The 57671-nt window shown below is 67.2% G+C and carries 41 protein-coding genes and 23 pseudogenes (1 of these 64 running past the window's edge); 15 read left to right on the forward strand and 49 right to left on the reverse strand.

The features are described 5' to 3' along the window. Nucleotides 1-85: 85 nt before the first annotated feature. From FQ389_RS07660 to FQ389_RS07670, 3 genes and pseudogenes are all read right to left on the reverse strand, one after another. Nucleotides 86-568, reverse strand: coding sequence for a peroxynitrite isomerase (locus FQ389_RS07660; protein WP_144206599.1), 483 nt, complete (start codon nucleotides 566-568; stop codon nucleotides 86-88). A 3-nt stretch (nucleotides 569-571) separates the two neighbouring features. Beyond that, entirely contained in the window at nucleotides 572-1036 is a 465-nt protein-coding gene (gene nrdR, locus FQ389_RS07665; RefSeq protein ID WP_144206601.1) for a transcriptional regulator NrdR, read from the reverse strand. A 162-nt stretch (nucleotides 1037-1198) separates the two neighbouring features. Beyond that, a pseudogene (locus FQ389_RS07670) lies at nucleotides 1199-1692 on the reverse strand (LysM peptidoglycan-binding domain-containing protein). A gap of 295 nt (nucleotides 1693-1987) precedes the next feature. Here FQ389_RS07670 and lexA point away from each other — a divergent pair. Next, on the forward strand, nucleotides 1988-2689 hold the full coding sequence (gene lexA / locus FQ389_RS07675) for a transcriptional repressor LexA (RefSeq protein ID WP_144206604.1): 702 nt from the start codon (nucleotides 1988-1990) through the stop codon (nucleotides 2687-2689). 2 nt (nucleotides 2690-2691) lie between these two features. On the opposite strand, the gene FQ389_RS07680 is transcribed toward lexA, so the two are convergent. From FQ389_RS07680 to FQ389_RS07715, 8 genes and pseudogenes are all read right to left on the reverse strand, one after another. Further along, nucleotides 2692-4968: an LGFP repeat-containing protein gene (locus FQ389_RS07680; protein ID WP_407662804.1), complete on the reverse strand. Its 2277-nt coding sequence runs from the start codon at nucleotides 4966-4968 to the stop codon at nucleotides 2692-2694. Between the two features lie 431 nt (nucleotides 4969-5399). After that, nucleotides 5400-5997: pseudogene (locus FQ389_RS07685) on the reverse strand (acyl-CoA dehydrogenase family protein); the annotation flags it as partial. A gap of 14 nt (nucleotides 5998-6011) precedes the next feature. Continuing rightward, nucleotides 6012-7442: a GTPase HflX gene (gene hflX, locus FQ389_RS07690; RefSeq protein ID WP_144206608.1), complete on the reverse strand. Its 1431-nt coding sequence runs from the start codon at nucleotides 7440-7442 to the stop codon at nucleotides 6012-6014. Between the two features lie 47 nt (nucleotides 7443-7489). Next, nucleotides 7490-8356: a diaminopimelate epimerase gene (gene dapF / locus FQ389_RS07695; RefSeq protein ID WP_144206610.1), complete on the reverse strand. Its 867-nt coding sequence runs from the start codon at nucleotides 8354-8356 to the stop codon at nucleotides 7490-7492. Nucleotides 8357-8371: 15 nt separating this feature from the next. Continuing rightward, nucleotides 8372-9313 (reverse strand): tRNA (adenosine(37)-N6)-dimethylallyltransferase MiaA, encoded by a 942-nt coding sequence (gene miaA, locus FQ389_RS07700; RefSeq protein WP_144206668.1) that lies wholly within the window; start codon nucleotides 9311-9313, stop codon nucleotides 8372-8374. 7 nt (nucleotides 9314-9320) lie between these two features. After that, nucleotides 9321-10019 (reverse strand): class III extradiol ring-cleavage dioxygenase family protein, encoded by a 699-nt coding sequence (locus FQ389_RS07705; protein WP_144206612.1) that lies wholly within the window; start codon nucleotides 10017-10019, stop codon nucleotides 9321-9323. Nucleotides 10020-10023: 4 nt separating this feature from the next. Next, nucleotides 10024-11037: a DMT family transporter gene (locus FQ389_RS07710; protein WP_144206614.1), complete on the reverse strand. Its 1014-nt coding sequence runs from the start codon at nucleotides 11035-11037 to the stop codon at nucleotides 10024-10026. A 395-nt stretch (nucleotides 11038-11432) separates the two neighbouring features. Continuing rightward, nucleotides 11433-12341, reverse strand: a pseudogene (locus FQ389_RS07715) (DMT family transporter). Between the two features lie 226 nt (nucleotides 12342-12567). Here FQ389_RS07715 and FQ389_RS07720 point away from each other — a divergent pair. Next, nucleotides 12568-13905, forward strand: coding sequence for a DUF349 domain-containing protein (locus FQ389_RS07720; protein WP_144206616.1), 1338 nt, complete (start codon nucleotides 12568-12570; stop codon nucleotides 13903-13905). Here the strand turns inward: FQ389_RS07720 and FQ389_RS07725 are convergent. From FQ389_RS07725 to recA, 4 genes are read right to left on the reverse strand one after another with little or no spacing between them, the layout of a single operon-like run. Further along, nucleotides 13902-14516 carry an Rv2732c family membrane protein gene (locus FQ389_RS07725; protein WP_144206618.1) on the reverse strand — a complete coding sequence of 205 codons (615 nt, stop codon included), beginning with the start codon at nucleotides 14514-14516 and terminating at the stop codon, nucleotides 13902-13904. The two genes, FQ389_RS07720 and FQ389_RS07725, sit on opposite strands and share 4 nt — an antisense overlap. Then, entirely contained in the window at nucleotides 14513-16039 is a 1527-nt protein-coding gene (gene miaB / locus FQ389_RS07730) for a tRNA (N6-isopentenyl adenosine(37)-C2)-methylthiotransferase MiaB (RefSeq protein ID WP_144206620.1), read from the reverse strand. The genes FQ389_RS07725 and miaB overlap by 4 nt, the downstream gene beginning before the upstream one ends. A 54-nt stretch (nucleotides 16040-16093) precedes the next feature. Beyond that, a complete protein-coding gene (gene recX / locus FQ389_RS07735; RefSeq protein ID WP_144206622.1) occupies nucleotides 16094-16624 on the reverse strand; it encodes a recombination regulator RecX in 531 nt (176 codons plus the stop codon). Further along, nucleotides 16590-17630 carry a recombinase RecA gene (recA, locus tag FQ389_RS07740; protein ID WP_144206624.1) on the reverse strand — a complete coding sequence of 347 codons (1041 nt, stop codon included), beginning with the start codon at nucleotides 17628-17630 and terminating at the stop codon, nucleotides 16590-16592. The genes recX and recA overlap by 35 nt, the downstream gene beginning before the upstream one ends. A 367-nt stretch (nucleotides 17631-17997) precedes the next feature. On the opposite strand from recA, the pseudogene FQ389_RS07745 reads away from it, so the two are divergent. Continuing rightward, nucleotides 17998-18628, forward strand: a pseudogene (locus FQ389_RS07745) ((2Fe-2S)-binding protein); the annotation flags it as partial. Between the two features lie 35 nt (nucleotides 18629-18663). Here FQ389_RS07745 and FQ389_RS07750 read toward each other — a convergent pair. Further along, nucleotides 18664-18858, reverse strand: a complete 195-nt coding sequence (locus FQ389_RS07750) for a DUF3046 domain-containing protein (RefSeq protein WP_407662805.1) — start codon at nucleotides 18856-18858, stop codon at nucleotides 18664-18666. 23 nt (nucleotides 18859-18881) lie between these two features. After that, a complete protein-coding gene (locus FQ389_RS07755) occupies nucleotides 18882-20048 on the reverse strand; it encodes a glycosyltransferase (RefSeq protein ID WP_144206628.1) in 1167 nt (388 codons plus the stop codon). A gap of 50 nt (nucleotides 20049-20098) precedes the next feature. Here FQ389_RS07755 and FQ389_RS07760 point away from each other — a divergent pair. Then, nucleotides 20099-20540 (forward strand): annotated as a pseudogene (locus FQ389_RS07760) (limonene-1,2-epoxide hydrolase family protein). On the opposite strand, the gene FQ389_RS23075 reads toward FQ389_RS07760, so the two are convergent. The 6 genes and pseudogenes from FQ389_RS23075 to pgsA all read right to left on the reverse strand — a co-directional run bounded on the left by FQ389_RS23075 (nucleotide 20529) and on the right by pgsA (nucleotide 23268). Then, the gene (locus tag FQ389_RS23075) at nucleotides 20529-20630 is read right to left on the reverse strand and encodes a hypothetical protein (protein WP_456085317.1); all 102 of its coding nucleotides are present in this window, start codon (nucleotides 20628-20630) and stop codon (nucleotides 20529-20531) included. The pseudogene FQ389_RS07760 and the gene FQ389_RS23075 sit on opposite strands and share 12 nt — an antisense overlap. Nucleotides 20631-20715: 85 nt before the next feature. Further along, the gene (locus FQ389_RS23080) at nucleotides 20716-20880 is read right to left on the reverse strand and encodes a hypothetical protein (RefSeq protein WP_456085318.1); all 165 of its coding nucleotides are present in this window, start codon (nucleotides 20878-20880) and stop codon (nucleotides 20716-20718) included. A 79-nt stretch (nucleotides 20881-20959) separates the two neighbouring features. Beyond that, nucleotides 20960-21193, reverse strand: a pseudogene (locus FQ389_RS23085) (hypothetical protein); the annotation flags it as partial. Between the two features lie 163 nt (nucleotides 21194-21356). Continuing rightward, entirely contained in the window at nucleotides 21357-22181 is an 825-nt protein-coding gene (gene pspA, locus FQ389_RS07770) for a phage shock protein PspA (protein ID WP_144206630.1), read from the reverse strand. Nucleotides 22182-22320: 139 nt separating this feature from the next. Further along, nucleotides 22321-22620 (reverse strand): annotated as a pseudogene (locus FQ389_RS07775) (helix-turn-helix domain-containing protein). 57 nt (nucleotides 22621-22677) lie between these two features. Next, nucleotides 22678-23268 carry a CDP-diacylglycerol--glycerol-3-phosphate 3-phosphatidyltransferase gene (gene pgsA / locus FQ389_RS07780; protein ID WP_144206632.1) on the reverse strand — a complete coding sequence of 197 codons (591 nt, stop codon included), beginning with the start codon at nucleotides 23266-23268 and terminating at the stop codon, nucleotides 22678-22680. Nucleotides 23269-23306: 38 nt separating this feature from the next. On the opposite strand from pgsA, the gene FQ389_RS07785 reads away from it, so the two are divergent. Next, nucleotides 23307-23843 (forward strand): amino-acid N-acetyltransferase, encoded by a 537-nt coding sequence (locus FQ389_RS07785; RefSeq protein ID WP_144206634.1) that lies wholly within the window; start codon nucleotides 23307-23309, stop codon nucleotides 23841-23843. A 33-nt stretch (nucleotides 23844-23876) separates the two neighbouring features. On the opposite strand, the gene FQ389_RS07790 is transcribed toward FQ389_RS07785, so the two are convergent. Beyond that, the gene (locus FQ389_RS07790; RefSeq protein WP_144206636.1) at nucleotides 23877-26375 is read right to left on the reverse strand and encodes an FtsK/SpoIIIE family DNA translocase; all 2499 of its coding nucleotides are present in this window, start codon (nucleotides 26373-26375) and stop codon (nucleotides 23877-23879) included. 203 nt (nucleotides 26376-26578) lie between these two features. Between FQ389_RS07790 and FQ389_RS07795 the strand changes: the two genes are divergently transcribed. The 4 genes and pseudogenes from FQ389_RS07795 to FQ389_RS07805 form a co-directional block, all read left to right on the forward strand. After that, entirely contained in the window at nucleotides 26579-26941 is a 363-nt protein-coding gene (locus FQ389_RS07795; RefSeq protein WP_144206670.1) for a putative quinol monooxygenase, read from the forward strand. A 44-nt stretch (nucleotides 26942-26985) separates the two neighbouring features. Next, nucleotides 26986-27303, forward strand: a complete 318-nt coding sequence (locus FQ389_RS22275) for an SDR family NAD(P)-dependent oxidoreductase (RefSeq protein ID WP_407662808.1) — start codon at nucleotides 26986-26988, stop codon at nucleotides 27301-27303. Continuing rightward, nucleotides 27242-27718 (forward strand): SDR family oxidoreductase, encoded by a 477-nt coding sequence (locus tag FQ389_RS22280; protein WP_407662806.1) that lies wholly within the window; start codon nucleotides 27242-27244, stop codon nucleotides 27716-27718. The genes FQ389_RS22275 and FQ389_RS22280 overlap by 62 nt, the downstream gene beginning before the upstream one ends. Nucleotides 27719-27731: 13 nt before the next feature. Then, nucleotides 27732-28170: pseudogene (locus FQ389_RS07805) on the forward strand (SAM-dependent methyltransferase); the annotation flags it as partial. A gap of 427 nt (nucleotides 28171-28597) precedes the next feature. On the opposite strand, the gene FQ389_RS07810 reads toward FQ389_RS07805, so the two are convergent. From FQ389_RS07810 to FQ389_RS07840, 7 genes and pseudogenes are all read right to left on the reverse strand, one after another. Then, nucleotides 28598-30274, reverse strand: a complete 1677-nt coding sequence (locus tag FQ389_RS07810; protein WP_144206638.1) for a ribonuclease J — start codon at nucleotides 30272-30274, stop codon at nucleotides 28598-28600. Nucleotides 30275-30293: 19 nt separating this feature from the next. Further along, the gene (gene dapA / locus FQ389_RS07815) at nucleotides 30294-31196 is read right to left on the reverse strand and encodes a 4-hydroxy-tetrahydrodipicolinate synthase (RefSeq protein WP_144206640.1); all 903 of its coding nucleotides are present in this window, start codon (nucleotides 31194-31196) and stop codon (nucleotides 30294-30296) included. Nucleotides 31197-31367: 171 nt separating this feature from the next. After that, nucleotides 31368-32129: an FAD-dependent thymidylate synthase gene (gene thyX / locus FQ389_RS07820; RefSeq protein ID WP_144206641.1), complete on the reverse strand. Its 762-nt coding sequence runs from the start codon at nucleotides 32127-32129 to the stop codon at nucleotides 31368-31370. Continuing rightward, nucleotides 32096-32566, reverse strand: a complete 471-nt coding sequence (locus FQ389_RS22285; RefSeq protein WP_407662807.1) for a DNA glycosylase AlkZ-like family protein — start codon at nucleotides 32564-32566, stop codon at nucleotides 32096-32098. The genes thyX and FQ389_RS22285 overlap by 34 nt, the downstream gene beginning before the upstream one ends. A gap of 238 nt (nucleotides 32567-32804) precedes the next feature. Then, nucleotides 32805-33467 (reverse strand): annotated as a pseudogene (locus FQ389_RS07830) (cell division protein DivIVA). Between the two features lie 155 nt (nucleotides 33468-33622). Beyond that, the gene (locus FQ389_RS07835) at nucleotides 33623-34114 is read right to left on the reverse strand and encodes a dihydrofolate reductase (protein WP_144206642.1); all 492 of its coding nucleotides are present in this window, start codon (nucleotides 34112-34114) and stop codon (nucleotides 33623-33625) included. Further along, nucleotides 34111-34911, reverse strand: a complete 801-nt coding sequence (locus tag FQ389_RS07840) for a thymidylate synthase (RefSeq protein ID WP_144206644.1) — start codon at nucleotides 34909-34911, stop codon at nucleotides 34111-34113. Before FQ389_RS07840 ends, FQ389_RS07835 begins: the two co-directional genes overlap by 4 nt. Before the next feature lie 60 nt (nucleotides 34912-34971). On the opposite strand from FQ389_RS07840, the pseudogene FQ389_RS19450 reads away from it, so the two are divergent. After that, nucleotides 34972-35697 (forward strand): annotated as a pseudogene (locus tag FQ389_RS19450) (dienelactone hydrolase family protein); the annotation flags it as partial. Here the strand turns inward: FQ389_RS19450 and FQ389_RS22290 are convergent. Further along, nucleotides 35690-36188 (reverse strand): annotated as a pseudogene (locus FQ389_RS22290) (nucleotide disphospho-sugar-binding domain-containing protein); the annotation flags it as partial. The pseudogenes FQ389_RS19450 and FQ389_RS22290 sit on opposite strands and share 8 nt — an antisense overlap. 348 nt (nucleotides 36189-36536) lie before the next feature. After that, a pseudogene (locus FQ389_RS07850) lies at nucleotides 36537-36977 on the reverse strand (acyl-CoA dehydrogenase family protein); the annotation flags it as partial. On the opposite strand from FQ389_RS07850, the gene FQ389_RS07855 reads away from it, so the two are divergent. Next, nucleotides 36967-37170 (forward strand): hypothetical protein, encoded by a 204-nt coding sequence (locus FQ389_RS07855; protein WP_144206646.1) that lies wholly within the window; start codon nucleotides 36967-36969, stop codon nucleotides 37168-37170. The pseudogene FQ389_RS07850 and the gene FQ389_RS07855 sit on opposite strands and share 11 nt — an antisense overlap. Before the next feature lie 31 nt (nucleotides 37171-37201). Here FQ389_RS07855 and FQ389_RS07860 read toward each other — a convergent pair. Further along, nucleotides 37202-40410, reverse strand: a pseudogene (locus tag FQ389_RS07860) (carboxyl transferase domain-containing protein). Then, nucleotides 40407-41940, reverse strand: a pseudogene (locus FQ389_RS07865) (class I adenylate-forming enzyme family protein). The pseudogenes FQ389_RS07860 and FQ389_RS07865 overlap by 4 nt, the downstream one beginning before the upstream one ends. Nucleotides 41941-41978: 38 nt before the next feature. Here FQ389_RS07865 and FQ389_RS07870 point away from each other — a divergent pair. Continuing rightward, nucleotides 41979-42797: pseudogene (locus tag FQ389_RS07870) on the forward strand (thioesterase family protein); the annotation flags it as partial. 886 nt (nucleotides 42798-43683) lie between these two features. Here FQ389_RS07870 and FQ389_RS07875 read toward each other — a convergent pair. The 3 genes from FQ389_RS07875 to dapB are packed head-to-tail and all read right to left on the reverse strand — an operon-like array spanning nucleotide 43684 to nucleotide 45325. After that, nucleotides 43684-44139 (reverse strand): flavodoxin family protein, encoded by a 456-nt coding sequence (locus tag FQ389_RS07875; protein ID WP_144206648.1) that lies wholly within the window; start codon nucleotides 44137-44139, stop codon nucleotides 43684-43686. Beyond that, nucleotides 44136-44591, reverse strand: coding sequence for a hypothetical protein (locus FQ389_RS07880; protein WP_144206650.1), 456 nt, complete (start codon nucleotides 44589-44591; stop codon nucleotides 44136-44138). Before FQ389_RS07880 ends, FQ389_RS07875 begins: the two co-directional genes overlap by 4 nt. Then, a complete protein-coding gene (gene dapB, locus FQ389_RS07885) occupies nucleotides 44588-45325 on the reverse strand; it encodes a 4-hydroxy-tetrahydrodipicolinate reductase (protein WP_144206652.1) in 738 nt (245 codons plus the stop codon). Before dapB ends, FQ389_RS07880 begins: the two co-directional genes overlap by 4 nt. A gap of 111 nt (nucleotides 45326-45436) precedes the next feature. Between dapB and FQ389_RS07890 the strand changes: the two are divergent. Further along, nucleotides 45437-46768 (forward strand): annotated as a pseudogene (locus FQ389_RS07890) (HNH endonuclease signature motif containing protein). A gap of 6 nt (nucleotides 46769-46774) precedes the next feature. On the opposite strand, the gene FQ389_RS19455 reads toward FQ389_RS07890, so the two are convergent. The 4 genes and pseudogenes from FQ389_RS19455 to FQ389_RS19460 form a co-directional block, all read right to left on the reverse strand. Continuing rightward, the gene (locus tag FQ389_RS19455; protein WP_260860587.1) at nucleotides 46775-46909 is read right to left on the reverse strand and encodes a hypothetical protein; all 135 of its coding nucleotides are present in this window, start codon (nucleotides 46907-46909) and stop codon (nucleotides 46775-46777) included. A gap of 327 nt (nucleotides 46910-47236) precedes the next feature. After that, a pseudogene (locus tag FQ389_RS07895) lies at nucleotides 47237-48044 on the reverse strand (dihydrodipicolinate reductase); the annotation flags it as partial. Nucleotides 48045-48052: 8 nt separating this feature from the next. Next, nucleotides 48053-48730, reverse strand: a pseudogene (locus tag FQ389_RS07900) (hypothetical protein). Next, nucleotides 48636-49052: a Rieske 2Fe-2S domain-containing protein gene (locus FQ389_RS19460; protein ID WP_313901961.1), complete on the reverse strand. Its 417-nt coding sequence runs from the start codon at nucleotides 49050-49052 to the stop codon at nucleotides 48636-48638. Before FQ389_RS19460 ends, FQ389_RS07900 begins: the two are co-directional and overlap by 95 nt. A gap of 128 nt (nucleotides 49053-49180) precedes the next feature. Between FQ389_RS19460 and FQ389_RS07905 the strand changes: the two genes are divergently transcribed. Further along, the gene (locus tag FQ389_RS07905; protein WP_186296320.1) at nucleotides 49181-49846 is read left to right on the forward strand and encodes a TetR/AcrR family transcriptional regulator; all 666 of its coding nucleotides are present in this window, start codon (nucleotides 49181-49183) and stop codon (nucleotides 49844-49846) included. 6 nt (nucleotides 49847-49852) lie between these two features. Here the strand turns inward: FQ389_RS07905 and FQ389_RS07910 are convergent. The 5 genes and pseudogenes from FQ389_RS07910 to FQ389_RS07930 form a co-directional block, all read right to left on the reverse strand. Then, nucleotides 49853-50798: pseudogene (locus FQ389_RS07910) on the reverse strand (PDR/VanB family oxidoreductase). Between the two features lie 10 nt (nucleotides 50799-50808). After that, nucleotides 50809-52557: an SDR family oxidoreductase gene (locus FQ389_RS07915; protein WP_144206654.1), complete on the reverse strand. Its 1749-nt coding sequence runs from the start codon at nucleotides 52555-52557 to the stop codon at nucleotides 50809-50811. Between the two features lie 3 nt (nucleotides 52558-52560). Further along, nucleotides 52561-53481, reverse strand: a complete 921-nt coding sequence (locus FQ389_RS07920; RefSeq protein WP_144206674.1) for a metal-dependent hydrolase — start codon at nucleotides 53479-53481, stop codon at nucleotides 52561-52563. A 111-nt stretch (nucleotides 53482-53592) separates the two neighbouring features. Further along, nucleotides 53593-55061: pseudogene (locus tag FQ389_RS07925) on the reverse strand (flavin-containing monooxygenase). Nucleotides 55062-55100: 39 nt separating this feature from the next. After that, nucleotides 55101-55641 (reverse strand): annotated as a pseudogene (locus tag FQ389_RS07930) (Lrp/AsnC family transcriptional regulator). Nucleotides 55642-55708: 67 nt separating this feature from the next. On the opposite strand from FQ389_RS07930, the gene ald reads away from it, so the two are divergent. Further along, nucleotides 55709-56824, forward strand: coding sequence for an alanine dehydrogenase (gene ald / locus FQ389_RS07935; protein ID WP_144206656.1), 1116 nt, complete (start codon nucleotides 55709-55711; stop codon nucleotides 56822-56824). Between the two features lie 3 nt (nucleotides 56825-56827). On the opposite strand, the pseudogene FQ389_RS07940 reads toward ald, so the two are convergent. Together FQ389_RS07940 and FQ389_RS21195 are read right to left on the reverse strand one after the other, a co-directional pair. After that, nucleotides 56828-57340: pseudogene (locus tag FQ389_RS07940) on the reverse strand (serine hydrolase); the annotation flags it as partial. Between the two features lie 157 nt (nucleotides 57341-57497). Beyond that, nucleotides 57498-57671, reverse strand: a pseudogene (locus FQ389_RS21195) (nitronate monooxygenase); it runs 838 nt beyond the window's last position.

Below are 57671 nucleotides of genomic sequence, written 5' to 3' on the forward strand. Positions count from 1 at the left end.
ATACTGGAAACGGCGTGGAGCTCCGAGGGGTGGGTGTCGGGGGGGCGGGTCGTCACCGACGGCGTGACCCCCTGTAGGAAGCCACTCAGCGCTGCCGCTGCAGCACCGCCGCCAGATGATGCTGCAGGGGCTGACCGACCGCACCCATCCGCACCGAGTACGACAGTCCGTCGCCGTCGATGCGGAAGGAACGCCCAAGCGCGGAAACCTCTTTGGCGGTCGGGGTCAGCCCCATCGACGTGGTGGCCAGCTCGATGTCGATGACCCCACCGGTGACCCGGTAGGAACTGATCTCGATCTCGGTGACGCCGCTGGGGTGGACCAGCACCAGCTCGAGGTGACCGGGTTCGGGCACCCGGAGGTAACCGGCCTCGGCGTGCAGCGGCACGCCGTCGGCGACCGCTTTCGTCTTTTGTGCGTAGGCCAGAAACGGCTTGCCCACGTGGGAGAACACCACCTCTTCGAGGTATTCGAACGGCCGGATCGTCGGGTATTCGCCCACTCCGCGGCCGGCCCAGGTACCCAGCAACGGCGCGAGCGCCTCGAGGTCCGGATGCAGGTCGGGCATGCGTCAGCCCCACGTCGATACCTTACGGTGCTGGCGCAGCGAGGCGATCTCCCGTTCGAAATCCTCGGCCGAAGAAAACGACCGGTAGACCGACGCGAACCGCAGGTAGGCCACCTCGTCCAGGTCGCGCAGCGGCCCCAGAATCGCCAGCCCGACCTCGTGGCTGGGAACCTCGGGTGAGCCCGCGGCGCGTACCGCGTCCTCCACCTGCTGGGCCAGCAGGTTCAGCGCGTCCTCGTCCACCTGGCGGCCCTGACAGGCGCGGCGGACCCCCCGGACGACCTTTTCGCGGCTGAACGGCTCGGTCACGCCGCTGCGCTTGACCACGGCCAGGACGGCGGTTTCCACCGTGGTGAACCGGCGACCGCACTCCGGGCAGGACCGGCGGCGCCGAATAGCTTGGCCTTCATCGGTTTCGCGCGAATCGATCACTCGCGAGTCGGGATGGCGGCAGAACGGACAGTGCACGGCCGCCGCTCCTTCGTTGTGCCGACATCTCGGAGAACGCTCCGAGCGTACCCGTGCACTCCCGCGCCCGGCCAACGCAGCCGCGGGATGCAGACGCGCACCGTCCCGAGAGCCGAACAACCCTGGCGTACAGCAGCTTTCGCCAAGTGTCACGAGCCGCCGTCAGCCGACGGGCGCGACCAGCGTGGCCCGCGGCCAGCGCCGGGGAGTTGAGGTTGTTCAGTTCCCGGATGCGGTCGGCGACCTGGCGGGCGGAGGCGGCCGCCACCACCCGGTGCGCGACGTCCTGCAGCGACTCGCCGGGCTCGACCTGCACCACCGACAGCCGGTCCGGCACCGCAGCGGCGGTGCCGGCGGGTTCCCGATTGGCGATCTGCCCGAGGTTCGCCATCAGGCCCAGCCAGAGCGTGATGATCCCCGCCATCAGCGCCAGGGCCAGTGTCGTCTTGACGGTGACCGGCCGCCGCCGATGCGGCGCCGCCGACATCGCGACCCCGTGCCGCGGTAGCGGATCGGCGTGCCGGCTGGCCGCGACGGCGCGGACCGGCAGGACCGCAGCGTGCGTTCCTGGTCGTAGCAGGGTCGTGCGCCCAGGTGGCGTCGACGGGGCGCCGAACGCCGCTGGTGCGCGGTGTGACTGTGTGCATGAGCGTCATGTGCGTCCTCCGGTGGACTAAGTCCTCGCTCGTGTGTTCGACACTATCGCTTGTGCGTTCGAAATACGAACATTTGAGCGAAGCGTGTCGTACGAGTAAAAACGCTAGAGCATGCCACCGACAAGTTCGGCTGGCCGCTACGTCTGACATGAGCCTCAAATACCCGATCCGGTTCAAGAGTTACACCATTGTTATTCGCGACGTGGCGCGCATTGTTCCCGGCGGCCCGGGGACACCCCGACACGCCAGTCGAACACATGTTTGATTCTCGACCGGGGGCGGCTACATTTGTCCCATGAGCGACAGTAACGACCTCGCCGCCGTCGGCGCCGCCGACCGGTTGCATCCCGTGGATTCGTCGCTTACCCAGCGGCAGCGCACCATCCTGAACGTCATCCGGGAATCGGTGACCAGCCGCGGATATCCGCCGAGCATTAGGGAGATCGGCGATGCCGTCGGCCTGACCTCGACCTCATCGGTGACGCATCAGCTGCGCACCCTCGAAGGCAAGGGCTACCTGCGTCGCGACCCGAACCGCCCGCGCGCAGTCGATGTGCGCGGCGCCGACGACGGCGCGGCGGCCGCGCCGGTCACCGAGGTCGCCGGCTCCGACGCGCTGCCGGAGCCCACGTTCGTCCCCATGCTCGGACGCATCGCGGCCGGTGGACCGATCCTGGCCCAAGAGACGGTCGAAAACGTGTTCCCCCTCCCCCGCGAGTTGGTCGGCGAGGGCACGCTGTTTCTGCTCAAGGTGGTCGGCGACTCGATGATCGAGGCCGCGATCTGCGACGGCGACTGGGTGGTGGTGCGGCAGCAGAATGTCGCCGACAACGGTGACATCGTCGCCGCTATGCTCGATGGTGAAGCCACCGTCAAGACGTTCAAGCGGGCCAACGGTCAGGTGTGGCTATTGCCGCACAATCCCGCCCTCGATCCCATTCCTGGCAACGACGCGACCGTGCTCGGCAAGGTCGTCACCGTCATCCGCAAGGTGTAGGCTCACTGGGCTTTCGTGAAGCCGTTGACCAGCGCGGCCTCCTCGCTGGACAGCCAAATCTCGGCGGGAGTGTCGCGGTAGAGGTCGCTGTCGGGCGTGTAGTACAGGCCGAAGCGGGTGCTGGCCTTAATCGGGTAACCGTCGGGAATTTGGTACGGATCGTCGAGCGGCATGTGGATGGTGGGCCGCCCGGCCGGCCCCAGGGCGTGTGCGAGGTCGTCGTCATCGTCGGCGGCCGCGTGCCGCCCGCTTCTGGGCGCCGCGGTACCCGTCGGCGGGGCTTCAGCGGCCCCAGCGGCGCCGCCGGTTCCGTCGACAGCCGGAGACGTGTGCGGCACCGCGACGTCGGGATACTCGGGTTCGGGCTCCTCCTCGCCGACAGGATAGCTCGGTTCCGGATAGGCGTCCTCGTCGGCGACCTCCGGATAGCCGGTCTCGACAATGACATCCAGGGCATCCGGGTCGGCCACGTCGAGATACTCGGTGCCCGTGTCGTCCGGATAGGCCTCCGCCGGCACCTCCGGTACCTCATCACCGACCTCGTCATAACCGTCGTCGTCGAGAGCCTGCGCGGACACCTTGAGAAAGGAGTCGGTGTCCACCGTGTCGGAGTCCCGTTCGTCAGCCTCCGACCGTGTCCACTCATCCTCGCGCTCGGCCGGCGCACGATCGTCGTAGTCGGCCGTGAGCACACCGTTCTCGTCCAGTTCGGCCGTTTCGGGTGAGTGCGGCCACCGCACCCGTGGCGCACCGTCACCGCCGGGGCCGCCCGTCGTGTGCGGGTCGGCGTACGGCAGGTGCTCGGTCGTGGCGTCGGTGTACTCGGGACCGTATTCGTAGTCGGACGCCCAGCGCGGCTCGCCCGAGTCGTCGTAACCACCGACGTCGGCGTCACCATCCACACCGTAGGGAGCGCTCTTGCGCTCGGCGCGGTTGCGGCGCCACCGCAGTGCGACGAACGCCACCAACAGCACCAAGACCAGCAGCGGAACCAGCGCCAGCAGATACCACCAGTTGAACGTGTACCAGTTCTTGGCGTGCGGTGCCGCCGCCGAGCTGCTCGGCTGGTTCTGGCCGGACACCTGCAGACCCGACAGCAGCGGAGCCAGGTTGGCCGGGTCGGTGGAGAACGTGTTCTTCGCGCGGTTCCAGGAGATCTTGCCGCCGGTGAACTTCTGTGAGATCACGTCGCCGTCGACGGTCTGGTCGGCGACCGGCGCGCCCAGCTTTCCGACCGGGCCGCGCAGCTTGTCCCACGCGGCCTTCATCGCGCCGCGCACGACGAACGCGCCGTGGTCCGACGTCCAGAAGATCACCGGCTTGTCGGCCGCGGAGAACGCGACGATGCGGCTGTTAGTCCCGAGGCCACCGTCGGATTCGTTGGCGATCGGGAAACCGAGGTCGCTGTTGACCGGGCCGCCGACCGCCTCGTACTTCGCCAGGATGTTGCTCTCGACGGCGTTCGCACCGGTCGCCGGGGTGAAGAACACCTTGCCGCTAGCGAAGTTCTGTGCGATCCCATCACCGCCGATCGGGTATTGCCCGCCCTGCTTGGCGCCCAGCGGACCGTTGACGCCGCCGGCCGCACGCCAGGCCATGTTGATGGCAGCGGTGGGATCGATCGCCACCTGCAGGCCCTTCAACTGGTCGGCCAATCCCGCTGGCTCAGTGGTGAATTCCTTGGTTTTACGGTTCCACGAGATCTGCCCGGCGGCGAACTTTTGCGAGGACACTTCGCCGTCATAGGTTTCGTCGCCGACCGGCGGGCCCAGCACACCGCCGGAGCTGCCGAGCTTGTCCCACGCGGCGTTCAGGGCGCCGCGCACGACGAACGCGCCGTGATCCGGCGTCCAGAAGATCACCGGCTTGTCGCTGGCCGAGAACGTCATCACGCGGCTGTCCGGCCCGGCCAGTCCGGGCACTTCATTGATGGTCGGGAAACCCAGATCGCTGCCGGCCGGACCGCCCAGTATGTCGTATTTCTCTAGGATCGGCCCGTAAACGAACCTTGCGCCCGTCGCCGTGGTGAAAAACATCTTGCCGCCGTCGAAATCGCAGGCGAAGCCGTCGGCGACGGGATAGACATCGCCTTTACGGGCGCCAAGAGGTGAGGTGTAGCCACCGGCCTTGTCCCACGCGGCCATGATGGCGGCTTCGGCGTCGCCGATCGGAGACGCCGCGGCGGTAGGTGCGAGCAGCACGACGGCCAACGCTGTGGTCGCCACGCTGATCAGCACCCGCCCGGCGAGCCTGCGCAATTGACCTCTTCCTCCGTTCACCAAGCCTCCCAGCCGGCGGATATGCCGCTACGCATGGCCGTGCCTGGCGCGCAGGCATAGCCCGAACGCGGGTCACGAACCACACCAGGATTCGTATTATCGCCGGGCTCGCACAACTTTGCTCTAGCGAACAAGAAATACGAAGGCAATTCGCGAATATTACGCAAACGGATACCGCTTCGATGTCGAAATGATGCGGGCGGACGACCGTGTCGCGACCGGCCGTCCATGCGCTGACCGCGCGCAAACCCAGCAGTTCGCCGACTCTGGACTCGCGCGCAGAAGCAATTCATGGGCACCGATTATTTTGCCGTACACCCACGCCAACAGCGGGTAAGCCGACGACTTATGCACATTTCGTGTCACCACCCTTGGGTCTCGGGTCTTGCATGACAGCAAAATTGGTTTACCGCCAAGAAGCCGATCCGCGGCTATGCGCCGAGACCGCGTCCGATGATTTCTTTCATGATTTCGGTGGTGCCGCCGTAGATGGTCTGGACCCGGGCGTCGAGATAGGAACGCGCGACCGGGTATTCGCGCATGTAGCCGTAACCTCCATGCAGCTGCAAGCACCGGTCGATCAGGTGCACCTGCTTTTCGGTGGAATACCACTTGGCCATCGCCGCCTGCTCGGCCGTCAGCTTCTTGTCCAGATGCAGGCGGAGGAACTCGTCGACCATGATCCGCACCACGGTGGCCTCGGTCGCCAGCTCGGCCAGCACGAAACGGCTGTTCTGGAAGCTGCCGATCGGCTTGCCAAAGGCCTTGCGCTCCTTGGTGTATTGCAGGGTCTGAGTCAGCACCTGCTCCATCGCCGCGGCCGCCATGACGGCAATCGAGATGCGCTCCTGGGGCAGGTTCTGCATCAGTGTAGATGAAGCCCTTGCCCTTCTCGCCAAGCAGGTTCTCGACCGGAACGTGCACGTCGGTGAAGGACAGCTCGGCCGTGTCCTGTGCATCCAGACCGATCTCGTCCAGATGCCGTCCGCGCTCGAAGCCTTCCATGCCGCGTTCGACGACGAGCAGCGTGGCCCGCGGCCAGGCTAGTCCGCGGCGTATTGCTGCAGGCTCGCGGCCAGTGCGACCGGCACCCGGGCCTTGATCCGCGTCCCCTCCGGATTGTGTTCGGCCTGCTGCACGCGACCGTCAGCGTGCACGCGGGAGACCAGGTCGCCGCGGTCATAGGGAATGACGACGTCGACAGCGGTGTCGGCGGGGGCGGCGAGTTCGGCCATCCGCCGGCGCAACGCGTCGATGCCCTCCCCGGTGCTCGCAGACACGAAGACCGCGCCGGGCAACCCGTGCCGAAGCTGGGCCAGGGTCAGACCGCTGGCCGCGTCGACCTTGTTCACCACCAACAGCTCGGGCGGCGGATCGCCCTTATGGTCGGTGATGACTTCGGAAATCACCTGGCGCACCGCGCTAATCTGGGCCGCCGGGTTGACGTCGGAGCCGTCCACGACGTGCACCAGCAGGTCGGCGTCGACGACCTCCTCCAGCGTCGACCGGAACGCCTCGACCAGCTGGGTGGGCAGATGCCGCACGAATCCCACCGTGTCGGTGAGCACGAACGGCCGGCCGTCCTCAAACTCGGCGCGCCGCGTGGTGGGCTCCAACGTGGCGAACAGCGCGTCCTGCACCAGCACCCCGGCCCCGGTAAGCGCGTTGATCACGCTGGACTTGCCGGCGTTGGTGTAGCCGACGATCGCGATGGACGGCATGTCGCTGTGCAGCCGCCGACTGCGCTGGGTGTCGCGGGCCTGCTTCATGTCCTTGATCTCGCGGCGCAGCTTGGACATCCGCTCGCGGATGCGGCGCCGGTCGGTCTCGATCTTCGTCTCGCCGGGACCGCGCAGACCCACGCCGCCGCTGCCGCCGGCGCGACCCCCGGCCTGCCGGGACATCGACTCACCCCACCCGCGCAGCCGCGGCAGCATGTACTCCATCTGCGCCAGGGACACCTGCGCCTTGCCCTCACGGCTGGTGGCGTGCTGGGCGAAGATGTCCAGAATCAGCGCGGTGCGGTCGATGACCTTCACCTTAACGGCCTTTTCCAGCGCGGTCAGCTGCGCCGGGGACAGCTCGCCGTCGCAGATGACGGTGTCGGCGCCGGTAGCCACGACCACCTCGCGCAGCTCCTGCGCCTTGCCCGAGCCGATGTAGGTCGACGGGTCGGGCTTGTCACGGCGCTGGATCAGGCCTTCCAACACCTGGGAGCCGGCGGTTTCAGCCAGCGCGGCGAGCTCGGCCAGGCTGGCCTGGTTGTCGGCCGCGCTGCCCTCGGTCCACACGCCGACCAACACGACGCGCTCCAGACGCAGCTGGCGATATTCGACCTCGGAGACATCGGCGAGTTCGGTCGAAAGCCCGGCGACGCGGCGCAGTGCCGACCGGTCTTCGAGAGCGAGTTCACCGAGACTGGGTTCCGGTTGGTCAACCTGCGGACGGTGCTCCGGTATTGCTGGATGTGTCATAGGCAATTAGCACATAGTGCACGCCAGATCCGTGGCGTGCATCCAAATTATTGGGCGTCCCACCACTGCTCGCTCACTTCGCCATGCGCCACCAACACTGAGGGCCCGCGCAGATAGCTGGTCGCGCCGGTGATGGTGACCACCACGTCACCGCCGGGGACGCGGACGGTCAACGTCCCGGTGTCGGCCCCGGCGTCGGCGAGTGCGGCCACCGCCGCTGCGACCGTTCCCGTTCCGCAGGACCGGGTTTCACCCACGCCGCGTTCGTGGACCCGCATCTGCACCACGCCTTCCACGGCCGCGGTCAGCACCTCGACATTGACGCCGTCCGGGAACTGCGCACGATCGAAGTGCACCGGCGCGGCGACGTCCAGAGCGGCCAGCCTGTCGCCGTCAAGCTGCGGATCGACGCACGCCAGGTGGGGGTTGCCGACGTCGATCGCCAGTCCGCGCAACCGCCTGCCCCCCACCACCGCCTCGCCGCTGCCCAGCCGGTTCGCCTTGCCCATGTCGACGGTGACATCGGCGTTGGTGGCGTCCGCGTGGTGCAGAGTCACCGTCCGCGGTCCCGCCATCGAGCCGACGACGAACTCGTCGCGGGATTCCATGCCGCTGGCGCGCAGGTAGTGTGCGAACACTCGAACCCCGTTGCCGCACATCTGCGCGAACGAACCGTCGGCATTGCGGTAGTCCATGTACCAGTCGCCCGCGGCGACACCGTCGGGCAGCCGGTCGAGCACGCCGACCGCCACGGCGGCGGACGCGGTGGTGACCCGCAGCACCCCGTCGGCGCCCAGCCCCCGGAGGCGGTCGCACAGCGCGGCCACCCGCTGCGGCGTGAGCGGCAACGCGGCGTCGACGTCGGGCAGCAGCACGAAGTCGTTCTGAGTGCCGTGCCCTTTACCGAAGATCATGGTTGGATCACCTGTTCAGGGTACGTGCCGCCACGCCCGCAAAGTGTCCGCGACGACCCGGGCGCGGTCGGATTCGGTCTCCGCGCCGACGTCGATCCAGTGCACCCGGTGATCGCGGCGAAACCACGATCGCTGCCGGCGCACGTAGCGCCGGGTGCCGATGTGGGTCAGCTCCCGCGCGTTTCCCAACGCGTCGGGGTCCGTCGCGTCGAACGCGGCCAGCACCTGCGCGTAGCCGAGTGCGCGCGAGGCGGTGACCCCGTTGCGCAGACCCTCGGCCGTCAACGCGCGCACCTCGTCGACCAGACCGCGGGCGAACATGGTGTCGGTACGTTGCACCAGTCTATCATCGAGAATCGTTGTGTCGCAGTCTAATCCGATGATCACAGTGCCCCAGCGCGGCGTGCCGATATGTGGCGCTGACGCGGCGAACGGCTGACCGGTCAGCTCGACCACTTCCAGGGCCCGGACGGTGCGGCGGCCGTCGGTGGGCAGGATGGCCGCGGCCGCGGCCGGGTCGCGGCGGGCCAGCTCGGCGTGCAGCGCGCCCACTCCGACCTCGGCGAGCCGATGCTCCCAGCGCGCCCGCACCGCGGAATCGGTTGCTGCGAACGACCAGTCGTCGAGCAACGATTGCACATAGAGCATCGACCCGCCCACGATGATCGGCACCGCGCCGCGGGCCGCGATCTGCTCGATGTCCGTCACGGCGGCCCGCTGATAACGCGCGACGGTCGCGGTCTGGGTGACGTGCAGGACGTCGAGCTGGTGGTGCGGGATGCCGCGACGCTCGTCGACGGGAAGCTTCGCGGTGCCGATGTCCATGCCGCGGTAGAGCTGCATGGCATCGGCGTTGACGATTTCGGCGCCGCCCTGGCCGCCGAGTCGCTCGGCGACGTCGAGGGCCAGCTGCGACTTGCCGGTTCCGGTGGGGCCGACGATCGCCAGTGGTCGCACGGCCACCTCAGAGCTGCCAGGCCCCCGCGAAGTACCCCACGCCGTAGGGCGCTCCGCGATAGAGCTCCTTGGCCGACCGCGGGCCGGGCTCGGCCAGCCCGGCCAGCACCGTAAACGCGACGCGGCCGAGGATTCCGGCCGGCTGCCGGGTCAGCGCGGCCGTATCCCCGTTGGCCAGCGCGTCGTCCAGGGCGCGCTGCACGGCGACGCTGCCGGCGTCATAGCCACCGGGCGCGCTCGGCGTCAGGGTGTTCGCACCGTCCGCGGCGACCAGCACGCCGACCGGGCCGGGCAGTTGGTCGATCTCGGTGCGCAGCCGGTGTCCGAGCTGCACCGCGGTCCGGGAGTCGTGATCGGTGCGGTGGATGCGGACCTCGGCGCTGGCTTCCGGCCGGGCCTGGCCGCGCAGCCAGCCCACGATCAGCGCGCACAGCGGGAGGTCCACAAGCGGCTCTGTCGGCTCGATCGGCTCAGCGGGTGCCAGCCGGACCCGGACGTCGGCCCCGTACCCGGCGAAGGTACCGACGCCGTCGGGTCCCACCACGCCGTCCGCACTGCCCGTCCCGATGACGATCCACCGCGGCGGCAGCAGGGCCGCGGCGGTCAGCGCCGCAGTGGTCAGGTCGGCGATTTCGGCGGCCGCCGCGCCGGAGAGCTCGGGGACCAACACCGGAGGGCAGGGGACGATCGCAATGGTGCTCAACACGCCATCAAACTAACCGACGGCCGATCCGCGGCGAGCCGACCCACGGGGCCTGCTCGGCCGGCGGCACCCTCAACGACAGCGGGCAGCGGCACTCCGCCTCGGCGAGCCGCAACTCCGTGGATTTCCGCAGCGCCTTTTTGGCCAGCTTCTCCGCGGCCTTGCTGGACATGGTAACGGCCTCGCCGCGGGCCAGCGCGACGGTCGCGACCACGACCACCACCACGCCGGCGGCCAGCACCAGCTTGGCCGGGCCGTTGCAGTCCAGGTACTCACCGAGCACGGCCACGCCGAGGATCGAGCCGACCACCGGCTTGGCGACGACGGAGGTCGGCAGCGACGCGATCAGCGAGCCGGCCCGGAACGAGGACTGCTGGAAGATCATCCCGGCCAGCGCGGCGGCGATCCACGCGTAGAACTCGGGCGCCGTCAGCAACGCGCCGACGCCGTCCCGGACGACCTCGACGACCGCCTTGGTGAGCACCGCGAACAGCGCCAGCGACGAGCCCGCGACGATGGCCAACAGCACCGCGGACAGCGGGCCGGACCAGATCCGGGCGCCCACCACGCAGAACACCATGGCCGGGCCCATGACCAGAGTCACCACCAACCACGTCTCCCAGGAGCCGCGCGAGGCGCCGGCATCCGGGTCGCCGACGGTGACCACCACCGCCAGTGCGGCGGCCAGCAGCAGCGCCCAGGTCCACTCCCAGCGGCTGACCGGCCGCCGCGTCATACGCGCATAGATCGGCAGCGCGAACAGCAACGCGGTCACCTGAAGTGCGGTGACCAGCATCACCGAACCCAGCGTCAAAGCGGCGGCCTGCAGCGCGTAGTTCGCGATGGCGCCTCCCGCACCCAGCCACCATTTGGCGTGACGTACCGACATCTTGAACAGCTCCAGATGGCCCACCTGTTTGTCGGTGATCTCCTGCGCGGAGCGCTGACGCACGACATTGCCCAGCGCCGACGCAAACGCGGCAAGCAGGGCAAGGAGAACCGCGACATCCGTCTTGTTCATCTGCGATCCCTCCCCGGCACAACACATCGGCCATGACCTTCGCCGGGCAATTGTCACCCGTCTTGGCGGCCTCCCGCGGTGGTGCGCAGCGACGACCCCGCACTACTGTCTGAAACGGCCCTGCGCAATACGTAGTTCACGAACCATGTACAATCTATGTTGCGGCTATGGCCGGTTGGTGCGACATCCGAGAGGACCGTCGAACCGCGTTCGATGGTGTCACAGAAGACTCCCCCTGAGCGCTTCCTGGCACCGACCCCGTCGTCGTCGATTATGCCCCTGCCGGTCCCCCTCCAGGCACCTCCAGCCGCACCATCCGTCTCGGTAACGGTACCGTCGGACGCGGCGACGCAATACGGCCTCAGCAACGGTGGAACCGAACTGTGACCCACTCGCTAGGCGGGTTGGGCGACAGTGTCGCCGGGTGCCACGACGCGCTGGCCGGTCGCGATGGCGTCGACGCGGGCGAGCTCGGCGGTCGCCACCGGCCACCACTAGCGCCGCCAAGATCAACGCGAACATCCCGCCTCGGCCGGTGTTCAGCGTCTCGCCGAGGACGACGACACCCAGCAAAGCCGCCACGACCGGCTGGGATACCTGTAGCGTAGGCATGGACGCCGTCAAAGCGCCGGCCCGGAACGCCGACTGCTCCCACAGGAATCCCCGAGCGCGACCGCCAGCTACGCGTACAGCTCAGTGCTGGCCAACAGCGCCCAGCCGCCGTCGGTCAGCCGATGCACGACGCCCTTGGTGAGCACCGCCAAGACCCCCACAGCGAACTCGAGACGAAGGCGTACAGCACCGCGGCCGCCGTGCCACCCATGATGCGGGCGGCCACGACCGAAGCCGCCAGCAGCGGCCCCAACACCGCCGCCACCAGTGCCCACATTGTCGCCGACGCGTACGCGTGACCGGCCTGCAGTTTGCCGACCGTGACGATCACGGTCACCGCGGCGGTGAGCACGACGGCCCAGATCCACTCCCGGCCGCTCACCGAACGCTGGGCCAACCGTGCGCCGATCGGCAGCGCGAACAGCAGCGAAAGAACCAGCAACCGCCTGCACCAGCAGCACCGAACCATGGTTCAGCGCGGCGGCCTGCAACACGATGCTGACGACCAGGATCAAAACGCCGACCCGCCAGCGCCGGTCGCGTGCCAACCTCACGACGAGCTGCGGGCCACTGAGCGTGGGCTGGGTGAGCCGGTGCGTCGCGCGTTGCTGAAGAGCGTCGCCGACCGCGACGCGAGCAGAGCGGCAACGTCCACGTTGTGCATAGGGGTTGTCTCCGAAGTCGGGGCCGATGTGGGGTCAACCGGCCGGGTCTTCCTACCGTTTCGCGGGTTGCTACCCGAGCGGCGATCATAAGGTTGCGGCGCTCGGACCGCCAAGCTGCTTGAATACTGATGGAATCGGTGACGGAGCAGCTCTCGACGAACAGACCCGCAGCAGCGTTCCTGGCCGTATTGGTGCCGCTTCGCGCGGCAGGTGCGCGAGACAACGACCGCGCGAAGGGTTAGGTGACGAGCGCATGACCGACGAGCCCCGCGCCAGCGATGCTCCCAAGCCCACGCCCCGGCCCGGTCCGCGTCCGGGTCCTCGTCCCGGCCCGGGGCCCACGCCGCGACCCGGCATGCACGCCGTGGTGCTCCCCCCGACCAGCGATCCGCACCGGTTCGGCCGCGTCGACGACGACGGCACCGTCTGGCTGATCACCTCAGCCGGCGAACGCGTCGTCGGCTCCTGGCAGGCCGGTGACGCCGAGGTGGCGTTTGCCCATTTCGGCCGTAGGTTCGACGACCTGAACACCGAGGTCACGCTGATGGAGGAGCGCCTGGCCTCCGGCAGTGGTGATGCCCGCAAGATCAAGGCCAACGCTGCGGCGCTGGCCGAAACGTTGCCGACCGCCTCGGTGCTGGGCGACATCGACGCCCTCGCCGCCCGGCTGGCCACCCTGGTGGAGCGTGCCGAGGCTACGGTCGCGACCGAGCGCACCCGGCGCGAGGAGCATCGCGCCGCGCAGACCGCCCGCAAGGAGGCGCTGGCCGCCGAGGCCGAGGATCTGGCGGCCAACTCGACGCAGTGGAAGGTCGCCGGCGACCGGCTGCGCGAAATCCTCGACGAGTGGAAGACGATCACCGAACTGGACCGCAAGGTCGACGACGCGCTGTGGAAACGCTACTCGGCCGCCCGGGAAGCGTTCAACCGGCGGCGTGGATCCCATTTCGCCGAGCTGGATCGCGAGCGCGCCGAGGTCTGGCAGGCCAAGGAACGGCTCTGCGAGCGCGCCGAGGAGATGGCGGACTCGACGGACTGGGCCGGCACTAGTGCCGAATTCCGCAAGCTGCTGACCGAGTGGAAGGTGGCGGGGCGGGCTAGCCGCGAGGTCGACGACGCGCTGTGGCGGCGCTTCAAGGCGGCCCAGGACGCGTTCTTCAGCGCCCGTAACGCCGCGACCGCGGAGAAGGACGCCGAGTTGCAAGCCAACGCCGCCGCCAAGGAGGCGCTGCTGGCCGAGGCCGAAAAGATCGACACCAGCAATCACAAGGCCGCCCGGGCCGTGCTGCGGGCGATCGCCGACAAGTGGGACGCGATCGGCAAGGTGCCCCGGGAGCGGTCCACCGAGCTGGAGCGACGGCTGCGCGCGATCGAGAAAAGGGTGCGCGACGCCGGCGATGCGAACTGGTCGGATCCCGAGGCGCAGGCCCGGGCCGAACAGTTCGCCGCCCGCGCCGAGCACTACGAGCAGCAGGCCCGCAAGGCGGCCGCGGCCGGCCGCACCAAGGAGGCGCAGGAGGCTCAGGCCAACGCCGAACAATGGCGGCAGTGGGCGCAGGCGGCCGCAGAGGCCTTGACCCGCGAGTTCTAGCGGGTGTTCGGTTGATCCGGCGCCTGCGCCGGGTTCCCCGGAGCTCCCGGGTCGCCGAGGGTGTCCAGCAGGGTACTGAACTGCTGCTCGGTGATGATCCGGCGGCGCTCCTGCTCGGCCGCGAATTGCACGACGGTGCGCGACCACACCACGCGGGCCCAGTGGAACGTCAGCAGGATGACGGCGATCCACGCCACGAACAACCCCACCCCGGGTCCGGGGTGACCGGTGGCGACGGTCTGGCGCGACCACACCGCCAGCAGTCCGACCCCGCTGGCCAGCGACGAGCCGGCGAGCGCGATCCAGGCCAGCGCCCAGCGTCGGGTCAGCAACGCCAGCATCGAGAAGCCGACACCGAAAACCAGTGTGAGCCAGCAAAACACCTTCGACGGCAGCGACAGCGCGGCCGCCCCGGCGCCGTGGCTGCCGAACAGCACGTCCCAGCCTCGCACCGAGCCGGTGTGCGGCAGGATGAAGGACCCCAGCAGTATGAACACCAGGATAGCGACGACCAATGCCCTTGGGCCCGGGGCGATTTCGCGGGCGACGCGGCGTTCCGCGGCCTCGATCTCGGCGCGGAGTGCGTCAAAGTCGGTGTGATGGTTTGTCATCGGGAACACCCCATGGGTTCTACTGGTGCGGCGGCTGGCCCGACACCGGGCATGCCCAGGCCGATACTGCGCGGGCGCTGCCCGGCGGCGTGTGCGTCACCGGCCTTGGTCCGGCGGTGGCTTGAGATGCCTGCGTCGGCGATCAGGTGGTGCGGCGCGGAGTCGGTGATCGTCGTGGTGATGACGTCGCCGGGCCGCACCGACGGGTCGGCGGCGAAGTGCACCAGCCGGCCGTCGCGCGCCCGGCCCGTCATGCGTGCGGTGAGCGTGTCTTTGCGTCCTTCCCCGGTGGTGACCAGCAATTCGACGGTCCGCCCTACCAGTTCGCGGTTGCCCTCCAGCGAGATCTGCTCCTGCAGCTCGATCAGTCGCTCGTACCGTTCCTGCACAACGGCTTTGGGTATCCTACCGTCGAGTTCAGCGGCGGGCGTGCCGGGCCGTTTCGAGTACTGGAAGGTGAATGCCGCGACGAACCGCGCCTGGCGCACCACGTCGAGGGTGGCCGCGAAGTCCTCTTCCGTCTCGCCGGGGAATCCGACGATCAGGTCGGTGGTGATGGCCGCGTGCGGCATCGCCGCGCGAACCCGGTCGATGATGCCGAGGTAGCGCTCGGCGCGGTAGGACCGCCGCATCGCGCGCAGCATCCGGTCGGAACCCGACTGCAGCGGCATGTGCAGGGCCGGGCACACATTCGGTGTCTGCGCCATCGCCTCGATGACGTCGTCGGTGAATTCGGCCGGGTGCGGTGAGGTGAACCGGACGCGTTCCAGCCCGTCGACGCGGCCGCAGGCCCTCAGCAATTCGGCGAAGGCGCCGCGGTTGCGGGGCAGCGCGGGGTCGGCGAACGAGACGCCGTAGGCGTTGACGTTGTGGCCCAGCAGCGTGACTTCCAGCACCCCGTCGTCCACCAGCGAGCTCACCTCCGCGATGATGTCCGCCGGGCTGCGGTCGACCTCCTTGCCCCGCAACGACGGGACGATGCAGAACGTGCAACTGTTGTTGCAGCCGACCGAGATGGAAACCCAAGCGGCGTAAGCGGATTCGCGGGCTCTAGGCAGTGACGACGGGAATTCCTGCAACGCCTCGACTATTTCCACCTGCGCGGACCGGTTGTGCCTGGCGCGGGCCAGCAGCGTGGGCAGCGACCCGATGTTGTGCGTGCCGAAGACGACGTCAACCCAGGGCGCCTTGCGCAGCAGCGCGTCTCGGTCCTTTTGCGCCAGACAGCCGCCGACCACGATTTGCATGTCGGGGTTGCTGCGCTTGCGCGGCGCCAAGTGGCTGAGGTTCCCGTACAGCTTGTTGTCGGCGTTTTCGCGCACCGCGCACGTGTTGAAGACCACCACGTCGGCGTCGGCTCCGTCGGCGGCGCGCCGGTAGCCCGCGGCCTCGAGCAAGCCCGCCAACCGCTCGGAGTCGTGCACGTTCATCTGGCAGCCGTAAGTGCGAACCTGATAGGTACGCACCGATCCCGTCGCGGGCCCGGCCAGGCTCGCAGCGTCGGGCGCCACTGTGGAAGTCACTGGGCCATGGTACGGCGACCCGGTCCCGGCGGATTAACCCGCAGCTAGACCCCGTCAGACCCGGCGGCGTTCCCGTTCGGCGGCGAGCTCGGCAAGGACGACCTCGCCGGCCAGGTTCTGGTCGTAGCCTCGTCGCGCCAGCAGGCCCACCAGTCGGCGAATGATCCGCGCCTCGTCTTTGCTGTCGCCGCTCAGCGTCTCGCGGCGCAGCTTGGCCCGAACCAGTTCTTCGGCCCGCTCCCCCTCGGCGGTACCGTCGATGCCGGCCAGCGCCGCGGCGATGACCTCCTGGCCGACGCCTTTGGTGTGCAGTTCGGCAGCCAACGCGCGCTTGCTTTTTCCCGCCCTGGAATACCGCGACCGCACCCACTGCTCGGCGAAGTCGCTGTCATCCACCAACCCGACGGCGGCCAACCGGTCGAGCACGCGCGCGCTGACGTCACCGGGGTATCCGCGCTTGGCGAGCTGGCCGGACAACTCGGCCCGGGTACGCGACCTCGCGGTGAGCAGGCGTAGGCACAGCGCCCGCGCCTGCTCATCGCAGGCAGGCTCAGAAGTCGACAGGGGCTGGCAGGACGTCATCATCGGTCACCACCGCGCCAATGCCGAGCTTCTCCTTGATCTTCTTCTCGATCTCGTTGGCGATGTCGGCGTTCTCCATCAGGAAGTTACGGACATTCTCCTTGCCCTGGCCGAGTTGCTCGCCCTCGTAGGTGAACCAGGAACCGGACTTGCGGATGAAGCCCTGGTCCACACCCATGTCGATCAGCGAGCCTTCACGGCTGATGCCCCGGCCGTAGAGGATGTCGAACTCGGCCTGCTTGAACGGCGGCGACACCTTGTTCTTGACGACCTTGACCCGGGTGCGGTTACCGACCGCGTTAGTGCCGTCCTTGAGCGTCTCGATCCGGCGCACGTCCATGCGCACCGACGCGTAGAACTTCAAAGCCTTTCCACCGGTGGTGGTTTCCGGGCTGCCGAACATCACCCCGATCTTCTCGCGAAGCTGGTTGATGAAGATCGCCGTGGTTCCTGAATTGTTCAGCGCGCCAGTCATTTTACGCAGCGCCTGGCTCATCAGCCGGGCCTGCAGGCCGACGTGGCTGTCACCCATCTCGCCCTCGAGCTCGGCCCGGGGCACCAGTGCGGCCACCGAGTCGATGACCAGAATGTCCAGCGCGCCGGAACGAATCAGCATGTCGGCGATCTCGAGGGCCTGCTCGCCGGTGTCCGGCTGGCTGACCAGCAGCGAATCGGTGTCGACGCCGAGCTTCTTGGCGTAGTCCGGGTCCAGAGCGTGCTCGGCGTCGATGAACGACGCGACACCGCCGGCCGCCTGTGCGTTGGCCACCGCATGCAGGGCGACGGTCGTCTTACCCGAGGACTCCGGGCCGTAGATCTCCACGACCCGACCGCGCGGCAGGCCGCCGATGCCCAGGGCCACGTCCAGTGCAATGGATCCGGTCGGAATGACCGAGATCGGCTGTCGCATCTCGTCGCCGAGACGCATCACCGAGCCTTTGCCGTAGCTCTTTTCGATCTGGGCCATCGCCAGTTCGAGAGCCTTCTCGCGGTCGGGGGCTTGCGTCATGGTGCCTCTCTATACGTCATGGTGCCTCTCTATAGCAGTGTGTTCGATGACCGGTTTCGGTCGGTTGGCCGTGACACTAGGCGCGGGGTCCGACAATTCCGCTTCAGCGCTCCTCACAGTAGCCGAACACCTGTTCGATTCAAGTTCAACACGCCGCGATTCAAGTTCAACACGCCGCGCCGTCTGGCAACACCGGCTACCGAAAAGGCGCCGCGGGCCCGCGTCAGCATTCGTGAGCATTGAGGAAACCGGTGCGGTACCGCCACTGTGATCGGGCACATCGTGACCCGAGAGTCAGACACTCACCGTCGCCGCCTCCTCACCAGACACCGGGGCGGATCTCCCCGGGGAGAGCGGTCGCACACGCATGGACATCTCGGGCGATCTTGCCCAAATATCTTCCTACAAAGGGTTTTTCGCGTTACAAGTGGGCGGCGCCGGGACCGGCTGGCGTCCGGTCCGCCGGGACTACGCCGATGGCTTCGCCGCTCTGATCGACGCCACCGCCCGCGGCTACCGCACCAGCGTCTGCACATCGGCGCCTCGCTGGTGCATCTGGGCCACACCAGCCGGCTGTGGTCACCGGTGCTCGCCTGCGCCGTAGTCCACCACGTCATCCCGGACCTGCAAAACCTCGAACGCGCTGCCGACGGGGCACAGCTGCGACTGCCCGAACCCATCGGAGAGCCCGTCTCGGGCATCCCGGGGGCCGCGGTGCAGGTGTTGTACCGCACCGTGGTGCAGCACCACATGCAGCCGTTCGCGGCCGGGCTGGGGGTCAAGCTGGCCCCGGCCCTGCTGGCCGGCAACGCCGCGTCGGGGCCGCGCGAGCGCTGCTCTCGGCACAGCCCGACCTGCGCGGCCCGATCCTGCAGGTCAAGGCCACGCTGCTGGACACCGGCGTGCTGTCGGGAACCGGCGCGCATCTGGGCTTCCGGCGCGGCAGCTGCTGCCTGTTCTATCGGTTGCCGGGGCGGTCGATCTACGCCGACTGCGTGTTCCGGGGCGCCCGCCCGCCGCTGAGCTGGCGGTCTCACCACTGGTCACGGGGCACGTCGAAGTCGACGCACAGCGCCCGCCAGACATCGCGTGGGTCGATGCCGTCCTCGATCGCCTGCGCGGCGGTCCGGCCGCCAAAGCCCGCCAGCACGTGATCCACCAGCACCGATGCGCCGTATGCGGCGCCGAACCGCAGCACCACCCGCTCGTTGAACTCCGTCAGACGCACATCAGCCAACATACTGGGCCGGGTCAGCCCGCCAGGGCCAGCGCTTGATGGCAGACGCGCACAGGGTCGGCCACGCGATGGATGCCGGCCGCAGCGGCGCGTGCCGCCTCCCAGTACCGCGACGAGCACAGCACGTCCAGCACGGCGGCCACCAGCGCGTCGGCGTTCAGCGGCCGAACCAGCCGCGCGCTGCCCTGCCGCGACCCCCGGTTGGCGATCTCCCATTGATCCCCGCCGCCGGGCACCACCACCAGCGGCACGCCGGCCAGCAGCGTCTTGGCGACCATGCCGTGGCCGCCGCCACAGATCACCACGTCGGCGTGCGCCAGCAAGTCGTCCTGGCGCCCCAGCCCCACCGCCGCCCAGGCGGGCACAGTCAGCTCCGCCCCACCCAGGCGCGACACCAGCAGCCGCGACCCGGCGGGCAACGCCTGCCCCGGCGTCAAGCACGCCAGCGCGACTTCGGCGAGACCTTCGGTCCCGATCAACGCCGTCGACGGCGCGACGACCACGACCGGACCCGGGCCGTTGGGGACCTCGAGGATGTTGTCAGTCGGCTCGAAGTGCAGCGGCCCCACCACGACGGCCTCCTGCGGCCAGTCCGGGCGAGGAACCTCCAGCGCCGGCAGGGTGGCGATCAGGCGGCGCAACGGCCCGGCATCGCGGGCCGGCAGGCCGATCTCCGCACGCGCCAGCTCCCGCTGCCGCAGCCCGGCCCGCCACGACCGCGCCGTCAGTGCGCGCATCGTGGCATCGCGGAGCCGGCCGCGGATACCGGTACCCGGTGCGAGCCCGCTGCCGATCGGTGGCAGCCCTTTCGACGGCAGATACAGCGGATGGGGGTTGAGCTCGATCCACGGGATGCCCAGCAACTCGGCCGCCATCCCGCCACCCGCGGTGATCGCGTCGGAAACCACCAGGTCGGGTTGCAGCTCCCGCAGGGCCGGCAGGTTGAGCACGGCCATCCGCGCCGCCCGCCGGTGCATGCGGGCGCCGGCGTCCAGGTCTTCGTCGGTGGCCACCAGGCCGTCGAGCGAGAGTGCCGCAATACCGGCCTCGCGAGCAGCGGATATCCACTCCTCGCCGGTGAACAGGGTGGGCTCATCCCCCGCGTCGCGGAACCGCAGGCACAGTGCGATCGCGGGAAACGAGTGCCCGGGATCCGGGCCGGCGACGACGGCGACTCGCACAGCCTTATCCTGCCGCAACACCGCGGCGGCCCGCGCCTACGCTGGCAAACATGACCGAGCTGAGCCAGACAGCCGTCGCCAACACGCGCACGGTCGAACGATGTCTCAACGCCCTGCAGGACGCGGACTTCAAAACCCTGGAGGACACCCCTGGATAAAAACCTCGTCTACCAAAATGTCGGCCTCCCGACAATCCACGGCCGCCGCCGCACCATGCAGTTGTTCCACCGGATGGACGGCCGGGCGGGGTGCGAGGCCAAGTTCCACCGTATCGCCGCCGACGGCGCCGCGGTGCTCCCTGAACGCTCCGACGCGCTGACCTTCGGACCGCTGCGGCTGCAGTTCTGGGTGTGCGGGTTGTTCGAGGTGCACGACGGCCGAATCACGCTGTGGCGGAACTACTTCGACTTCTTCGACATGACCAAGGCGTTGCTGCGGGAGCTGGCGGGCCTGGTGATCCCGTCGGGTCAAAGCGTCGTTCTAGAACGGTAATCCGCCGAGTTCGTCTAACGCCTGGGCCCAACCCGTGAGCCGGTCGGTGGCCTGGACCAACTCGGCCCGATACAGCTGGTACGCCGCCACGAGCCCGGCGTCGCCGTTGGCCGACGAGACCAAATTGCGCTGCAGCGGTGACCATTTCGTTGTACTGCCGAACGCCGGAACTCAACTACGCGGTGAACGCGTTGATGGCGGGCACCAGGTAGAACCGCGAGGATTCGGAGTCCTGCGCCGCCCGCTCCATCGACACCACCTCCACGGCGGTGGCGGCCATCGCCACCGCGGTCTTGTTCGCCGCCGCGGTCAGCTCGCCGATTTCGTCGGCCGGCAGCATGGCGCTGCGCTCGATGACCGCCCAGCAGTGAGAAGAATCCCCGCTCGGAGGCGCCCAGGGCCGTACATCGCGGAGCGCGCCGCCGAACCGGGCGGCGGCAATCGGCGCGCCGCGGCGGGCCGGCCCCTGCCGGCAGCGACTCCGACTTCAACCAGTGGTAACGGAAGAACAGCAACGTCGCGGGCACCACCTGGAGCACGGCGATGCCGCCGGTGATCTGCAGCAGCACGAACCAGCCCACCACGCGAGCACCGCGGTCACCACGGCCCAGAACGCGGCACCGAGGGTGAATACCCACGCCCACCCGCAGCACGCGACGGCAGCGACGCAGCAGTCGCGTGCAGGGATCCGCGGCAGCGCTGATCTTTTTGGGCGACGAAGCCGAACAGGTCGGCGGTCGTGTTCAACCCCTGCTGCAGGGTCCGCCACAGTCCGTCCTGCGTGGCCTTCACCGCCATGTCACACCGGCCGTGCAGTTACTGACCGACCGGCTTCTCGGCGACCTGCCCCCCGGCGCCCTCGGCGGGAGCGGGAGCGGCCGTCGCACCGGGCGCGGCGCTCCCGCCGGTCGGCAGGGCGTCGCCTCGCATCGACGCGCGGATCCGCTCGAGCCGGGAATGGCCCGCCATCTGCACGCTGGCCTGCTGGACCTCGAGCATGCGGCCCTGCACCGATCCCTGCGCCAGTTCGGCGGCGCCGACCGCGTTGGCGTAGCGCCGTTCGATCTTGTCGCGCACCTCGTCGAGGCTGGGGGTGTTGCCCGGAGCGGCGATCTCGCTCATCGACCGCAACGACGCGCTCACCTGTTCCTGCATCTTGGCCTGTTCGAGCTGGCTGAGCAGCTTGGTTCGCTCGGCGATCTTCTGCTGCAGCACCATCGAGTTCTGCTCGACGGCCTTTTTCGCCTGCGCGGCGGCCTGCAGCGCCTGGTCGTGCAGGGCCTTGAGGTCCTCGACGCTTTGCTCGGCGGTCACCAGCTGGGCCGCGAACGCCTCGGCGGCGTTGTTGTACTCGGTGGCCTTGGCGGCGTCGCCGGCCGCGGTGGCCTGGTCAGCCAGCGTCAGCGCCTGCCGCACGTTGACCTGAAGCTTCTCGATGTCGGCCAGCTGCCGGTTGAGCCGCATCTCCAGCTGCCGCTGGTTGCCGATCAACTGCGCGGCCTGCTGGGCCAGCGCCTGGTGAGTGCGCTGCGCTTCCTCGATGGCCTGCTGGATCTGAATTTTCGGGTCGGCGTGCTCGTCAATCTTCGCGTTGAACAGCGCCATGACGTATTTCCACGCTTTGACGAACGGATTGGCCATGAGTTAGCTCCAACTTCGGTTCCGTGTGCTGAGGACCCCTGGTAGGCCCTAGCGATCACCTTGCCGCTCAATTTATCGGGTCAGCGCCGATCACCCCACCCCTGATGCGCGATCGGCGTTGCCGGGCACCACCGGGCAGTCAGGCCACCGGCGGGATGACCACCTTGGTGCTGGCGTCGATGCTCGTCGCGCCGAAGGCGGCGCGTTCCTCGGCGGCCATCCGCTCACCGGCGTCGGTCAGCACGGTCGACATCGGGGGATGTCCAGGGCGGCGCAGATGTCGTGCAACAGCTCGCTGGAGGCTTCTTTGGCCGCGCTCCACTTCCGAGTAGCCCAAGCTCACCCGCGCCGTGTCGGAAACTTCGCGCAGCGTCCGGCCCTGCGAGATTCGGGCCACGCGCAGCACCTCGCCGATCACTTCGCGCACCAATGGCGGCATCCTGCTCTCCTTCGTCCGGCCAAGCGGCTTCATCAGGTTAACGCCGGCCGCCACGGTCTAGGTTCCCGTCCGCCGCATTTCCCTGACCGTCGAGACGACATAGTCGATTCCGGTGATGACCGTCAACACGATCGCGACGCCCATCACCACCGATGCCGCCGTCAGCAGCGGCCCGGACAGCGGCAGCACGAACAACCCGATCGCGACCGCCTGGACGAAGGTCTTGAGTTTGCCGCCCCAGCTGGCGGGAATGACGCCGCGGCGAATCACGGCCAGCCGCAACACCGTTACCCCGATCTCGCGGAAGAGCACCAGCACGGTCACCCACCAGGGCAGGTCGCCCAGCATCGACAGGCCCACCAGCGCCGACCCGATCAGCATCTTGTCGGCGATCGGATCGACGAACGCGCCGAATTCGGTCGCCATGCCGTAGTTGCGGGCCAGCAGGCCGTCCAGCCGATCGGTGATACACGCCACCGCGAACACCACGAAAGCCACGATGCGAGCGGCGCATTCGTGGCCGCCGCCGGCAAACAGGGCGAGCAGGAAGATCGGGACCAGCACGAGCCGCAGTAGCGTCAGGACGTTGGCCAGGTTGGCGATGCTGACACGTCCTGCCACAGGTCCAGTCTGCGGCTGCCCTGACACCGCCTCAGAATAGCGGTTGACCAGCGCACCTGCCCCGGATGTCAATACTGTTATCCGTGACCCAAACTTCCCGGGGTGACCAGCAGGTCGCTGTCCGGCGTGCCCGTACCTCCGACGTGCTCGCGATCAAGCATCTCGTCGACACCTATGCGGGCAAGATCCTGCTGGAGAAGGCCCTGGTGACGCTGTATGAGGCCGTCCAGGAGTTCTGGGTCGCCGATCTGGACGGCAAGGTGGTCGGCTGCGGCGCGTTGCACGTGTTCTGGTCCGACCTCGGCGAGATCCGGACCGTCGCGGTCGACCCGTCCGCCACCGGCCACGGTGTCGGGCACGCCATCGTCACGAAGCTGATCGACGTCGCCCGCGAGCTACAGCTGAAGCGCATCTTCGTGCTGACCTTCGAGACCGAGTTCTTCGGCAAGCACGGGTTCACCGAGATCGAAGGCACGCCCGTCACCGCCGAGGTGTTCGAGGAGATGTGCCGCTCTTACGACATCGGTGTCGCCGAGTTCTTGGACCTCAGCTACGTCAAGCCGAACATCCTTGGCAACACCCGCATGCTGCTGAAGCTCTGACGTCCGCCGCGCGCCGACCTTCGGCGCGGCCGGTCAGTCCTCCGTAACGTCGTCGCCGCCGTCGGCGTTCGCCCCGCCGCGGATCAGCGCCAGAGTACCGGCGAGCTCGTCGGGTTTGATCAGCACCTCGCGGGCCTTAGAGCCCTCGGACGGCCCGACGATGCCGCGCGTCTCCATCAGGTCCATTAGCCGGCCGGCCTTGGCGAAGCCGACGCGCAGCTTGCGCTGCAGCATCGAGGTCGAGCCGAACTGCGAGGACACCACGAGTTCGACGGCCTGCAGGAAGACGTCCATGTCGTCGCCGATGTCGGGGTCGAAATCGGTGCGTTCGCCGGTGGGCTTGGCGGTGGTGACGCCTTCGGTGTATTCGGGTTCGGCCTGGTTTTTGCAGGCGGTGACGACGGCGTGGATCTCCTCGTCGGTGATGAACGCACCCTGCAGCCGCAACGGCTTGCTGGCACCCATTGGCATGAAGAGCCCGTCACCCATGCCGATCAGCTTCTCCGCGCCCGCCTGGTCCAGGATGACGCGGCTGTCGGTGAGCGACGAGGTGGCAAACGCCAACCGTGACGGTACGTTCGTCTTGATCAGCCCGGTGACGACGTCGACGGACGGCCGCTGGGTGGCCAGCACCAGGTGAATGCCTGCGGCGCGGGCCTTTTGGGTAATCCGCACGATGGCGTCCTCGACGTCGCGCGGCGCGGTCATCATCAGGTCGGCCAGCTCGTCGACGATCGCGACGATGTAGGGGTACGGCCGGTATTCGCGCTGGCTGCCCAGCGGTGTGGTGATCTCGCCGGAACGCACCTTCGCGTTGAAGTCGTCGATGTGCCGCACCCGGGATGTCTGCATGTCCTGGTAGCGCTGCTCCATCTCCTCGACCAGCCAGGCAAGCGCCGCCGCCGCCTTCTTCGGCTGGGTGATGATCGGGGTGATCAGGTGCGGAACACCTTCGTAGGGCGTCAGTTCCACCATCTTCGGGTCAATCAGGATCATCCTGACCTCCTCCGGTGTGGCCCGGGTCAGCAGCGAGATCAGCATCGAGTTGACGAAACTGGACTTACCGGAGCCGGTGGAGCCGGCCACCAGCAGGTGCGGCATCTTGGCGAGATTCGCCGCGATGAAATCACCTTCGATATCCTTGCCCAGCCCGATGACGAGCGGATGGTGGTCGCGTCGGGTGGACGGCGCGGTGAGCACGTCGGCCAGCCGGACCGTTTCCCGGTCGGTGTTGGGCACCTCGATACCGACCGCGGACTTGCCCGGGATCGGGGCGAGCATCCGCACGCTCTCGGTGGCCACCGCGTAGGCGATGTTCTTTTGCAGCGCAGTGATTTTCTCGACTTTGACGCCGGGCCCCAGTTCCACCTCGTAGCGGGTGACGGTCGGTCCGCGGGTGCAGCCGGTGACGGCGGCGTCGACCTTGAACTGGGTCAGCACCTCACCGATGGCCTCGGCCATCTGGGTGTTGGCCGCGCTGCGCTTCTTGGGCGGGTCGCCGGCGACGAGCAACTCGAGCGACGGCAGGTTGTACGGGCCCTCGACGACCCGGTCCAGCACCTGCGTGTCCTGCTTCCTGGCGCCGCGCCGTCGGCTTTTGGCCAGTCTGTCCTTGAGGGCCGGAACGGTCGGGGTTTCGTCGGCGGGCGGTCCGTCCAGCGCGACAGTCGCGGGCCACGCCCGCGGCTCCTCGTCGAACCCGCCGTCGTAATAACCGTCGGAAAAGTCTTCGCGCGGTTGGTCTTCGGCATAATCGTCGGCGTAGCCATCGTCATAGTCGTCGTATTCGTCGTCGACGAATCGCGTGTGGAACATCGCGCGCATGGCCTCGGGCAGCTCGCGGATGGTGGTCCCGGTCAGCAGCAGCAACCCGAACAGCGCGCCGATGAACAGCAGCGGCGCCGCGATCCAGGGGGTCAACCCCTCCGACAGCGGCCCGCCGAACGCGAAGCCGATGAATCCTGCTGCGCGACGGCGTAATTCGGGGTCGTCCGGCGAGCCGGACCACAGATGCCGCAGGCCCAGCAGCGACAGGCTGATCATGCTAGCACCCAGGGTCAACCGGGGCCGCGCTTCGGGGCTGGGCTCGGTGCGCATCAGCAGCACCGCCACCGCGCCGAGGATCGCCGGCAGAGCCAGCACGCCGGCGCCGATGAAGGTGCGCAGCACCTCGTCGACCCAGGCGCCGACCGGTCGGGCAGCGTTGAACCATGAGCTCGCGGCGACCACGGCGGCCAGGGCGAGCAGAACCAGTGCGATGCCGTCGCGGCGGTGCCCCGGTTCGATGTCGCGGGCGCGCCCGATCGACCGGGCGGCGCCGCCGGTGCCCCGAGCCGCCATCAGCCAGGTGGCGCGCAGCGCGCGTCCACAGGTCACCCCGGTGGCGACCAGGAGCGACCGGTTGCGCCGCTTGGCGGGCCTGCTCGGCCGTTTGCGGGGTGCCGGACGCGCACTTCGGGACCCGCTGGCGCGCGAAGTGGCCTTTGACCTGCTCGTTCGAGTTGCGAAGCGGGCGGCGGTCTTACTAGCCATGGTATTCAGTTTAGTCGCAATCGACCCATATTCACTATCAGCCACACTGGTCACAAAGTGTCTTGGTTAGGTCATCGACGCACTATGGCACCCGAAAAGCACCCGCAAGGGACCCGCGCGAGGCCCGCAACCATGACACCAGCGCGAACGGCGGTGTGACTAAGGTGACAGCCATCCCGCCCACTACCCCGCAAGGAGCCCCGATGCTCGCCGTCGTCGCCATCCTGACCGTGAAACCCGAGTCGGTCGACACCGTCCTGCGACATCCCCACAACCCGACCGCCGTCGAAGAAGTGCACGAAGAGCCGGGATGCCAGCTGAACTCGGTGCATCAGAGCGACGAGACCTTCGTGTTCATCGAACGGTGGGCCGACGAAGAGGCGCTCAAGGTACACAGCACCGCCCCCGCGATCGGCAAGCTATTCGCGGCGGCCGGCGACCACCTGGCCGGGCCGCCGGACATCAAGACCCTGCAGCCCCTCCCGGCGGACGACCCCGACAAGGGGCAATTGCGCAAGTCACCGAGGCTAATCCGTCGGGTCCCCTGGCGGGAAAGGTCGCGCTGATCACCGGCGCGGCCCGCGGACAGGGCCGCGCGCACGCGGTTCGCCTGGCCGCCGACGGTGCCGCCATCATGCCGTCGACCTGTGCGCGCAGATCCCCAGCGTCACCTAACCAGCTGGCCACGCCCGAGGACCTGACGGCCACCGTCAAACTCGTCGAAGACACCGGCGCCCGCATCGTGGCAAAACAGGGTGATGTGCGCGATCGCGCCGCCCTGACGGCGGCGGTGCAGGCCGGTGTCGACGAGTTCGGCCGGCTCGACATCGTGGTGGCCAGCGCCGGTATCGCTCCGATGCAATCCGGTGACGACGGCTGGCACGGACGTCATCGACGTCAACTTCACCGGCGTCTACAACACCATTAAGGCCGCGATCCCGACCATGGTCAAGCAGGGCACGGGGGGCTCGATCGTACTGATCAGCTCGAGCGCGGGACTGACCAGCGTGGGAAGCGCCGACGCCGGTTCCGTCGGCTACACCGCCGCCAAGCACGGTGTCGTGGGGTTGATGCGTGTGTACGCGAACCTGCTTGCCGGGCAGATGATTCGGGTCAACTCGATTCACCCCTCCGGTGTGGACACCCCGATGATCAACAACGAATTCACCCGCGACTGGCTGGCCAAGATGGCTGCCGCGACCGATGCGCCCGACGCGATGGGCAACGCTATGCCCGTGGAGGTGCTCGACGTGGAGGACGTCGCCAACGCGGTGGCGTGGCTGGTATCCGATCAGGCCCGCTACATTACCGGCGTCACGCTGCCGGTCGATGCGGGCTTTTGAACAGGTAGCAGCCATGGCACGAAACCCTGCGGCACAGACAGCCTTAGGCCCAATGGTGCTGGCCGCCGTCGATCAGATCGAACCGCCGGCGCGCCGGCTGGTGAACGACGACCTTGCTGACCTGTTCCTGCCGGCTCCGCTGCGCTTGCTGGTCGCCGCGACGCGGGTGACACCGTTGCAGCAGTTGATGATTCGTGGGTCGGAGTGGGCAGGCCCGGGCCAGTGGGCCAACCTGGCCTGCCGTAAGCGGTTCATCGCCGACAAGCTCGCCGAGGCCCGTGACGACATCAATGCGGTGGTCATCCTGGGCGCCGGTTTGGACACCCGTGCCTATCTGCTGAACCGGCAGATCCGTATGCCGGTCTTCTATGGTCGACCTGCCGGTGAACAGAGCCTGCATGGCCAAGACGGTCCGACGGGTGCTGGGCGGGCTGCCGCTATCGGTTCGGCTGGACGAACTCGTGGCGCGCTACGTGGCGCCCACCGGACGCGACCTCAAGGCGTCGCAGCTGGAATGGTCGGCGTACGCGTAGACCGCAGCCCCCTCTCTTCACCCTGCTCAAAGTGGCCCAGGTGCGTGGCCAACGAGCGACACCACGGCTCGCCAAGGCTGATGTCGATGACCTCCAGCGCGGTTGTCCGATATGCCCGCAGAGCCGCACGACGAACTCGAGGCCGAGGGGCCGATCTTAGAGGTTCACAAGGTTGGCGTGGTGCGGTATTTCGGTGGCCATGTCCCGGGAGTCTTTTCGGTCGCGAGCGTCACGCAATACGTGAGCGCGTTCGCGCTGAGCGCCGTGCGGGTGGTCGCCACATTCCCGATGCGCGGGGATGTTTGGTCTGCGATCCATCGACTGCTCCTGAAACCAACAAGGGCCGCTAGATCTCGATGACGGTCGCCACGATCATCGGTTGCCGGCGGTAGGTTTCGCCCACCCAATTGCCGACGGTGCGCCGTACGCCCTGCGCGATCCGGACCGGGTCGGTCACGTTGCCGGCGAGCAGCGCCTCCAACTCTTCCTCGACCTTGCCCACAACCGGCTCGAGCGCCTTGGGATCCTCGGAGAACCCCCGCGAATGCAGGTGCGGCGTGGTCGCTGAAAGGCCGGTACCCCGGTGCAACACCACCGTCACCGCGACGAAGCCCTCGGACAGGATGAGCCGCTCCCCCAGCGTGATGTCGCCGACATCGCCGGTGACCAGACCGTCGACGAACATCTTGCCGACCGGCACCGCTCCGGCGATCGATGCCCGGCCGCCCACCAAGTCGACGCTGACACCGTTCTCCGCCAACAGGATCGAGGATTCGGGCACTCCGGTGCTGGCGGCCAGCTTGGCGTTGGCGCGCAGCATGCGCCAGGTGCCGTGCACCGGCATCACGTTGCGGGGCCGCACTCCGTTGTACAGAAACAGCAGTTCCCCGGCGTAGGCATGGCCCGAAACATGTACCCGTGCTTGGGCATTGGTAACCACTCGGGCGCCGATCTTGGAGAGCGCGTCGATGACGCCGTAGACGGCCTCCTCGTTTCCGGGGATCAGCGAGGACGACAGCACCACGAGATCGCCCGCGGTCAGCGTGATGCTGCGGTGCTCGCCGCGGGACATCCGCGACAGCGCCGACATCGGCTCGCCTTGGGTGCCGGTGGTGATCAGCACCACCCGCTCGGGTGGCATCATCTCGGCGGCCCCGATGTCGATCAGGTCGGAATCCGCGACGCGCAGGAAGCCCAACTCCCGGGTGATGGCCATGTTGCGCACCATGGACCGCCCGACGAAGGACACGCGCCGCCCCAAAGCCACTGCGGCATCGATGATTTGCTGTACGCGGTCGACGTTGGAGGCGAAGCACGCCACGATGACGCGGCCGTCGGCACCCCGGATCAACCGGTGCAGTGTGGGACCGACTTCGCTCTCGGACGGGCCGACGCCGGGGATTTCGGCGTTGGTCGAGTCGCACAGGAACAGATCGACGCCGGTGCCGCCCAGCCGTGACATGCCGGGCAGATCGGTGGGCCGACCGTCCAGCGGCAGCTGGTCGAGCTTGATGTCGCCGGTGTGCAACACGGTTCCGGCCCCGGTGAACACCGCGATGGCCAGCGCATCGGGAATCGAATGGTTCACCGCGAAATACTCGCAGTCGAACACCCCGTGCCGGGTCTGCTGGCCCACCTTGACCTCGACGAACACGGGCTTGAGGCGGTACTCGCGGCATTTGGCGGCGACCATCGCCAGCGTAAATTTGGAGCCGACCACCGGGATGTCGGGCCGCAGCTTGAGCAGGAACGGGATCGCCCCGATGTGGTCCTCGTGGGCGTGCGTGAGCACCAGCGCCTCGATGTCGTCGAGCCGGTCTTCGATGTGCCGCAGGTCGGGCAGAATCAGGTCGACGCCGGGTTCGTCGTGGGTGGGGAACATCACCCCGCAGTCGATGATGAGCAGGCGACCGAGATGCTCGAAAACGGTCATGTTGCGCCCGATTTCGCTGATGCCGCCGAGCGCGGTCACCCGCAACCCACCAGCGGCCAACGGACCGGGCGGGCTGAGAGCTTCGTCCACTTCTAGGCCAGCCTTTGGCTCACCGCAGCACCGACGCGGCACGCATGTCCGCCGCCAGTGCCTCGATCTGTTCCGGCGTGGCCGGCACCTGCGGCAGCCGCGGATCGCCGACGTCGAGTCCCTGCAGGCGCAGACCCGCCTTAGACAGGGTCACCCCACCCAACCGGCTCATCGCGTTGCACAACGGAGCGACCGCGACGTTGATCTTGCGCGCGGTCGCGATGTCACCGGAACCGAAGGCGGACAACAACTCCCGCAGCTGGCTGGCCGCGAGGTGAGAGACCACGCTGATGAAGCCGGTGGCGCCCATCGCCAGCCAGGGCAGGTTGAGCGCGTCGTCGCCGGAGTAGTAGGCCAATCCGGTTTCGGCGATGATCTGGCCGGCGCTGTGCAGGTCGGCCTTGGCGTCCTTGATCCCGACGATGTTCGGGTGCGACGCCAGCGTGCGGATGGTGTCGGACTCGATGGGGACCACCGAGCGCGGGGGGATGTCGTAGAGCAGCACCGGCAGATCGGTCGCGTCGGCGACCGCTGTGAAGTGCGCGATCAGCCCGGTCTGCGGGGGGCGGGAGTAATACGGCGTGACGACCAGCAGACCGTGCGCACCCTGGGCGGCGCTGGCCTTGGCCAGCTTGATGCTGTGCGCGGTGTCGTAGGTGCCGGCCCCGGCAATGACGCGGGCCCGATCACCCACCGTTTCCAGCACCACCCGCAGCAGCTCGAGCTTCTCGTTGTCGGTGGTGGTCGGCGATTCGCCGGTGGTTCCCGAAACGACCAGACCGTCACATCCGGCGTCAACCAGGTGGTTTGCCAGCTTCGCCGCGGCGGTGAGGTCGAGCGAACCGTCGGCCCCGAACGGCGTCGCCATTGCGGTCAGCAAGGTGCCCAGACACGTGGGGGCATCGAATCCGACGGAACTCACGGGTCTCAGATTACCTGGCGGCGCCAATGGGATTTCCGCGCCGCGCGGCTGCGCACCGGAGTTGCGCGAGCCTCGCGTGTGCACTCAGGGCGCCGACACGCCGAGCAATGTCGCCCAGGACGCACACTCAGCGACAAGGGTGCACACTCAACGCCCCCCGGCTGCGCCAGCTCAGGCTTCAGTGGCGAGCGGGCTAGTCGCGACCTCGGAGCCGTCGGCCAGCGCGGAGATCTCGAAATCGGCGAACACCGGCGGCGCCACCTGGGTCAACTGCCGCAGACATTCGATGGCCAGGCGTCGGATCTCCACGTCGGCATGTTCGCTGGCGCGCATCGCGATGAAGTGCCGCCAGGCCCGGTAATTCCCGGTCACGACGATCCGGGTCTCGGTGGCGTTCGGCAGCACGGCACGGGCGGCCTGCCGCGCCTGTTTGCGCCGCAGCACCGCATTGGGCTGGTCGGCAAACTTGGCCTCCAGCTTGGCCAGCAGTTCGGTGTAGGTCGCCCGGCTGGCGTCGGCGGCGTCGGCCAGGATCTGCTGCAGTTTCGGGTCGTCCTCCATGCCGGGCGGCACCACGATCTGCGCCTGGACCTCCGGCACGTAGCGCTGGGAGAGCTGCGAGTGGGAGAAGTGCCGGTGCCGGATCAGCTCATGGGTCAACGAGCGCGAGACGCCGGTGATGTAGAACGAGACGCTCGCGTGCTCGAGCACCGAGAAGTGCCCGACGTCGATGATGTGCTTGATGTAGCCGGCGTTGGTCGCGGTCTTGGGGTTGGGCTTCGACCAGCTCTGGTAGCACGCTCGGCCGGCGAACTCGACCAGCGCCGACCCGCCTTGGACGTCAGGGCCGTCGGTGCTCCACGGCACGTCCGGCGGCGCCAGGAACTCCGTCTTGGCAATCAGTAGCACGCGCAGCGGCGCGATTTTGGCCACGGCGCTACCTTAGCCGGGCATTTCAACCCTGCTGGACGCGGACAGCACCGGCAATCAGCAACGGCAGCAGGGCGGGCGAAGCCGACCCGGGTAGCCGTGTTGAGCACGCCAGAGGCGAACAGCGTCTCGGCGGCCCACTTGGTGTCGCTGCGGCTGCCCCACCAGCTGCCCTGGGGGCCGCACGGCTCGGCCTCGAGGTGGGCCTCGATCTGTCCGGCGGTGCTCGGACCGAGTTCGCTGACGGCGGCGACGATCTTGTCGGCGAGCTGCGGATTGGCCTTGACGATGTGCGTGCCCCAGCGGCCGTGCCGGTATTGGCGCATCTTCCAGCGCAACAGCAGCCAGTCGTCGACGTCCACAGCGCGGCCTCGTGCGCCCAGTACTCGGCCAGCAACCGCGCCGAACGGGGGCTCAGGCCGCGCGGTCCAGCACGTCACGGTCGTAGGGTCCGAGCCGGCTGAACACCGGGGCGTAATGCGCCCGCACCGCTACCGAGACCGAATCTAGTTGCAGCACTTGGATTCTCGAGATCAATCGGCGCAGATGTGCGCGGTTGTCGGCCCGGCCGGGCGAGGCTCGTTAAAGCATTGGGCTGCAACGGCTATACGCCGGGCCTGGACGACGGACAGTCTCGCAGTCGACACGCGCCGAGAATACCGGTCGGTTCGCAATGATTCAGCGAAGGCTCACCCCCGTGCCAACCGTCTCGTCTGCCGGGACGGCGGCGCCGTCTTCCGGTGGTTCCTGTTGCTCTCGGTAGGCCGCCTCGAAGGCAGCCTACCCCGAGTCCAGGTCGCGATAGACGGCGAGCAGTTGTTCGCGGACCTTAACCCGCTGTTCCCGCGCGGCGTCGAGGGCCCGCCGGGTCTCCTGGCGCTCGCGGTCCGCTTGTTCCTTTGCTTCGACCAGCAGGCTTGTTCACGCGCCCGCCAGGCGTCGTCGTGCAGGCCGGCCTGCTCGGCCTCGAGCGCCTCCTTGGCTTCGCGGTACTCGCGCTCCATGGCCTTTCGCCGCGAGGACACGGCGACCAATTCCTCTTCGTGCTTGCGCCGCTGCGCCTCGATCTCCGCGGTGGCCACCGCGATCATCGCGTCCGCCTCGGCCTGCATCTCCGAGATCTCGTCGACGGTGCGGCGCAGCATCTTCGCCATCCGTTGCTACATCACATGCAGCGCCGGCGACTTGTCGGTGAGCAGGGCGACCTCCTTGCGCAACGCGACCAACCTCCTCCACAGAATCCGTCAGCCGCGCCCGCAGGCTCTCGTTGTCGGACAGCAACTTCTGCTTGGCGGTCAGCATCTCGATGTGGGCATCGACTTCCGCAGGCTCGTAGCTCATGAACTTGCGGTTAAACGTCTTGGTGGGTTCGGTCGTCCCAGCCACTACTCCCCTCTCCCCGGAAACGCGGGAAACCCCTCCCGGAAATGCGGCACACCCCGTCGCGCCGGACCCCACCGAAGCCGTCGAGTATGTCAGGCGGGACGGTCGGTGCTCTAGACCCGACGATAGCTGTGGAAGCGGTACCGCAGCCCGGAGCGACTGGCGTGCCATTCCCCCGTCTCACCGAGCCACGCCCCGTCGAGCACCGGGGCCAGTGCGTCCTCGTCGTCGCGCACCAGGTCGACCTCGATCTCGGTGACCTCACACCGTGTCGCCAGCGGCAACGCCTGCGCGTAGATCTGTGCGCCACCGATCACCCACACCTCGGCCTGGGACAGGGACTCGAAGGCGGCGTCGAGCGAACGGGCCACCTCGGCGCCGTCGGCGGCGAAATCAGGCTGGCGGGACAGCACGATGTTGCGGCGGCCGGGCAGCGGCCGCAACCGGGCGGGCAGCGAATCCCAGGTTCGCCGTCCCATGATCACGGCGTGGCCCACCGTTACCTGCTTGAACCGGGCCAGATCTTCGGGCACATGCCAGGGGATGTCGCCGTTGCGGCCGATTACGCCGGATGTGGACTGCGCCCACACCAGACCGACTCTCATACAGCGACGGGGGCTTTGATCGCCGGGTGCGGATCGTAATTCTTGACGACGACATCTTCGTAGGTGTAGTCGAAGATCGAATCCCGGTGGGCGAGAACAAGTTGCGGGTACAGTCGGGGCTCGCGAGCGAGCTGGGTCCGGACCTGGTCGAGGTGGTTGTCGTAGATGTGGCAGTCGCCGCCCGTCCAGATGAACTCGCCGACGTCCAGGCCGGCCTGGGCCGCCATCATGTGGGTGAGCAACGCGTAGCTGGCGATGTTGAACGGCACCCCGAGGAACAGGTCCGCGCTGCGCTGGTAGAGCTGACAGCTCAGCAGCCCGTCGGCGACGTAGAACTGGAAGAACGCGTGGCACGGCGGCAGCGCCATCTGCGGGATCTCGCCGACGTTCCACGCCGAGACGATGTTGCGCCGGGAGTCCGGGTCGGTGCGCAGCAGCTCCAGGGCGGCGCTGATCTGGTCGATGTGTTCCCCCGATGGGGTGGGCCAGGACCGCCATTGCACACCGTAAATTGGGCCCAGATCGCCTGTGTCGCTGGCCCATTCATCCCAGATGGTGACACCGTGTTCGTGTAGCCAGTTGACGTTGGAGTCGCCGCGCAGGAACCACAGCAACTCATAGATCACCGACTTCAGGTGCACTTTCTTGGTGGTCAGCAGCGGGAAGCCGGCGGACAGGTCGTAGCGCAGCTGCCGGCCGAACAGGCTGCGGGTTCCGGTGCCGGTGCGATCCGCCTTGGCCGATCCCGTTTCCAGGACCAGGCGCAGCAAGTCCTCGTAGGGCGTCGGTATTAGCACGCGGCCAGTTTAGCGGGTCGACACCGGAAATCCTGTGTTCAACGCGGTAAAACGCGTGCCATGCCGAACATCATGGACACCATCAACACCGCCGACGGAAGTTGCACCGTCCACCTGCTAACCCCCAACGGGCACGAGGCCCGGGTCCCGTGGCCGGGCGTGATCATGTATCCCGACGCCGGCGGATTGTGCGACATCCTCCAGCACATGACGGCCAAGCTGGCCTCGTACATATACACCGCGTGCTGCTGCCGGATGTGTATTACCGCAGCGGCGAGTGGGCGCCGTTCGACATGGCCACCGTGTTCGGCGACGAGAGCGAACGCTGGCGCCTGTTCGGCATGATCGGCGCCCTGACCCCGGACAAGGTGGCCAGCGAAGCGCGCGTTCTTCAACTTTCTGTCGGATCGCCCCGAGGTTTCCGGCGAACGTTTCGGCGTGTGCGGCTACTGCATGGGTGGGCGAATCTCGCTGCTGGTGGCGGATCGCGTGCCCGACCGCGTCGCCACTGCCGCGTCGTTCCACGGCGGCGGCCTGGTCACCGAGGCCGCGGACAGCCCGCATCTGCTCGCGCACCGGATGACGGCCACGATCTACGTCGGCGGCGCCCAGGACGACGCGCGTTCACGACCAAAAACGCCGAACAGCTCGACAAGGCGCTGACGGCGGCCCAGGTGCAGCACACCATCGAGTGGTATCCGGCCGCGCGGTTTCGCCGTCCCGGACAACCCGCCCTACGACGAGGCGGCCGCCGAGCGGCACTGGGCGGCGATGACGGAGCTCTTCGAATGGCCCAGTACACCTGGTCGGCCCCATGCGGCACCACCACCTGCGGCACGCCGGCCCATGCGGCGGTGGTCGTGGTGCCCGCCCCGCCGTGATGCACGACGGCGGGGCGGGCACCCGGCCGAACAGCGCCTGCTGGTTGACCTCACCGACGGCGAAGCAGTCGTCGGCGTCTTTGCGTCGGGCGCCAGATCCGCCCAGCCGCGGTACAGCAGCACCCGCCGGCCCTGTGCGCGGATGGCCGCGATCGCCATCGGCACGATCTCCTTCGGGCAACAACCACGCGCCGGTTTGCAAGACGTCAAGGTGGGCCAGCCGCTGCCACAGGCCCAGGGTGGGGTCGGCCGCCAGCCACCGCCGGTCGGTGTAGGCGTAACCGCGCACGTCGCTCACCGGGGCCAGGCCGATCGACGCCCGACAGCTTATATCAGTGTGGGGCCGAACAACGCGTTGGCGGCGCGAGCGTTGAGGTCCCACATCATCAGGTTGTCGGTCTCACCGGTGCCGATCCCCCGGCCCACATACTCCGGTGGTGCGTGGTACGGCGACGGCAGGTAGGTCGGGTGATAGCCTGGCGTAGACGAATATGGATATGGATGCCGAGCTTGTCGGCGACGGACGTGGCTCCGGCTGCGTCCACACCAGCGCGTCACATCCCTGGGCGGCCCGCTTGCGACCGAACTGCGTGTCGATCAGCGACAGCACATGGGTGCGCAGTTGGTCCTCCGAGGATCGCGTCGCCGCGCGGTGGTCGTCGACCGCACCGACGGGCCGAAGGCCCCGCGCGAATCGTAGGTCGACAGCAACACGCGCATTTCGCTTGCTTCCTTGTCCCAGGACTACGAGACGGGCAGGTCGACAAGCTCGCCCAGCCGGCTGCGGTGCCGGTAGCCGGCGCCGAATGCCAGCTGATCACTCTTGGCGCGCTTGAGGTAAAGGTGGGCCGGATATTACCAGGTTATGCCGATGACGCCGTGCAACTGCACGCACTTCTCGGCGGCGTACACCGCGATCCTTCCGCAGTAGGCCTGCGCCACGGCCGTGGCGACGTCGGCGTCCGGATCGTCGTGCACGCAGGTATCGACGGCATAGCGCGCCGCGGCGTTCGCCGCCCCGGCCTCGAACCACAGATCGGCCAGCCGATGCTTGATCGCCTGATAGGAGCCGATCGCACGACCGAACTGCTTGCGCTGCTTGGCATAGGATAGGGTGGTCTCGAAGCACTACCGCGCCAGCCCGAGTTGCTCGGACGCGAGCAGCGCCGCGCCGATGGCCACTGCGGACAGCTTTGCGACAGGCCCGGCGATGACCGGCCCTGCTCCCACCCACATCGTGTTCAAGGACGACCCGGGTGGCGGCGGCTGCGACGCCAACGGCAACTGCGGTTCCGGCGGCGAGTTCTTCGGTCCAGGCGGTGTTCCGGGCGGGACCGGCTGTCTGCCGGGCGCGGGCTGCGACTCCGGCCACGCCTGAGCCTGCGGGCTAAAAGGCCTCGGCGGACCCCTCAGACTTTCGCCAGCCTGGTGATCCACGCCCGGGAGTCTGAGGGTCTATCACGTCGTCGAGCTCGAATGTCGTCGCGGCGCGCAGCACTTTGCCGTGCTGATAGGCCGCGGCCACCAGGCGGTCGAACAGTTCATCCCGTTCCGCGGTGACTGCCCGCGGCGGCCAGCTCTTTGCTGAAGCCCAGCCGTACCGCCCCTTCCAATCCCATTCCGCCGATTTCTCCGGTCGGCCACGCGATCGTAAAGTGCGGGGCGTGAAACGATCCGCCCGCCATGGCCATCGCGCCCAGCCCATAACCCTTGCGCAGGATGATCATTCCGATCGGCACCGTCAGGCGCACGCCCACCACGAACATCCGGCCGAATCGGCGCACCGCCACCTGCTTCTCCGCGTCCGGCCCCACCATGAAACCCGGTGTGTCACACAAGGAAATCACCGGCAGCCGAAACGATTCGCACAGTGCCAAAAAGTCACCGGACTTGTCGGCGGCTTCGGCGTCGATCGCGCCACATAGGTGATGGCTGCTGTTGGCGATTAACCCGTAGGCCACACCCTCGACGCGAACCAGCGCGGTTACGATGCCCACGCCGTAGTCGGGCCGCGGCTCGAGAACGGAGCCGACGTCGACGATCGGGTCGATGGCGAACCGCACATCGTATCGTAATCGATTCTCCGGCACCACATGTCGGGCAAGTCGCGGGTCGGGCGCAGCCCAGTCGGCAAGACGGCCCTGAAAGTACGACAGATACTGCTTGGCCAAGGACACCGCGTGGGTTTCGTCGCGCGCCATCAAGTCCACCACGCCGTTGTGGCGCTGCACGTCGATCGGCCCGATCGCTTCGAGTGGGTAGACACCCAAGCCGCCGCCCTCGATCATCGCCTGCACGCCCATGCCGATATTGGGGTCGGGCGTCGCGATGATGACGTCGCACACCCCGGTGAGCGCCGTATTGCCGGCGAAACAACGCCCGGAGACGATGGACACAACGGCACCCGGCCGCGCAGACCGGCCAGCATCCGGAAGGTCGGCACGTCCAACCCGGCCGCGCCGCCGACATCGGTGTCGCCAGGCTGGCCCCCGCCATCCTCGGCAAAGAGCACGATGGGCACGGCTTTTCGGGCCGCCAGCTCGAAAACGCGGTCCGTCTTGGCGTGGTTGCGCATGCCTTGGGTCCCGGCCAGCACGGTGTAGTCGTAGGACACCACCGTCTCGGCCGCCGTCGGTCCGAACCGGTCGGCGCCGATGGTGGCCACACCGGCAACCAGGCCCGTCGGCCGGGGTGTTGGCGATCAGGTCCTCTTCGGACCGGCAGCTGCGCTGCACGGGCAGCGAAGCAGCCCCCAACGAACAGTTGGCCTTCCTCGAAGCGATGAAGATGCAGCATGTTCTCGTCGCACCGGATGCGCTGCGCACGGTCCGGACCCTGGTGGCCCCGGGCCAGGTCGTCGGCACCGGTGATCCGCTGCTGGTGTTCGTCCGCACCGGCGCCGGTCTGGGCCGTGACTCCGCCAGCGCTGCAGTCGATCTCGACCGGACCCGGGCAGATCTCGACGAAGTCCTGCAGCGCCATCTGTTCACCCTCGACGAGGGGCAGGGACACGGCAGTGGCCAAGCGGCACCGGCAGGGCCGCTGCACCGCCCGGGAGAACATCGTCGAGCTGGTCGACGCCGGCAGCTTCGTCGAGTTACGGTGCGCTGGCCATCGTCGGCCGCGACCTCGACCACGGTGCCCGCGAACTGCGCACGCAGTGCTTCTTCGCCGGAATGCAGCTCGACAGTGGCCACCCGGGTGTCGTGCTCGTGCACCAGCGCCGCGGCGGCCAGCTCGGGCAACTTGGCGTCTAGGAAATCCGTCGTCACCACTCCCGAATGAATGTCACTGTTGGACAACAGCTCCCAAAATATGTTCAGATTCGTGCGGATGCCCTCGATGCCGAATTCGGCCAGTGCGGTCTGTGATTTGCGCAGCGCCGCCGGGAATGACGATCCGTGCACGTGGGTGATCACCTTGGCCAGCAACGAGTCGTACCGCGCGGTCAACGTCAGCCCGGTCCGTCCGTAGCTGTCACCCCGAACGCCCGGGCCGCCCGGCGGACATAACTGGGTCAGGGTTCCGGACGCGGGCACCACGGTTCCGTCCGTCGACAACGTTTCGGTGTTGATTCGCGCTTGGATGGCGATACCCCGCTGCGCGGTGGGCTCTCCAATGAATTCATAGCCGTCGGAATCGATTCCGTACGTCAGGCCCAACTAATAGTAGGAGGCGCCGCCGGCGATCGCGAGCTGGGTGGCCACCAGGTCGACGCCGGTGGTCTCTTCGGTGATCGTGTGCTCCACCTGGATGCGGGGGTTGATCTCTAGGAAGACGAACTGCTTGCCGGAGACCCGGAATTCGATCGTGGCCAGGCCGCGCAGTCCGACCCGGCCGCACAACCGGGCCGCGGCCAAATGCAATTCGCGACGCAATGACTCCGAAATCCATTGCACTGGAGCTATTTCGACGATATTTTGGTAGCGACGCTGAATGCTGCAATCACGGTCCCCGAGGGCCAGCGCATGGGTACGGGCCCCGGCAGGTGCCACGACGATCTGCACCTCGATGTGGCGGGCATCGGCCATCACCGCTTCGACGAACACCGCGGAACTGCCGAACCCCAGCTGCGCCTCCGCAGCGCACTGTCGGTATGCGCTGTCGATCTCCTCGGCAATGTCCACGCGGCGCATGCCGCGCCCGCCATCACCGGCCAGCGCCTTGATCATCACCGGTCGACCCCGGGCGGCGAAGAACGCGTGCACGTCGTCGACGGTGCTCGTCCCCTCGGTCGCGGGCAGCACCGGCGCAAATTCGCGGCGGCGCTCGCCGCGGATTTGTCGCCGACCATGTCGAGGACGTCGGGGTCGGGTCCGACGAACGTGTATCCGGCGGCCGCGCATGCGCGCGCGAAACCGGCGTTCTCGGAGAGGAATCCGTACCCCGGATGGATGAGCTGCGCGCCCGCACTCTTGGCCGCGGCCAGTATCGACGACTGATCCAGATAGGCCTGCTCACTGGTGCCAGGCAGCCCGATCGCTTCGTACGCGGCGTGCACATGTGGGATTTCGGCATCGTCCCCGGCGTAGACCGCGACCGTTTGCAGTCCCACTTCGGCGGCGGTCCGGATGATCCGGAGCGCGATTTCGACGCGGTTGGCGATCAGCAGTGTCATCGAAGCGGGTCGCCCCACTGCACTTCACCGTGTAGCTTGGGTTTGAGCAGTTTGCCGCCGGCGTTGCGCGGCAACGCTTCTGACACCACGGTGATGTACTGCGGGATCTTGTAGTCGGCGAGCTCCCGCGGCAATGCTCGAGCACGGGCGCCATATCGATCTGCGTCTCGCCGCCGAACAGCACGGATCCGACCTTCTCTCCCATGACTTCGTCCGGCACCGCCAGCACACAGGCGTCGGCCACCGTCGTCGCGGCCAACAGTACCGATTCGACCTCGACGCTAAACACGTTCTCACCGCCGCGATTGATGATGTCCTTGAGCCGGTCGACGATGTGTACGCGGCCCGCGTCGTCGACCCGCGCCACATCGACGGTATGCAGCCAGCCGTCGACGACGATGGTCTCCGCGGTGGCCTGCGGCCCGGTTCCAGTATACGGCGGTCAAATTGGCCCCCCGTGCAACCCATTCGCCGACGCGGGGGTCGTCGCCGTTCGGGACCAGGCCGAGGTCCTCCGAGGGCACCGCGTACCCCACCGAGTCGGCGTTGTCAATGACGTCCCGATCGGGCAGCACGGTCATCAGCGACGCGGACTCGGTTATGCCGTAGCCGTTGAACACCATGGCCTGCGGTAAGGCGTTTTTCACCGCCCGCACCAGTGAGGGCGCGATGGGCGCGCCGCCATAGCAGACCCAGCCCACACCGGACACGTCGGTTTTTGCAAAGTCCTTGTGCCGCAACAGCAGTGCATAGACCGCGGGGACGGTGACCATCAACGAAACACGCTCGGCGGTCAGCGTGGCGATCAGCAGATTCAGGTTGAGCGTCGGCATGATCACCGCGGTGCCGCCGAGCCGCGCGATGGCCAGCAGCTGCGAACTGCAACCCGTCACGTGGAACAACGGCACCGATCAGCGTGCGCAGTTCCTCGCCACGGTCGGTGGAAAATCCCACGCACCGATTCGTGTTCTCGGTGTTGGTGATGAACGCCTCGTGTGTGGTCGGCACGCCCTTGGGGTGCCCGGTCGTCCCCGAGGTGTAGAATAATACGGCCGTGTCGGCGGGTCGGCGTTCGTCGACCACGAATGGGTAACCGTCGTGCAGCGGCGCGGCCGCGGCCAGGTCCGCCCGGACGTCCGCGTCGGAGAGCAAGAACTCGACCTCGGGCTGCGCCGACCGCGTATTAACCGCCACCGCAACACCGCCGGCCATGACCGCGCCCCAAAACGCCAGCACCCAATCGATTACGGCCGGGTAGCGCACCGCCACCCGGTCCCCGGGCCGCACACCGGCCGCGCGTAGCCCGCCCGCTACTCGCGCGGCCCGGTCCCACAACTACCGGTAGGTCAATCGGCCGGCGCCGACCTCCACCACTGCCTCCCGGTCGGGATGTCTCTCGACGCGTTCGGACAGCATGTCCAGCAGCGTCACGGGCACATTATCGTAGCGGGGGACCCCGTCCCGGTCCCGGGACACGCCCGCGGTCGAGAACGGGTTGTGCCCGCGCGGAATTTCAATCACTGGAGGCATGCCCGGTCCTTACTATCCGGCGTCCTATCGTGATAGCGATGACGATCGAGGATTCCGCCATCATGCCCGAGGCATTCTTTACTGTCGATGGCGACTCCTACATTTACATTCCGGGTCCGATGACCCGCGGGCCGTGGGGCGCCGCGAGGGCGGTCAGAACGTCGGCGGCCTGTTGGGTTGGGGCATAGAGCAATCGGTCATCGATCCCGATTTTCAGCAGCCCGCCTGACCGTCGACCTACTGCGGCCGGCGTTGTTGTTGCCGGTGCAGATCCGGACCTCGGTGCTGCGGGAAGACCGGCGGATCAGGCTGATCGACGCAACCCTGATCCAGCGCGACACGATCGTCGCCCGCGCCAGCGCGCTGTTCCTGCGTCGCAGAGACCATCCCGACGGTCAGGTGTGGTCCCCCGGTCGAGAGATGCCGCCACTGCCGGTCCGCCGCGATGGCTTCCCGGTTGAGATGCCGTTTCACATCTGGTGATACGGCGCGACGCGTCAGGGAAGTCCCGGCATCTCCCCGGCGAGTAGGAGCAGTCCCACGCTCAGAAGTTCGCCTGGGCCCGGCTGTTTCGCCGATAGTGCAGGGCCACCCGCTGACGCCGTTCACCCGTTTGGCGTTCGCCGGCGATATCACCAGCTCGGTCACGCATTGGGGCACAGGCAGATTGCGCTACATCAACGCCGACTACACCGTCACCGCCAGCCGCTTGCCGGATGGCGAATTTATCGGGCTAGCCGCGCAGAGCCATTATGGCGCGGCGGGCGTGGCCACCGAAGCCGCAACGTTATTCGACTGCCACGGCCCAATCGGGACCAGTTCCGCCCTGGCCGGCCCAGCCCGCCGACGCGTTCAGACGACCCACCCCTAGCCCGTCGGGTCGCGGAAGGCCCCGCCACGCTGCGGGAACTCTCGACTGCGCCCGGAATTGGGCTATGCTGCTGTGCACTACCTGCCAACGGACCTGCACTGCCCGCAGCGGGGGGAACCGTCACGGTGGGTGGACATTTCCCGTGGAGGGGAACGCGCCATGCCCATGCGCTTCGATCCGCGATCCCCTTGCCGCGCCGCCGGACGAACGGCACCCGACCCGTGACGACCGCGACGCTCGACCTCGACGGTCGGCTGGTCGACCGTCGGCACGAACTCACCGAGCTTCGGAATGCGGTGGAGGCGGCGGGGAGTGCGTGCAAAGCGTGGAACTCGGCGACGTCGCCGCCGAGTTCCACCACCGGACGGGCGGCAACCCGCTGTAGGTCCGCCAGCTGCTGTACCGGGCGCAGCGCGAAGGCGCGCTCGTGCTGGTCGGTGGTGGAAGTTGCTCGGCGCTCGATCGATCACCTTTGGGGTGTCGAGGCATGCCCACAGCGCGTGTGCCACCACGTCGGGCGATCGCGCCGCAGCGGCCGTGGCGGACACCTCGATCGAGGTGAGCACCCGCAGGTCCCAACTCGGATGACCGCCCGGCCAGTCCCAACTCGCCGCCATCGATAGCGGCCCCGTTCGACGACCCCGCGAGCGATTCCAGATGCCCGACCCGGTCACGTTGTCGGTTCGTCCCGAAGCCTCGCGCCCGATAGCGGAAGCACTCCACACCCCGAGGTGGATTCGGCGTTCGTCAGCGCGATGAAGCGGGTTGGCCCGTCGTGTCGTCACCGGCCGCGCCGAAGTCGCTGTTCTCCACGTCCGGCGCTTCCGCCGAGTTACGGGAGGCTGGTTAAAATCCTTCCCCCTGAACGTGATTCACTCCATGAGCTGAGCGGCGACCGTGGCCCCGAGGTTCCAGCACACCTCCACGTCATCCTTGCTCGGCTTGCCCGACACCACCACCGTCTCCGCGGCTTTCACCCATCCCAGCCCGGTTGTGATAGCGTTCAGTCCCCGTTCGGCGCCCTCGGTGCCCTCGTTGCCGTGCATATACACACCGAACGGACGTCCCCGTGTCGTGTCGAGCAATTGGTAATAGGCGCAGTCGAATGCGTGCTTGAGAGCGCCGGATATGTAACCGAGATTGGCCGGCGTGCCCAGCAGATAACCGTCCGCCTGGAGCATCTCCCCCGGCGAGACCGTCAGTGCCGGCCGCCGGATGACGTCCACGCCTTCGATGTCCGGGTCTGTGGCACCGGCGAGCACCGCCTCGAACATCTCCTGCGTGTGCGGTGACGGTGTGTGATGGACGATCAGCAACGTCTTGGTCATCCGCGCCCCTTCAACCGCACCGCGGTCTTCATGGCTTCCCGTGCCCGGCGCCGGTCCCCCGCGTAATCGTAGGCCCGCGCCAGCCGGTACCACCGCCGCCAGTCGTCGGGATCGGCCTCGACCTCGGTGCGCACGCTCGCGAACAGCGCGTCGGCCGCGTCCCGCTGGATGCGACCCGATGGGCGCCGCGGCAGCGCGGCAGCGTCGAGTTCCAGCCCGTCCTCGACGATCAGGCGGGCCAGCCGCTGATGCGCGAACCCGGCCCTAAGGGTGGCGACCATCGCCCACAGCCCCATGACGGGCAGGGCCAGGATCGCCAGCCCGAGACCCACGGCCGACGCCCGTCCCGAGGCGATCATCGCCAGGGCCAGCCTCCCGAGCAGCACGAAATACACCAGCATCGCCGCGCACAGTAACGCGATGAGCAGTTGGGTGCGCAGCGACTTGTTCATTGCAGGTTGAGCAGGGGCTCCAGCCCCACTGTCAGCCCCGGGTGTTCCTGGATGCGGCGCACCGCTAGCAGCACACCGGGCACAAACGACGTGCGATCCAGGCTGTCGTGGCGGATGGTCAAAGTCTCGCCCTCGGTGCCGAACAGCACCTCCTGGTGGGCGACCAGCCCGGCCAGCCGCACTGAATGCACCGGTATCCCCTCGACGTCGGCGCCGCGGGCGCCGGGCAGGCCGGTGCTGGTGGCATCGGGATTCGGCGGCAGGCCTTTTCGGGATTCGGCGATCAGTTTCGCGGTGCGAGCCGCGGTGCCGGACGGGGCGTCGGCCTTGTGTGGATGGTGCAGCTCGACGACCTCCGCGGACTCGAAGAAGGGTGCCGCCTGCTTGGCGAAATGCACCGACAACACCGCGCCGATCGCGAAGTTCGGCGCGATCAGCACCGAGGTGCCCGGGCTGGCGGTCAACCACTCCTCGACCTGCTGCAGCCGTTCCGCGGTGAAACCGGTGGTACCGACCACAGCGTGAATCCCGTTGGCAATCAGGAACTCTAGGTTCGCCATCACCACATTGGGATGGGTGAAGTCGATGACGACCTCGGTGCCGGTGTCTATCAGCAGGCTCATCGGATCGCCGGCGTCCACCTCGGCCGACAAAGTCAGGTCGTCGGCGGCGCACACACCCGCCACCATCGCCGACCCGACCTTACCCTTGGCTCCCAGCACTCCTACGCGCATGGCCTTCACCCTAGACGGACCACCCCGTGGGCTTTATGCACAGTTCGGCGTTGATCCACAGGCAGCGCTTTTGGCCGTGACCTGCCAGGGGATCCTCCATAAAATTCGAACATGAATTCGATCAACATGCCGGCGGAGGTGTGCGGCACCCTCGACGGCCTGGACGCGGCCGACGCCGCCGACCGCAAGCTCAACTTCGCCATGTTGAGTCCGGCGGTCCGGCTGCACCTACTCGACCGCATGGAGGCGTCGCGCCGGCGGCAGATCGCGGTGAGCCACGACGTGATCGCGAGCCTCGCGCGGGAGGAACCCACCGCGGTGGGCGGACCGATCCTAGTAAGGTGATCGCCGACCGATTGCGGATCAGCTATGCCGAGGCCCGCCGACGCACCAGAGAGGCCAAACAACTCTCGGAGCGTCTGACTCTGACCGGCCAAGGTTGCCACCGGAACTGCCAACGACGACCCAGGTCTGGCGCGAAGGACGCCTCGATGCCCAGCACTTGCGCGTGATTCACTTGTCCGCGATCTGCCGGACACGACACCTCCCGCCACGGTGACCGACGTCGAATGCTTCCTCGCTAAGCAGGCCACCAAACTACGTCCCGATCAGCTGGAGCGGGCGGCGCACCGAATCACCCTGCAGCTCAATCCCGACGGCAAGTTTTCCGACTCCGACCGGGCACGTCAGCGCGGGTTCATCTGGTGCGGTCAGCGCCGCGACGGGATGAGCATCGGCAAGTTGGTCGCGTCCCCGGAACTGCGCGCCAACCTCGATGCGTGGCTCGTGCGCTTTGCCGTGCCGAGCATGTGCAACCCGGACGATGAATCCCCTTGCACCGCGGGAGACCCAACGAGGAATCCGTCGGCAAGGACGCGCGAACGCCCGGCCAGCGTAAGCACGACGCACTCAACGCCCTGGTACGGGGACAGCTGGGTTATCCAAAGCTCGGCCAGCACAACGGGTTGCCGGCCACCGTCATCGTCTCGACCACGCTGCAGGAGCTGACGGCGGGCGGTGACCGGCGCCGGCACGCTGTTGCCAATACCGGACCTGATCCGGATGGCCCGCCACGCCTATCACTACTTGGCGGTATTCGACGAACATCAAGACCGGCCACTGTATCTCGGCCGATCACGTCGCGTCGCCACGCCAGACCAACGGGTCGTCCTGTACGCCAAGGATCGCGACTGCACGCACCCCTGCTGCGACGTACCAGGTTATTGGTGCGAAGTCCACCATGTCGACGAATGGGCGGCGGGCGGCTCGACCGATGCCGATGCGCTGACGTTTGCCTGCAGACCTTACCACAAACTTGCCGGATTGGGTTGGCAGAACAGGAAACTCGCGAACGGCCGGACCGAGTGGATTCCGTCGCCGGAACTCGATGTCGGCGCGCGCACCAACGACTACCATCACCCGGAACGGCTTGCGGGGCGATGAACCGTGCTAGAGTTTACCGGCACATCCCCGCCAGGTACCCCATGCCGCCTGCCGGACCGTGCGGCGCAGGCGCAACTCGTCGTCGTGGCCGGCATAGCCGTCCAGCCACGCCCACAGATGGGCGGCCAACCGAGCCTCCACGATGACATCTTCACGCGCGAACGCATCAAGGAGTCGACATATGGCTACTAAAGTGTCTCCGATGCCGATGGCGACGAACACTTCGTTGCGCGACTTGCTGTCAAGATAGGTTCGCGCCTAGTCCGCAAGCGACCACGCCAATTCCGCTTCCTCAAAAGGACGCTGCTCGCACCGCTGTCGTGCCATCTGCTCAATGTAGGCAGGCTGCAGACTGATCCGCCGTGGCCGAGACGAAACCCGCGCCCTGCCGTACGGATAACGAAGGCCCGCCGTCATTCGCTAGTCGCCGACTCGCAGGGTCCGGGCACGCGGATATCGAGAACACCGCAGGTTCTGCGCCGGGTTCTCGCCATATCGAGCGGCGTGTACGACGAAGGATTCACCCTTGATCTCAGTGATGGAGCACCCCTTGATATCCCAATGCGGATCGGTGTGCGGAGTCATCTGCCATTCCAGATGCTTCTCGACCCAGGGCACGCCGTCCACGACGCCCTGGTACTTGATGTAGTTGCCGCCCAGCGAACCCTTGGGCAGGGTGTACCAGCCCAGGTCGACGTCCTTCGTGTAGGCGCCCAACTCGTAGCTGAAATTGACCTCGTCGAGTGTCAGATCGAAGCAGTCGGCCATCATCAGCACACTGTCGCGAACACACGCGTGTACTTCTTCAGCTTGCCCGGGATTTCCGGATGATCCACCGGCAGCCCGTAACCCGCCTCGATCCAGGTGACATTGGAGTGGTGACACGACACGTCGACGGATTCGATGGTGGTGACGTTTTCGATCTCGGCGACGTCGGCCGAGCACACGACGCCGAGAATCTGGTTGAGTCCCGGGCTCATACCGTGCCGTAGAAGGTGGCACCGCCTTTTGCACACGCCTCAGCCAGTAGTTGGGTCACCGGCTTGCCGGACGGGTGCGGATGATTGGTGTCGCGGTGCCACCCGGTGATCCAGTCGGCGGTAGTGACGATGTCGATTCCGGCCTCGAGCACCTGCACGTAGAGATCCTCGTCGGGGAACACGCCGTGGAAGGTCAGCACGTCGAGCTTCGCGGCGATGATCTCCTCGACGGTCCCGGTGAACTTCACCCCGTTGGCCGGAAGGCCGGCAAACTCACTGGTGTCCTTACCGACCTTCATACGAGTCAGCCTCTCTGGGTTGCGACACTGTCGTCGGGATAAAACTGCTTGGCCCAGTTGCGAATTGCGGTGAAGCCCGCATACTCGTCGGGGGCCAGCGCGGGCGGATCCGAGTAGCGCTGGTGCTGCCAGATTTCGATGTCCTGCTCGAACTGTCGGATGACCTCGCGGCCGAACTCCGCCACCTTGCGCTCGGCGCGCTCCGGGTCCGCGCCCTGCATCCGCCCGATGTAGACCATGAACCGGATGTCGGAGGTGCACTCGTCGACCGGGGTGATCGCCGAGATGGTGCGGTTGTCGATCATGCCCGCTTTTGGTCACGGCGATGCCCAGGCCGCCGTTGATCGCCTGCACGCCACTGTTGACATCCTCGATCGACTGGCGTCGTCGCCCTCGAAGGTGATGGTGAAGTCGACGAACGACACCGGCCCGCCGAAGTCGTGGCGGATGGACACCGGGACGATGGGCGTGTTGTGCACGTACTTGAAATGTGCGAAGTCCACCCCGTTCTCCAGCACGTATTGGGGGTGCATCTCGAGCCCGGGGCGGTACAGCCGCTGCTGCGGGTGGTAGTCGTGCGCGCTGCTGTCATCGTCGAAGGCGGCGAACACATCCGGGGCATCGAAGAACGGCTCGCGGCGCTGTACGTCGTGCCAGATGTAGACGGGGTCGTTGCGCTCCACCAACAGGGTAGGTGTATACCCGGCGACCGCGGTTGGGGTGATCCTGGTACAGGATGCGCACGTTGCGGCCCTCATTACTCCACTGCCATCCGTGAAACGGGCACTGCAACACCTCGCCGACGACCTTACCGCCGTATCCCAGGTGCGCACCGAGATGCTCGCAATAGGCGTTCATCACGGTGAGCTGACCGGATTCGACGCGCCACGCGACCATTTCCTGGTCGAAGTACTTCATCTTGTGGACGTCGCCGATGCCGATTTCGTCGGACCACCCGACCTGGAACCACCCGGTCGGCTTCATCGACAACGGCGGCCTAGACATCAGACCCGGCCATGCTGTCCTCCTCGCCTACGCATGGTAGCGGCGACACCCATAACAATAAACGTACCATCTATGAAAACGGTAATGGGCTTGTCCCCCACAGGCAAGCAATCGACTACGATCGGCCGATGGCGCAGCGCTCTACCCAGCCCATTTCGAAAGCGGGCATCGCCGGCCGCCGTCCAAACCGGCGCGGCAGTGCGACGCGGGAGAACATGCTCGAGGCCGCGTTGCGATCGCTCGCATCGGGTGAACCGAGATCGGTGTCGGCCAACCGCATCGCCAAGGAGATCGGCGCGACGTGGGGCGCCGTGCAGTACCAGTTCGGTGACACCGACGGTTTCTGGGCGGCCGTGCTGCATCGCACCGCCGAACGGCGCGAGGGCACCCTCTCGGCCCTGTCGACGCCGGTGTCACCGGACATACCACTGCGTGAGCGTGTCAGTGTCATCATCGAGACCCTCTATCACGGCCTGGCGTCACCGGATTCCTGTGCGATAGAGAATCTACGGGCGGCGTTGCCCCGCAATCCCGATGAGCTCGAGCGACTGTATCCGCGGACCGCAGCCGAGCTGTTTTCCTGGCGCAAAAGCTGGCTGGAAACCTGTCAGCACGCCTTTGCCGGTATCGATGTCGACCCGGATCGGGTGCGGGAGGTGGCGGCATTGATCCCGGGCGCGATTCGCGGTCTGGTCTCGGAGCGCCAATTGGGTTCCTACGTCGATCTGGACGTGGCACGCCGCGGACTGACCAACGCCCTGGTCGCTTACCTGGAGCAGTCGCCCCGGCGGTGAGGTCGCTCAGACGTCGATGACGAGCCGGCCGCCGTCGGCTCGCGACACGCACACCAGCATCTCGCCGCCGACTGCGATGCGCCCACGGTGATCGGCTTGTCCGGCAAACACTTTGACCTTGCATGTGCCGCAGAAGCCCTGCTGGCAGGAGTACGGGGTGGGCCTGAAGCATTCGTAATGCAGCGACGCGCCAGCGTGTTCGTTGCGGGCCTTGCGTACCTCCTCGAGCATGCCGACCGGGCCGCACACGTAGACCGCCGTCGCCGGCCCGGCACCGGCCAGCAGATCATCAACCGCCGCTCACCGGCCGTGTTCGTCGTCGGCCCACACGGTCACCCGGTCCGGCGCCACCGACACCACTTCGTCCAGCAACGGCATGTACTCCCTGCTGCGCCGGGCGTGGACTGCGCGCCAACCAATTCCGCGCTGCTGCGCCACCCGCATCATCGGCAGGATCGGCGTCACGCCGATGCCTCCGATCACGAACAACACGTCACGCTCGGCCGTGCCTAGGTAGAACGCGTTGCGCGGCCCTTCGAACGTCAGCCGGTCGCCCACCCGGAACGCATCGTACATTTCGATCGATCCGCCCCCACCGTCAGCGATCCGGTAGTCGGTGCGCCCCGCCCGGGGGGACCACACGACGAGTACTGCCGCCGCCTCGAGGGCAGCACCACGTCGATATGCCCGCCGGGCGTCCAAGACGGCAACAGCGCACCGCCCGGATCGGCCAGTGTCAGGGCGACCACGTCGGGCGCGACGAGTTCGCGCTTGGTGACGACGGCGGACAGGGTGCACCGCACCGGGGTGACCCGCGACGGCTCCTACCGTGAGACGGAGTTGAAGCCGTTGAACAACGTCCGGACGCCCCACAACACCGCGCCCCCAGTCTGTCGCGGTCGCGCCGCCCGTAGAGGTCCGTGGGCCTGCTGGTCCAACGGCTGCCTGGCACAATCAATCCCCTACCTAGGACGAATATCCACCCGGGCGATGAGCCGAGTCAGCGCTGGGGCGACTCGGTGCAGCATGTACCCGATTCTGGCTTCGGCGGCGATCGGCACGACCGCACGACCGGTCTTGACGGCCTTGATGATTGCGGCGGCGGTGGCTTCGGGTGTGTAGTTTCGTCGCCGATAGCTCGCCGCGGCCTTGGTCCGGGCGCGCTCCTGCTCGTCGCCCGACATCCCGGCGTAGATGGTGTTCTTGGCGATGTAGGTGTTGACGAATCCGGGACAGACCGCGGTGACGGCGATGCCCTCGTCGGCGAAGTCCGCCCGCAGCGATTCGCTGAACGCGAGCACCGCCGCCTTGGTGGTGCTGTAGGCGACCATGGATTTCGACGGCAGGTACGGCGACGCGGAGGACACGTTGATGATGGTCCCGCCCGTGCCGCGCTCGACCATCTGTGCACCGAACTCCCGGCTGCCGGCGATCACGCCGCGCAGGTTGACCCCGATAATGTCGTCCCAGTGCTGCGGACTGGTCTGAAGAAATCGGCCGGCCATCCCAATTCCCGCGTTGTTCACCAGGATGTCCACCACACCGTGGTCCTTGAGCACTCGTGCGGCAAGGGTATTCATCGACTCTTTGTCGCTGACATCGACCTGGTAGACAGCGGCCTCGGCGCACGCGGCGCGAACAGCGTCGGCGGTCTCGTTGGCCGCGTCCACGTTTCGGTCGACGACGATCACCTTGTGCGCACCGTGCCGGGCCAATTCCACCGCGGTGGCCCGACCGATACCTGCACCCGCACCGGTGATCAGCGCGAGCGCGCCGGCTATCTGACGGGGCGCGGCGCGCGCCACCGCTGTGCCGGCGTCTCGATCAATCCATTCGCTGGTTAGCCGGGCAATGACGTCGGGCCGTGACGTCACCACCCAATGCCCGCCCTCGATCGAAACGACCCGGCTGTCAACCGGAATCGCGCCGGTGAACCGTTGTAGCGCGGGAGTCACGAACAGGTCTTTGCGGGGCACCAGAGCCTGGACCGCGACATCGGTCGTCGGCAACTCGCGTCCCGGCCGCAGCAGCGGCGCGGGCATGTTGGCGCGGTACAGATTCAGCCCATTAACATAGTCGCCGATCGACCGCGGCGTGACACGCCGCTGGCTACAAACGCTAGATCGCCCGATACGCTCAAGCGCGTCAACGACTTTCACCCCTACCCGAGAGCGAAACGCCAGCTCCGGCAGGCCGGGACACAAAAAGAAACCGATGTAGGTCGACCCGAGCAGTTGCCTAGCGACCTGGCCCATCGTCCGGGGCGTTCGCGCCGAACGCAGGAAGGCGCCGGCGTACTGAAGATGCGGGCCCGAAATCGAGGTCAGCGAGGCGATTCTGCTCATCACCGATTTGTCGGTGATGGCCGCCCAGGCCTGAATCGAACCCCAGTCGTGGGCAAGCAGGTGGACGCGGTCGACACCGACGTCGTCGATCACCGCGTCCAGATCCGAGATCAGATGCGCAAAAGCGTAACCGGATCGCTGTGCCGGACTTGAGGATTCGCCCGCGCCGCGCACATCGTAGGCGACCACGTTGTAGCGGCCTGGATAGCTGCGGGCGAACTCCTCGGCGACCGGATCCCAGACGTTGTGATTGTCGGGCCAGCCGTGGATGGCCAGGATGGTCGGCCGCGCCGGGTCGATCTCGGTGTAACGATGGACGGCCAGCACCACGCCATTGGACGTCATGAATCCGGAGTCGGTCGCCATGGGTCAGCGTGACGCCCGCGCCGCCGGCGACATGGCCAGGTAATCGACCGCCAACCCGACGCCACCCAATTGGGAGGGGTGGAAGCCAGGCTGGTAGTAGTTCGCGATGCCCCGCACGAATCGCAGCGGCCCCGGCAGTAGTCCGCGGCGGGCCGCCCGGAAATAGTCGCGCCAGCGCGGCTTGGTACCGGGCGCCAACTGCGGGTCCACCGAATACAAGTAGCGCACACCGCGAATCCACAACAGCAACATGACCGGTGAGACGACCAGCTGCGCCCGCACCCGCCGCCAGTACCCGGCCTGCAGATGTTGCATCGTGTCGAAGGCGACCGCCTTGTGTTCGACCTCCTCGGCGCCGTGCCAGCGCAGCATATCCAGCATCACCGGGTCGGCGCCGATCGCATCGTGCGCCGGGGTGTTCAGGATCCACTTGCCAAGGATCGCGGTGTAGTGCTCGATAGCCGAGATTAAGGCCACTTGTTCGACCAGCCAGCTGTTCTGTCGCCGCCAGCTCCATCCGGGCCGATTCCCGAGCGCCTTCTCGAACATCCACTTGATCTGGTCGGTGTACGGCGTGACGTCGATGCCCTGCGCCTCGAAGTGGTCCAGCACACCCGCGTGCGCCTGCGAATGTACCGACTCCTGGCCTATGAATCCCTGCACATCCAGGCGCAACTGATCGTCCTTGATCATCGGCAACGCCTTCTTGAACACCTCGACGAAGAACTCTTCACCCGCGGGCAGCACCAAATGCAGGACGTTGAGCATGTGGGTGGTGAATGGCTCGTTCGGTACATAGTGGACCGGCAGCCGGGCCCAGTCGAACGCGACATCGCGCACCTCGAGCACCAGACGCTCGTGGACCAGCGCCGTCCCCGACCTGCCGGAGTGCGGCCCTACGGCCCGGTCGTCGACAGTGAACATTCGTACCCCTACCTCAGCGTTTACACCGACCGCCAGGTCGTCAGTGAACATCGGGCATGGCAAGTATAAGTTCGCCGGCGAATATGCGAAACCGCCGGTACTGGGTTTTCCTCAGCTCGCCGCGACACGCCTGCGCAGGTCGTACTGGCCGGGATCGGGATGCGCCAGCATGCTGCGGTGCTCGCCCGGTGTCAGTGGCCACACCTCGGGGCACGCCGTCTTTGTTGAGGTACCAACTGTTGCAGCCGGTTGTCCAGACCGTGTCCGGCATCGCGGCGCGCAGCGTGTGTCGTTGAAGCGTTCGGTCGCCGCGGCCGTCGGTTCGATCGTGTCGAATTCGCAGCGGCGCCAGCGCTCGATCCAGCCCAGGATGTGGTCGGCCTGCGATTCGACGACGGTCGTCAGGGCAAGGTTGCCCACCGGGCTGTGCGGCCCCGGCATCATGAAGAAGTTGGGAAAGCCGGACAACGCCACCGTCTGATACGCGCGCGTGCCGTCGCGCCACACGTCGTTCGCGGCGAAACCGTCACGGCCGATCAGCTCCAGCGGCCGGAAAAACGCGTGCGTGTCGAATCCCTTTGCCAGCACGATAATGTCGACCTCGTGCAGCACGCCGTCGTCGGTGAGACGATGTCACGCCGCTCGACGTGATCGATTCCGGCGGTGACCAATTCGACGTCGTCGCGCTGGATGGCACGGTAGAAGCCGTTCGACATGACGAACCGTTTGCAGGCCGGCGTGTAGTCGGGAGTCAGAGCCCGGCGCAGCCGGGGATCGCGCACCTCCCAGAGGCTGGCGCGACACAGCGCCCCCATGATCCGCCGCCACAATCCGAGCTTGGTCAGTCCCACGGCGAAGGCGTCGTAGCCGAGGCTGTACGCGCGGTACGCGACCTGGTCGAGCCACGGAAGCTTGCGGCAGGTCAACGCGGTGAACCTGTTATAGCGTGGATTCGCCAGCCGCAGCACCCATTGCGGGGTGCGCTGGAACGTCAACCTTGCCCGTCACACCCGCCGGGCCGGACACGAGTTGGACGCCGGTGGATCCGTTGCCGATCATGGCGATACGGCGTCCCCGCAACGCCACGTCATGGTCCCAGCGCGCGGAATGGAAAGCGTGCCCGCCGAACTCGTCCAGACCCGCGATCGGCGGTATTCGCGGATGGTGCAGCACTCCGGTGGCCGAAATTAGGAAATCCACCCGCGATTTCGTCCCAGCATCGGTACGCAGCACCCAGCGACCGTCCTCGAAACGGGCATGAGTGACCTCGGTGTTGAACTGGATCCGGTCCCGCAACGCGAACCGGTCCGCGATACCGCAAAATAGGCCTGGATCTCGTCCCCAGGCGAAACCAAATGGGACCAATCCGGATTCCTGTCGAAGCTGTATTGATAGACCCGCGACGGGATGTCGCAGACCAGACCGGGATAGGTGTTCTACCGCCAGGTGCCGCCCACCTCGTGGGCCTTCTCGTAGATGGTGACATCCTCAATACCGCTGCGCAGCAACGCTATTGCAATGCACATTCCGGACGTGCCCGCACCGACGACGGCCACCGCGGGGTCGCGTCTGGTGCTCATTGAGGGCGCCGCAGGGTCGGCTCGTTGCCCATCCGTGGATCATAACCGCGGCAAACACGCGGTTAAATAGGCCGCGGCACCCCGGAGATGCTCGAAGATCAACGAGGTTTGGGTGCCGGCCACGTCGGCGTCGGCGTTGAAGTTCTCCACCACGAAGGATCGCAGGTCTTCGGTGTCGCGCGCCGCGACATGCAGCAGGAAATCGTCGGCGCCGGCGAGGAATATAGAAATCCATCACCTGCCGCCTGACCCGGATCTGATGGATGAAGCTGCGGATCTTGCCTCGCGCATTGGAGTGCAGGTTGACCGAGATCATCGCCTGCAGCGGCATCCCCACCGCGACCGGGTCGATGTCGGTGTAGAAGCCGCGGATGACGCCGGGGTCCACCAGCCGCCGCACCCGGCCGTGACACGTCGACGGGGCGATTCCGACGGCCTCGGCAAGCGCGTTGTTGGTCATGCGCGCGTCGGCGTGCAGCAGGCTCAAAATCTTGCGGTCGACGGCGTCGAGGTCGGCGGGCCGAACACTATTCGACGACCCGCCCGCAGTATCGGCAATATTCGTGGAATTATCGGTCACACGAACAAAATATAGAATTAACATCAGCATGTTTGATGCTTCATCGAAGTTTATTCACACTGGAAGCATGCGAGTCGGGATTCCCACCGAGACCAAAAACAACGAATTCAGGGTGGCCATCACGCCGCCGGGCGTCGTAGAATTGAACCGGCGGGGCCACGAGGTACTGGTCCAGGCTGGCGCGGGCAACGGATCGGCGATCACCGACACGGAGTTCAAGGCAGCGGGCGCGCAACTGCTCAGTTCCACCGAGCAAGTGTGGGCCGAGGCCGACCTGCTGCTCAAGGTGAAGGAGCCGATGCCGTCCGAATACGGCCTGCTTCGGCCGGGACAGGTGCTGTTCACCTATTTGCACCTGGCCGCGTCGCGGGCGTGCACCGACGCGCTGATGGCGTCCGGCGCAACGTCGATCGCCTACGAGACCGTTCAAACCAACGACGGCGGGCTTCCCCTGCTGGCGCCGATGAGCGAGGTCGCCGGCCGACTGTCCGCGCAGATCGGGGCGTATCACCTTATGCGGACGCGGGGCGGGCGAGGCGTGCTGATGGGCGGGGTGCCGGGCGTCAAACCCGCCGACGTGGTGGTCATCGGCGCCGGGACCGCCGGTTACAACGCGGCCCGGGTGGCCAGCGGCATGGGAGCCGCCGTGCGGGTGCTCGACGTCGACATCAACAAGCTGCGGCTGCTCGACGCCGAGTTCACCGGCCACATCCAGACCCGCCACTCGTCGGCCTACGAGCTCGAAGGCGCCGTCAAGCTCGCCGATCTGGTGATCGGCGCGGTCCTGGTACCGGGAGCCAAGGCGCCCAAGCTGGTCACCAATTCCCTTGTGGCGCAGATGAAACCCGATGCAGTGCTGGTGGACATCTCCATCGATCAGGGCGGATGCTTCGAGGACTCGCGACCTACCACCCACGACGACCCGATGTTCGCCGTGCACGACACAGTGTTCTACTGCGTGGCGAACATGCCCAGTGCGGTTCCGAAGACCTCGACCTACGCGCTGACCAACGCGACCATGCCCTACGCACTCAAGCTCGCCGAACAGGGCTGGCAAGAGGCGTGCCGATCGGATCCAGCTCTGGCAAAGGGACTCTCGACGCATCGGGGCGCGCTGCTGTCCGAACGGGTGGCGACCGACCTGGGTCTGCCGTTCACCGACCCGGCGAGCCTGCTGGGCTGACGTTCAGCTCAGCCACGCCAGCACCGATCTCGTCACGTCGGCGATCAGCGGACGCAGCGCCGCGGCATCGGGATTCGCCGACTGTGACCGAGCCATGATCGACACCAGAATTCGCTGCCCGGCGGGCCCATAGACCATGCCGACGTCGTTGGTGCTGCCGTAGTCGCCGGTGCCGGTCTTGTCGGCGGAGCTCCAGCCGGGCAGCAGGTCCTCCCGCATGCTCGACGTCGTGTTGCCGCGCATCCACTGTTCGAGCTGGCCGCGCTGCGCCTGGCCGAGAACCGTTCCAGTGAGTAGCTTTCGGATCCCGGTTCCCAGCGCTCGCGGCGTGCTGGTATCGCGCAGGTCGCCGGGAATCGCGGTGTTCAACTCGAGCTCCCACCGGTCCAGCCGGGTGAGCTCGTCACCGATGGAGCGGGCGAAGTCGGTGATGGCCGGCGGTCCTCCTATTGCCGACAACAACAGGTTGGCGGCGGTGTTGTCGCTGCGCTGCAAGGCGGCCGCGCACAACTGTCCGCGTAGAGGCCTAACCAGGTGTCGTATCGATGTTCCAACTTCGGCCAGCCGGTCGTCGATGGCCGCCGGATCGGCCGATGCCCTTCCGTGGACGGTCAATGCCGGCGCCGCGGCGGCGGCCAACAAGATCGTTCGACGGGTCATGCGCCACGGCCTGCTAATCGTCAGGCATCAGACTCGCGACGATGTCGGCCACCAGTCCAGGCTGCGCTTCGCAGAAAGACGTTCCCGCCCAGAGGTTCATCCCGTTCGGGTCTTCTCGCTCGGCGGCCGCCTCCCGGATCGGCAGCGTCATCTGGTTGACCTCGGGATAGCCTAGCAGCGCGATGTT

The organism is Mycobacterium tilburgii (assembly GCF_902168065.1).
In the GTDB taxonomy this organism is placed as follows: domain Bacteria; phylum Actinomycetota; class Actinomycetes; order Mycobacteriales; family Mycobacteriaceae; genus Mycobacterium; species Mycobacterium tilburgii.

What these genes read in the sequence shown, in the direction of transcription:
- FQ389_RS07835 (WP_144206642.1), bottom strand. Translation starts at nt 34,114, where the DNA reads ATGAGAGTCGGTCTGGTGTGGGCGCAGTCCACATCCGGCGTAATCGGC.
- pspA (WP_144206630.1), bottom strand. Translation starts at nt 22,181, where the DNA reads ATGGCCAATCCGTTCGTCAAAGCGTGGAAATACGTCATGGCGCTGTTC.
- FQ389_RS07795 (WP_144206670.1), top strand. Translation starts at nt 26,579, where the DNA reads ATGCTCGCCGTCGTCGCCATCCTGACCGTGAAACCCGAGTCGGTCGAC.
- ald (WP_144206656.1), top strand. Translation starts at nt 55,709, where the DNA reads ATGCGAGTCGGGATTCCCACCGAGACCAAAAACAACGAATTCAGGGTG.
- FQ389_RS07790 (WP_144206636.1), bottom strand. Translation starts at nt 26,375, where the DNA reads ATGGCTAGTAAGACCGCCGCCCGCTTCGCAACTCGAACGAGCAGGTCA.
- FQ389_RS23080 (WP_456085318.1), bottom strand. Translation starts at nt 20,880, where the DNA reads ATGCTGCCGGCCGACGAAATCGGCGAGCTGACCGCGGCGGCGAACAAG.
- FQ389_RS07785 (WP_144206634.1), top strand. Translation starts at nt 23,307, where the DNA reads ATGTCAATACTGTTATCCGTGACCCAAACTTCCCGGGGTGACCAGCAG.
- FQ389_RS07660 (WP_144206599.1), bottom strand. Translation starts at nt 568, where the DNA reads ATGCCCGACCTGCATCCGGACCTCGAGGCGCTCGCGCCGTTGCTGGGT.
- dapB (WP_144206652.1), bottom strand. Translation starts at nt 45,325, where the DNA reads ATGCGCGTAGGAGTGCTGGGAGCCAAGGGTAAGGTCGGGTCGGCGATG.
- FQ389_RS07710 (WP_144206614.1), bottom strand. Translation starts at nt 11,037, where the DNA reads ATGAACAAGACGGATGTCGCGGTTCTCCTTGCCCTGCTTGCCGCGTTT.
- FQ389_RS07905 (WP_186296320.1), top strand. Translation starts at nt 49,181, where the DNA reads ATGGCGCAGCGCTCTACCCAGCCCATTTCGAAAGCGGGCATCGCCGGC.
- hflX (WP_144206608.1), bottom strand. Translation starts at nt 7,442, where the DNA reads ATGACACATCCAGCAATACCGGAGCACCGTCCGCAGGTTGACCAACCG.
- FQ389_RS07920 (WP_144206674.1), bottom strand. Translation starts at nt 53,481, where the DNA reads ATGTTCACTGTCGACGACCGGGCCGTAGGGCCGCACTCCGGCAGGTCG.
- dapF (WP_144206610.1), bottom strand. Translation starts at nt 8,356, where the DNA reads ATGATCTTCGGTAAAGGGCACGGCACTCAGAACGACTTCGTGCTGCTG.
- FQ389_RS07915 (WP_144206654.1), bottom strand. Translation starts at nt 52,557, where the DNA reads ATGGCGACCGACTCCGGATTCATGACGTCCAATGGCGTGGTGCTGGCC.
- lexA (WP_144206604.1), top strand. Translation starts at nt 1,988, where the DNA reads ATGAGCGACAGTAACGACCTCGCCGCCGTCGGCGCCGCCGACCGGTTG.
- FQ389_RS07875 (WP_144206648.1), bottom strand. Translation starts at nt 44,139, where the DNA reads ATGACCAAGACGTTGCTGATCGTCCATCACACACCGTCACCGCACACG.
- recX (WP_144206622.1), bottom strand. Translation starts at nt 16,624, where the DNA reads ATGATGACGTCCTGCCAGCCCCTGTCGACTTCTGAGCCTGCCTGCGAT.
- FQ389_RS07880 (WP_144206650.1), bottom strand. Translation starts at nt 44,591, where the DNA reads ATGAACAAGTCGCTGCGCACCCAACTGCTCATCGCGTTACTGTGCGCG.
- FQ389_RS07725 (WP_144206618.1), bottom strand. Translation starts at nt 14,516, where the DNA reads ATGACAAACCATCACACCGACTTTGACGCACTCCGCGCCGAGATCGAG.
- FQ389_RS07720 (WP_144206616.1), top strand. Translation starts at nt 12,568, where the DNA reads ATGACCGACGAGCCCCGCGCCAGCGATGCTCCCAAGCCCACGCCCCGG.
- recA (WP_144206624.1), bottom strand. Translation starts at nt 17,630, where the DNA reads ATGACGCAAGCCCCCGACCGCGAGAAGGCTCTCGAACTGGCGATGGCC.
- FQ389_RS19460 (WP_313901961.1), bottom strand. Translation starts at nt 49,052, where the DNA reads ATGTCTAGGCCGCCGTTGTCGATGAAGCCGACCGGGTGGTTCCAGGTC.
- FQ389_RS07855 (WP_144206646.1), top strand. Translation starts at nt 36,967, where the DNA reads ATGGCCACTGCGGACAGCTTTGCGACAGGCCCGGCGATGACCGGCCCT.